The following is a 54,770-nucleotide window of genomic DNA, read 5'->3' on the forward strand; positions in this document are numbered from 1 at the left end:
ACAGAGAATCGGGTGCAAAGGAATCGTTGCAAAGATTTGTTTGCACTATTAGCTTGGGGCTATGACAGATGCGCCCCAGACACCCGCCCGAGAGATTTCGTCGATTGTGCCCGATACCGGCGGGCTGAAGGCACTGGCCCATCCCGAGCGGCTGCGGATGCTGGCGCTTCTGCGGGTTGACGGGCCGGCTACGGCCTCGGGGCTGGCGCGAAGGCTGGGGCTCAATTCGGGGGCGACCTCCTATCATCTGCGCCAGCTTGCGAAGCACGGCTTCATCGAAGAGGCGGAGGGGCAGGGCAATGCGCGCGAACGCTGGTGGCGCGCGCGGCATGAAAGCACGCAATACGATACCGCCGCCGCCGAGGGCGAGGCGCTGGAAGCGGGGATGGCGCTGACCCGGGCGCTGCTCGCCGGGCAGATGCAGCTCTTGCAGGCGGCACAGGATGATTACCCGGCCTTGCCGGAGGAGTGGCGCGCGGCGAGCACCGCGTCGGATGCGGTGATCCCGATGAATGCGGAGGCGGCGCGGGCGTTTCAGGAGAAGCTGATGGCGCTGATCTGGGAGGCCAAGCAGGCCGCCCCCGCGCCGGGCGGCGATCTGCCCGAAGGCGCGCGGCCCTTCATGGTGATGCTGCACGCCTTTCCCTTCCCCGATCTCGGAGAGGCGGGGGCATGAGCCGCCGCCCCTTCGCCGCGCTGGCCGTGGCCCAGGCGCTCTCGCTCTCCGGCACGCGGCTGACGATGATCGCGCTGCCCTGGCTGGTGCTCACGCTGACCGGCGACGCCTTCGCCACGGGCCTCACCGCCTTCGCCGAAATGGCGCCTTACGTGCTGGTCAAGGCGCTGAGCGGGCCGTTCATCGACCGGTTCGGCGCACGGCGCGTGGCGGTGCTGGGCGATCTCGCCTCGGCGCTGGCGGTGGCGGCTGTGCCGCTTGTTGCGCTCACCGGCGGGCTCGGGCTTGGCCTGCTCCTGCCGCTGGTCTTCGTCATGGGGGCGATGCGCGGCCCGGCCGATGCGGCGAAACAGGCGCTGGTGCCGGAGGTGGCCGAGGCGGGCGGGCTGCCGCTGGAGCGCGTCACCGGCACGCTCGGCACCATCGACCGGCTCGCCACCACGCTCGGCGCAGGGGCGGCCGGCGCGCTGGTGGCGCTGATCGGCGCGGCCCCGGCGCTGGCGGTGACGGCGGTGACCTTCCTCGCCTCGGCGCTGGCGGTGGGGGCGGGGGTGGCCCAGAGCCAGCCTGCCGGGGCAGAGGCGCAAGCCGGCTACCGGCGCGCCTTTACCGAGGGCTGGGCCTTTCTGCGCGGCGATCCCGTGCTGCTCGCCATCGTGGCGATGGTGGCGATGACCAACCTGATCGACCAGGCGATGATCACCGTGCTCCTGCCGGTCTGGGCGCGCGATGTGGGCGGCGGGGCCGGGGCCTTTGGCGGGATGGTGGCGGCGTTCTCCGCCTTCGCCGTGCTCGGGGCGCTCATTGCCACCACCATCGGTGAAAAGCTGCCGCGCCTGCCGGTTTTCGCCCTGGCCTTCCTCATCGCCGGCGCGCCGCGCTTCCTCGCGCTTCTGCCGGGCGTGCCCTGGCCTGTGCTGATCACCGTGCTTGTGCTCTCGGGCTTTGCCGCCGGGTTCATCAACCCGATCATCTCGGCGGTGATGTTCGAGCGCATCCCGCGCCGCCTTACCGGCAGGGTCACGGCGCTGACCTCGGCGCTGTTCTGGGCGCTGATGCCGCTGGGCGGGTTGGCGGGTGGGGCGGCGGTGACGGCGCTGGGCCTGTCCGGCGCGCTCATCCTTGCAGGCACCGTCTATTTCGCCGCCACCATGCTGCCGCTTCTGCTCAGGACCTTCCGCGCGCTCGATGCGCGCCCGCTCGCCTCGTGAGCTATTGCTGCGGGCGCTCGGCCCAGCCGGCGAAGACCTTCTCCAGCGCCACGACGATGTAGTAAAGCACGATCCCGAGCGCTGCGAGCGCGATCAGAACGGCGAACATCAGCGGGTAGTCGGAATTGGTTTTGCCCGAGTCGAACAGCGCGCCGAGGCCACGGCCGTGCGGGCTGACGATCTCCATCAGGTTGGTGCCGATGAAGGCCAGCGTGACCGCCACTTTCAGCGCGCCGAAGAACTCGGGCAGCGTTTTCGGCAGGGCGATCTTCCAGAAGATCGTCGATTGCGAGGCGCCGAGCGAGCGCAGGATGTCGCGGTATTCCGGCTCCAGCGTGCTGAGCCCGATCGAGACCGAGACGGCGATCGGGAAGAACGAGATCATGAAGGCGATCAGCACGGTGTTGAAATCATGCGCGCCGACGAACATCAGCGCGACGATGGGCACCACGGTGGCCTTCGGGATGGCGTTGAAGCCCACCAGCAGCGGATAGAGCGCGTCGCGCATCAGCCGCGAAAAGCCCATGATCATTCCAACCCCGGTGCCGAAGATCACGGCGATGATCAGCCCCACCACGGTGCGCCAGAGCGTCTGCCAGCCCATCGTGAGGAACAGGCTCCAATGCTTTGAAAAAGCGGGAAGAAGATCGCTTGGCGAAGCCATCTTGTAATTCGGCCAGCCGGCGGCCCAGACGATGAATTCCCACACCACCAGGAAGATCACGATGGCGGCTGTGGGCACGAGGATTTTCTGGAGCGTCGGGTTCATTCGGCCACCTCCTCGGCAGACGCGCGGCCCTGGGCGATCTCGATCTGGTGGCGCAGCACGGCGAGCATTTCGGCGGCCTCCGGCGTGTAGAGATGGTCGAGGTCGCGCGGGCCGGTATCGGGCACGTCGAGCACATATTGGGTGCGGGCGGGGCGGCCCGAGAGCACGATCACCTGATCGGCGAGAAAGATCGCCTCGCGCAGATCGTGGGTGATCAGGATGCCGGTGAAAGGTTCGTTTTCCTTCACCTTGTGCATGGTCTGCCAGAGGTCTTCGCGGGTGAACGCGTCGAGCGCGCCAAACGGTTCGTCGAGGATCAGCACCTCGGGCTTGTGCACGAGGGCGCGGCAGAGCGAGGCGCGCTGGCGCATCCCGCCGGACAGCTCGGAGGGGCGCTTGTCTTCAAAGCCGGTCAGCCCGACCAGCGCCAGCAGGTGGCGGGCGCGGTCTTCGCGCTCGGCTTTGGTCAGCTTGTTGGGCACGATCTCGAGCGGCAGCATCACGTTTTGCAGGATCGTGCGCCATTCGAGCATCACGGGGTTCTGAAATGCCATGCCGACGGTGTTGCGCGGGCCGGTCACCACCTCGCCATGCAGCATCACCTTGCCCTCGTCGGGCTTCATCAGGCCCGAGACCAGCTTGGTCAGGGTCGACTTGCCGCAACCGGAAGGGCCGACCACGGCGACGAAGCCGCCTTCGTTGAGCGAAAGCTCCAGCCCGTCGAGCACCGGCAGGGGGCCGGACGGCGTTTTATAGGCGTGGCGCACGCCCTCGATCTTGATCATCGGATACATCGGCAGACCCCGTTGGTGGAGCCGCGCAGCCGGGGCCGCGCGGCTCGTCTCGTCACTTCAGCGCGAAGCCGCCCTCGGGCAGATAGGCATCGGTGAAGTAGAGCCCGGCATCGGGCGTGGTCTGGAACTCGTAGGTCAGCGCCGTCTGTTCGAGCGCGCTGGCGAAGCGGGCATCGTCGATGCCGCCAAAGCCGTTTTCGGCCACCCAGGGGGTATCGACATTGGCTTCGATGGAGAGCTCCAGCCGCCGGGTTTCCAGCTCGGCATCGGCGGCGGGGTTGCGCTCCATCAGGGCGGGGATGGTCGCGGCCGGATCGGCCACCGCATCGGCCCAGCCCTTCGCCACGGCGGCGAGGAAGCCCTTGATCACATCGGGGTTTTCCGCTGCGTAATCGGTGTTGACGATGATCGCGTTGCCGTAAAGGTCAACGCCGTAATCGGCCATCAGCAGCGTCACCAGATCCTCCTCCGGCACGCCAAGGCGGGCGGTGTTGAGATAAGAGGTGAAGCTGAACCCGGTGATCGCGGCCACGTTGCCCTCGGCCAGCATCGGCTCGCGGGTGGGGAAGCCCACCGGCTCGACCGTGATCGCCTCCATATCGAGCCCGTTCTCGGCGGCGAAGATCGGGAACTGTGCCCAGGCGCCATCGGGGGGCGGGGCGCCCAGCACCTTGCCTTCGAGATCGGCGGGCGTTTCGACGCCGAGCGACTTGCGCCCGATCACGGCAAAGGGCGGCTTGTCGTAGATCATCATCACCGCGGTGACCGGCGCGCCCGGGTTCTGGTCGAGGAAACGCACCAGCGAGTTGATATCGGCGAACCCGACCGGGAAGGCGCCGGTGGCCACTTTCGGGATCGCGTCGAGCGAGCCGGACCCGGCGGCGATTTCCACCGACAGATCGGCCTCGGCGAAATAGCCCTTGTCGATGGCGACGAAATAGGGGGCGGATGGGCCCTCGAATTTCCAGTCGAGCGCGAAGGGCAGAGCGGTTTCGGCGCTGGCGGCGGTCGCGGTCGCGAACAGCAGGGCGCCGGCGAGCGCATAGGGTTTGAAAGCCAAGACGAATCTCCTTGCTTGTGGCGGTCTCGCGTCAAGGTGATCTGCCGGGGCCGGGAATGCCCGGTTTGGCGGCGCCGGACTGCCGCGAATACATGCATCTGGCCAGAATCTGGGCGGGCAGCATGGGCAATGCCCGAAATTCATGCACAGCCGGTGAGGATCAGGCCGCGCCGCCGTCCAGATCGAGCTCGACGAAGAAGGTCGTGCCCTTGCCCTCGTGGCGCACGAAGTCGATCAGCCCGTGATGCGCATCGACGATCCGCTTGGAGATGCTCAGCCCGAGCCCGGTGCCGCCCACCTGCCGGGTGGCGCTGGAATCGATCTGCGAGAACGGCTGGAAGATCCTTTCGCTCGCGTTCTCGGGCAGGCCCATACCCTCGTCCGTCACCGAGATCCGCACCCGGTCGTCGGCCAGCTCGGTATTGACCACCACGCGCCCGCCGGGGTTGGAGAACTTGATGGCGTTCGACAGGAGATTCACCAAAACCTGTTCGATGCGCATCTTGTCGACGAAAACGCGCGTGTCTTTCGGCAGATGAAGCTGGTCGAGCCGGATCTGGTTGGCATCGGCCAGGGGGCGGACGCTGTTGGCCGCATCGGTCACCAGCGTGTCAACATCCACCGCCTCGGGGTGATATTCCATCTTGTCGGAATCGATCTTCTGGAAGTCGAGAATGTCGTTGATGAGCGAGGCCAGCCGGTGGCTGTTGCGCAGCGCGATATCGAAGGAGCCGTTCATCTCGTCCGGCAACTTGCCGAGCACGCCCGAGGCCATCAGGTCGAGCGAGCCCTTGATCGAGGTCAGCGGCGTGCGCAGCTCATGGCTCACCACGGCGAGGAACTCGGCCTTGGCGATGAGCGCCTGTTTGGCCCGTTCATGCTCGACAACCAGCTCGTTGAAATGCTGCATGCTCTGGCGGTAGAGCGTGCGGTGGCCGCGGGCGGTGTCGATGGTGAAGAACAGCACGATCAGGCTGACCAGGAATTGCAGCCACAGCTCCGAGGTCGGCGGCGGGCGCATGATCCACAGATCACGGATCGGGATGAACAGGAAGGCCGCGCTGTAGATCACCAGCCGCAGCGCGAGGATACCGCGCAGCTGGTGATTGTGCAGCGCCGCAAACAGCGCCGCGGCGAGCAGGATGAACATCGGCATGAAGTGGGTGGTCGGCCCCTGCAGCGTGGCGATCTGGATCGCGAACAGGCTGATCGTGCCGGCGCTGAAGGCGGTGTTGATCGCCACCGAGCGCATGATCGGGCCCAGCTCGATCTGGCGGTTGCGCCGGAACGAGCGGATGCGCTGGAACAACCGGTAATCGAGTATCTCCGACACTTCGACCAGCAGCAGGCAAATGAGGGCAACCCCGAGATCGTAGAAGAAGGCGGTAATGACGGCGATGGCCAGATAGATGATCTGGCGTTGCGACAGCAGCGCCATGCCCACATCGGCATAGAAGAGCAGGTCCGCGCGGATATCCTTGCGAACCTTGGTGCCGGATGCGGCCTGGGCTGGCGCCGCCTGCTGCTGCTCGTCCTGCATCTACCTGTTTCTCTCCGGAGCGAAGGGCCGTTTCGGTGTTTTTTCAAGGGGCTGGGATTGGAAGCCGATGTAAATCTGCATGCCAATCTTGGCTCAATTGTGTTCATTCCGAAAAATCGTCGGACAAGATGCCCGGGATTTCCCATTGCTCAGCGACAGTGCCCGGAAAGCAACGCTTAATGAATTGAAACTGGTAATAGGGCCAGAAAACTCTCTTTGGTTGTCTATACCATAGGAGAACATCCCAAGCGAGAGTGTTCACATGCGCGGCGGCAAGGAAAGCCGGGTGCGATGAAACATTGTGCAGGGGGGAGGCGCAGGCCGCGGCAAACAACGGCAACCACCGCGCCGGTGGCCGCAAATCGCTTTGCTCTTGAGAAGAAGACCCATTGGAGCGGGCGATGAGATTCGAACTCACGACCCTTACCTTGGCAAGGTAGGGGTCACAGTGACTAAGCGATTGAAATCCTGTCAGTTGTTATGTCTCGCCTCTCCTCTGTTCACGCGACATCCGTGTGAATGGTCCCATTTTGTGTCTGGATTCGGATCACAACGGAGCCGGTTATCGTTTGCCAGGGTACCACCCAGGGGCACGAGCCGGATGTTCCTACCGTAGCCGGGATCGCTGTGGCAGACTGCATCCATGAAACACTTTCTGTTTTCCCTATTGCTCGCGTCGGCGTTCCCCCATGCAGGCATCGGAGATCCCGTAGTGGAGAGCATACTTGCGGTCTATGAAGCGGAATGCGCTGCTGAACTTGACCGCCAAATGGACAGTGATCCAAGTGAGTATGTCGGCTTGGTCGCGCCATCTGGCTCGGTTTGGGACATTGAAATCGGGTCAGACGGGCAAACAGCCACGGTCGTGCATGCCAACTTCGACTGTCCTGGCTTCGGAACCCTTTGGTGCGGGTCTGGCGGTTGCGACAATCACATTGTAGTTGGCGAAGCGGACTACACATACTTCGGCTATCGCCCGTTCAGTACATCAGATCTAGATGGAAGGCGTTTCGTCATCCTTCCAGTTCAGGGAGGCGCTTGCAGCAGTACCGGGGGCGCAAGGGGCTACACTGCGGCACCATGCTTTCGCGTCGCGTACTGGGATGACAAATCGAGGGAGTTTTGGATGGACAGCGATCACTTAACAAAGGGTACTCCGTTGCACGATTAGATTCAGTGCGGGAGCGTTACTCGCCACGTCTTACAAGAAGACAATGGCTTTCAGTTCGCAAAGCTTGCGGCGTGATAGACAAAATTGGCTGATGCTCCACCGCCAAGAGATAGACGATAAGATTGGAATCCCGGATCACATTCTCGACCGCAGTATCCCAGTGGGGCATGTCGGCGAGAACGCTTCGAACACATGATCTGTACTCTGTGTAGTCTTTCTCGGGCTTGTCCCACTCATAGAGTGGTACACCGTCCCACAATTCGCCGACAATCCTAGGTCCCTGGGACATGCGAGATTGGTACTCGGAATCGCAACCGCTGAAACCTAGCTCGGAGGTGGCAAGTCGTTCCCGCAAACTGACCACATTCAAGCCAAGAATCGAAAGCTCATCTGTCCAACCTTTCATGCACGAGATGTACGCCGTGTAGTCCGGCGTTTCTCTGTCTTGCAGTACGCGAAGGGTTTCTGGATCGTCTGGGAGGTGTGGTTCCGAGCAGAAAGAAGTGAACGAAAGGTACGGTGGCTCCGGGGGTACTAGATCTACTTCATGCGAAAAAAGGTTCGTCGTTTCCATTGTCCCTTTTGAGAGGTCGAGTTGCGAATTGCTCGGCCCTCGTATTTTGTCCACTGTGGGGAGGAACGCCACCTGCCTCGTCGCAAAGTGTTTTCCCCCTAGGTCGAGCAGGCCAAAGCTCTGCGTGGTGATGTATTGGCCCAAAAAAGGCTTCGAGTTTCCTGGGGCGCGAGCTTGATCAAGTTCCGACAAGTTGATTTCGAAAACTGACACGCCGGGAATGTTGCTTATTCCGAGATCTTCATAGCCAACACCATCAACTGGCGTCCATGTCAGGTCCTGTTGGACCTCAAGGGTTGGTGTCCGGTTAAGGAATGATCCACGTTGCAGCCTGTAGAGATCGTCCCCGCAGGCAAAAACCATTTCGTGGATGCGTCGATCACGCAGATCAGCGTAGGCATCCAGAAGCGGCCCCGTGAGTGCGGCTTTGGCGCAGAAAACTTGGATGCTGGCAACGAAAAGAACTGCACGCCCTCGCATTTTCAAGTCCTTTCGGCACTGCACACAGTCTCTTACTGCGAAGCGAATTGCTTTGCATCGGGCAGCCGAGCTCCACACTTGTCCCAAACAAGGTGTAATGGCTTTTGAGCCTTGACCCCAGCGAAATTTGGTCTTTCCAACATTTTCTGCTTTTGCATGTGAAGCAGCCTGCTTCTTGCATCAGTTGATTGTCAATGCACTGCACGGTCAGCTGGAAGCCTGTGTTCCATTGGTCAACTGTGTGGGCTAGCAGGGCGTAGCTCAGGGGTGGAGCATACTCTGCCGATGCTTGCTTCGTGCACCTTGCCAACCCGAACAAAGCGAATCTTGAGGCAGGCCAATTGGTGGAAAACGTTCACACTTCACATCAAAGCCCGTGAACGAACGTTGAGATTTAGGTGAAATCCTGATACCTGCAACGGTACAAGTCATTGATTTTGTGGGAACCCAATGGAGCGGGCGATGAGATTCGAACTCACGACCCTTACCTTGGCAAGGTAATGCTCTACCCCTGAGCTACGCCCGCATCCTTGGGTGAGGGGGAGATATGAAATCCCGCCGGGGGCTGCAAGAGGAAAGTTGTGGCCCCGGCGGATTTTTTCGGTGCGCGCCGGGCGTTGCCCTTATTCCTGCCAGGCCGCCGGCAACGGCGTGTCGGAGAGCGCCTCGCGGATCGGCGCCGCCTGGGCTTCGGGCAGGGTCTCGATCAGCACCCGCGTCGTGTAATGGCCGAAAACCTTGCCATCCGGCCCGACGAGGCCCCAATCGTAGATCATCTCCTGCGAGAAGTGCACCTCGTCGCCGAGATGCAGGCCGGGCATGTTGACCGGCTCGTTGGCGAGCTTGCCGGCCATGCCCTCCTGCGCGAGCGAGATCTCGTCGACCCAGATCACCTCGGCATTCATGTCCTCGGCCTCGACCGGGAAGGCCACCTTGAGCGACAGGGCCGGATGGGCCACGCCAACCTCGTTGATCGCGGCGACGAGCACCCGGCCGAGATGGCTCTGCGCGCTGCGGATCGCCTCGTTCATCGCCGGATCGTCGGAGCCGTAGGAGATTACATCGTCCTGTGCCGAGGCGGGGGCGAGCGCGGCGAGAGACAACGCCAAGGCGAGGGTGAGGGAGGCGAGGCGGAGCATGATATCCTTTCCGGGGCAGGCGGGGGCCGGAGTGGCCTTTGGGCTGGCGCGATCCTGCCCGCGGCGGGCGCGGCTGGTCAACCTGCCGCAGTGCAATTTGCGCCCGGATGCCTAGATCGGGCGCAACAGCTAACATGAACCGCGCCCCGGCGCGGCCCTGGATGGGACCGGACAATGAAACACATCATGATCCTCGGCAGCGGTTTCGGCGCCCTCACGGCGGTGCGCGAGATCCGCAAGGCCCGGCTCGACGCGAAGATCACGATCGTCGCGCCGCACAAGCATCTCACCTATCTGCCGTCGCTGATCTGGATGCCCTCCGGCATCCGCAGCGCGGCGGATATCGACGTGGACCTGACGCGGTTCTTCGCCCGCGAACGGGTGGACTGGCATCCGGGCCGGGTGGCGACCCTGCGCGATGGCGGCCGCACGGTCGAGACCGAGGCGGGCGAGGTGCTGAGCAACGATTACCTGATCATCGCCACCGGCGGGCGCTACCTCAAGAAGCTGCCGGGACTGGCCGAAAACGCGATCATCCCCTGCGAGGGCGCGGCGATGGGCCAGCTCATCCACGACCGGTTGCGCGACATGCGGGGCGGCACCATCGCGCTCGGGTTCGGCACCAACCCGAAAGAGCCGCAGGCGGTGCGCGGCGGGCCGATGTTCGAGTTCCTGTTCGGGATCGACACGATGCTGCGCCGCCAGGGCCGGCGCGACGCCTTCAAGCTGGTCTTCTTCAACGGCGCCGAGCGCCCCGGCCAGCGGCTGGGCGAAAAGGCGGTGGACGGGCTTCTGACCGAAATGACCAACCGCGATATCAATGTGCGGATTGGCTCGAAACCGCTGCGCATCGAACCCGATAAGGTGGTGACCGAGCGTGAGGAGATCGCCACCGATCTGGTGCTGTTCATGCCGGGGCTGACCGGGCCGTTCTGGCTCGACAATACCGAGCTGCCGCGCTCCGAAGGCGGCTTCGTGCAGGCCGACGCGAAATGCCGCGTGGTGGGCGAGGCCTGGCAGGGCACTTATGTGGTGGGCGACACCGGCTCCTATCCCGGCCCCGACTGGCTGGCCAAGCAGGCGCACCAGGCCGATCTGCAGGCCGAGGCGGCGGTGGCCAATATCGCCGACGAGATGGCGGGGCGCGCGCCGGGCCACGCGTTCAAGGCAGAGCTGGTTTGCATCGTGGATTCGGTCGACAAGGGCATCCTCGTGTTCCGCGACATGAAGCGGTCGATCTCGCTGCCGAAAATGCGGCTCGCACATTGGGCCAAGCGGTTTTTCGAGCGCCACTACCTGCGCGCCTATCGCCGCTGAGCGGCGCGCGGGGTGACTGTGCCGGTTAACTTTCCGTTCACCATGGTTTCTGGCAGGGCGGGCCGTTTTGGTGCTTGCCTGTCAGATGGATAGGCGACACTTCACCGGAAAACCGGAAAACCGGAAAACCGGAAAACCGGAAAACCGGAAAACCGGAAAACCGGAAAACCGGAAAACCGGAAAACCGGAAAACCGGAAAGGTGGTTTTCTGGAGGCACTGGGTTGCAGGTGCCGTAGCGTCTGGGCTGCAGACGAAATCGGGGACGCCTGGCGCCCCCCCATCCGGTTCGCCTGTCACCGTTTCAGTCGACGAAGGCTTTTTCCACCACGTATTCCGCCGGCTCCGAGTTTGCCCCTTCGCCCAGCCCGTAGCCTTCCAGCAAATCTTTCATGTCGAGGTTGAAGGCGAGCGAGCCGCAGACCATGCCGCGGTCGGTCGCCGGGTCGAGCCTGTCGCCCGCAAGGCCGAGATCGGCAAACACCTTGCCGGATTTCAGGTTCTCGGTGATCCGGCCCTTGGTCTTGAAATCGTCCCGCGTGGTGGAGGGGTAATAGAGCAGTTTGCCCTCTACCATCTCGCCGATCAGCGGATCGTTTTCGAGGTCTTCCACCAGCTTGCGCCCGTATTCCAGCTCATCCGCCGTGCGGCAGGTATGCATCATGATCACCTGCTCGTAGCGCTCGTAGGTGTCCGGGTCGCGCATCAGCGAGGCGAAGGGGGCGATGCCGGTGCCGGTGGCGAAGAACCACAGCCGCTTGCCCGGCAACAGCGCGTCGAGCACCAGCGTGCCCACGGGTTTGGGCCGCAGGATGATCTCGTCGCCGGCCTCGATATGCTGAAGCCGCGAGGTGAGCGGGCCGTCGGGCACCTTGATCGAGTAGAATTCCAGCTCTTCGTCCCAGGACGGCGAGGCGATGGAATAGGCGCGCAGCAGCGGTTTGCCGTTGTCGTCGAGCAGGCCGATCATCACGAACTCGCCCGAGCGGAACCGCAGGCTTTGCGGCCGCGTGCAGCGGAAGCGGAACAGCCGGTCGGTGTAATGCTCGACCTCGGTCACGGTCTGGGCATCGGGCAGGGTGGGCACGGGTTTGATCTTGGTCTCGGTCACAGCGTCACATCATCCATAAGGGTGGGCGGAGCCCGTCGGCCCCGCCCGTTTCGGCATTCCTATATATGAGATACGGGATTGGGGTCTAGCCGCGAAGCCGCGACTGATGGTCATAGGCCCGCCAATCGGCCCGGAACAGCCAGTGTTCCTCCGGCTGGCGGGTGGCGAGGGCCGCGTCGATTTCGACCTCGTCGAAGCCCGCGCGCCGGGCCATCGCATATTGATCCGCGATCAGCCCCGCGCCGGCGCGCAGACGCCCGGTATAGCCCATCAGGCGCAGCGCCCGCGCCAGGGTGAAGCCGCGCCCGTCGGCAAAGCCGGTGACGGCGACCCGGATCATGGGCGCGGCCAGAATCTCGGCGCGGTGGGCCGCGATGTGATCCTCCGGCACGATCTCGATGCCGCATTCCACGCAGCCTGCCCCCGCCGCGGCGCTTTCAAGGCTGTGGAAGCCGTTCGGCCAGTCGTCCGGGGCGAAGCCGGTATCGGTTACGATCAGGGTCATGGGCGCACCGCCTTTCCGTCGATGAAGTGAATGCCGCATTCGGTTTTGTCCTGCCCCGGCCAGCGCCCGGCGCGGGGTGCTTCGCCGGGCCGGGCGGCCCGGGTGCAGGGGGCGCAGCCGATCGAGCCATAGCCCTTCGCCGTAAGCGGATGGCGCGGCAGATCATGCGCCTCCATATAGGCTGCGATCTCGGTGCCCGACCAATGGGCCAGCGGGTTCAGCTTCAGCCGCTCGCCCTCGGCCTCGGCCAGTTCCAGCTCGATGCGCTGGCCGCCATGGATGCGCTTGCGCCCCGAGATCCAGCCGTCATAAGGCAGGAGCGCGTTGGCCAGCGGTTCGACCTTGCGCAGCGTGCAGCAGGCATCGGTATCGCTCTGATGCAACAGCCCGTCGGTATCGCGGGTGAGAAGCTGCACCGGGTCGGGCCGCACGATCCGGACATTGCTGAGCCCGAGCCGCTCGGCCACCCGGCGCTGGTAGCTCAACGTTTCGGCAAAGAGCATCCCGGTTTCGACGAAGAGCACCGGCACCGCCCGGTCAACGGCCGCGGCCATGTGCAGCAGCACCACCGATTCCGCCCCGAAGGACGAGACCAGCGCGATCCGCCCGCGCGCGGTGAGGGCATGGGCGATGACGCCGCAGGCATCTTTCGGCGCGAAGCGGGCATTGATCTCGGCGGCTGCGTCATCGGCGGTGAAAACGGGCAGGGTGGCTTCATAGGGCATGGGCGGTCTCCTGGTAGAGCGCGTCGATGAAGGGGGCTGGCCCGGTGCGGGCGATGGTCGCGGAAAAGGCTTCGCCGGGGTCACGGCGCAGCGCGAGATAGGCCCCGGCCAGCCGGGCGATGGCGGGCACGATCTCGTCGGCGGCAAAGCCGGGGCCGGCGCGGGTGCCGATGGCCATATCGGTGCCGGGCCGTCCGCCAAGGGTGACCTGGTAGCTCTCCACGCCGCCCTTTTCGAGCCCAAGGATGCCGATATCGCCCAGATGGTGATGGCCGCAGGCGTTGATGCAGCCGGAAATGCGGATCGAAAGCGCGCCTGCCTCGCGGGCGATGCCGTCGAGCGCGCGGGCGATCTCCTGCGCCACCGGGATGGCGCGCGCGGTGGCGAGCGAGCAGTAATCCATGCCGGGGCAGGAGACGATATCGGTGACCAGCCCGGCATTGGCGGTGGCGAGGCCGGCGGCCCTCAGCCCGGCATGGAGCGCGGGCAGGTCGGACAGATGCACATGCGGCAGGATCAGGTTCTGGTCGAGCCCGGCGCGGATATCGCCGTAGCCGTAGCGCTCGGCGAGGTTGGCGACCGCGCGCATCTGCGCCGAGGTCGCATCGCCCGGCACGCCGCCCACCGGCTTCAGCGAGATGATCGCGATGCTGTGGCCGGGGGCGCGGTGGGCGCGCAGGTTGGTGTCGGCCCAGGCGCGAAACACCGGATCGGCTTTGCGCGCGGCGTCGTAGCTGTCGGTGGGCGCGTTGCGCAAGGCGGGCGAGGCGAAGCGCACGCGCAGCTCTGCCAGCACCGCCCGGTCGGCGCCCCGGAAGGCCGGCCGGAGTGCTGCGAAGCGGCGCTCCACCTCGGCGCGGAACGCCTCGACGCCCTGTTCGGCGAGCGTGATCTTGATCCGCGCCTTGTATTTGTTGTCGCGCCGCCCGGCGAGGTTATAGGCCCCGAGCACCGCTTCGAGATAGGGCAGCAGATCGGCTTCGGGCAGGAAGTCGGCAAGCACCTGACCCACCACCGGCGTGCGCCCGAGCCCGCCGCCCGCGAGCACCGTGTAGCCGCGCCGGCCGTCGCGCTCGGTGATGCGGATGCCGAGATCGTTGGCCGCGGTGATCGCGCGGTCCTCGGCATTGCCGGTGACGGCGATCTTGAACTTGCGGGGCAGGAACTGGAATTCGGGGTGATCGGTGGACCACAGCCGGATCAGCTCGGCCACGGGCCGGGGATCGGCCACCTCGCCGGCGCCCGCGCCCGCGAACGGATCGGCGGTGACGTTGCGGATCGTGTTGCCCGAGGTCTGGATCGCGTGCAGCCCGACCTCGGCCAGACGGTCGAGCATGTCGGGCACGTCGATCAGCCGGGGCCAGTTGAACTGGATGTTCTGGCGGGTGGTGAAATGGCCATAGCCCTTGTCCCACCGTTCGGCGATATCGGCCAGCGCGCGCAGCCGGGCGGGGGTGAGCGTGCCATAGGGCAGCGCCACGCGCAGCATATAGGCGTGAAGCTGAAGGTAGAGCCCGTTCATCAGCCGGAGCGGGCGGAATTCTTCCTCGGTGAGCGATCCGTCGAGCCGGCGCGCGACCTGGGCGCGGAATTCTTCGGCGCGGCGGGAAAGGTAGGCGGCATCGTCAAGCATGGTCTGCGCCCCAGCTCACCCGCGCCGGGGCCGAGGGGCCGCTGGCGCGGAAGGTTTCGCGGAAATGGGCGGGCTCCGGCCCGCGCAGGCCGGGCCGCGCCGGGGCAAGGTAGGGACCGACCGCGATGTGACCTTCGGCCTCGGCGGCGCTCAGCCGCGCCGCGGCGGCCCCGGCATCGGTGATGAACTCGGCCTGCTCGGGCGCCTGCACCCAGCGCCCCTCGGCGGTGCGGTAGATCACCCGGCCGGTGGCGAGGTCATTGGCGCTGACGAAGCCGGGATGAAAGGCTTTGGCCATCGGAATCTCCTGTTCGCGTTTGCTCTTGCGTTGCTCATGAAAATAGAACAACGTCCCGAAACAGCGCCAGTAGCTCGGACAAATAAGAACGTTTGTTCCAAATTCCGTGCGATGACAAAATGAACCGCCACCAAATGGGAGGGCTCAGGAATGGATGTGCGTCTCGACGCGATCGACCGGAAAATCCTTGGCGAGCTGCAGGAAGATGCCAGCCAGTCGCTGGACGTGATCGCCGCCAAGGTGGGCTCGTCGAAGACCCCGGTCTGGAACCGGATTCGCAAGATGCGCGAGGCTGGGGTGATCGGGCCGCAGACGGTGATCGTGGATGCCGAGAAACTGGGGATCGAGGCCTGTTTCTTCGTGCTGGTGCGCACCTCCGAGCATGAGGCCGACTGGCAGGAAAAGTTCCTGTCGACCGTGCGCGCGCGCCCCGAGGTGATGGAGGCGCACCGGCTGGCGGGTGAGATCGACTATATTCTGAAGGTGCGGGTGAAGAACGCCCGTGCCTATGACGAGTTTTATCAGGCGCTGATCTCGGAAGTGAAGATCTTCAACGTCACCGCGCTTTTGTCGATGGAAGAGATCAAGTTCACCACCGCGCTGCCACTCTGAAGCTGCGCCGGGCGGCCAGCGCCGCGCCGGTGAGTATTTTTGCAAGGATGAAGCAGCTAACCCTTCGCCTGCACCGGCAGCCGGGCCGAGGCGGCGAGCAGGGTGCCGCCGGCGATCTGGATCACGTGCTGGGCATCGTCGAAGGCCAGTTCGAACAGCCGGGTGGGGGCGGCGCCCTCCAGCCGGGAGATATGCGCGCCGTCGACGAGCCGCCCGGCCTCGACCAGCGCCGTGCGCTTGCCGAACATGATCCGCGCCCGCCAGTCACGCAGCACGATCTGCTGGCGCGCGGCAAGCAGGTAGCTGCGCCCGTCGCCCTGCTGGTCCAGCACCGAGGGGCGCAGGCGCACCACCTGATGCGCCGGTGCGGCATGGACGATCACCCGCGCCAGCGGCACCGCGCCGCGATCCAGCGTGACGACCCGGTCGCCGGGTTCGAGAAATTCCACCGGCAATTCGCCATCGGTGGTGAGGATGCCGGTGCCGGGGCCGAAGCCGGCCCGCTTCAGGGGCAGCGCCACGCGAATGCGCCTTGCGCCCCCGGTCGAAACCTGGGTCATGGGGTACCTGCTCAATATGCCTGTTCTTTTTTTCACAGAGTAGCGCAAGAAACGGTTAACGGCGAGGGATTTTTGCCGCGTTTCCGCTCTCGCCCTGCGGCGGCTTGGGTGCTAGAAGGCAGGCCGTGCGGGTGTGGCGGAACTGGTAGACGCACCAGATTTAGGTTCTGGCGCCTTTGGCGTGGGGGTTCGAGTCCCTTCACCCGCACCAACCTCGCCTTTTCTGGCGAGGGGCCACGTTCGGCAGGTGTGTTTCGCGGGAAAGGCGCCGCGAGGGTGCAGCGCCCGGCTCAGGCTCCGGGCGGCAACGGGCCGATGGCCCCTTTCTGCCCGATTTCCCCGCGACACACCCTTGCGCCGAACCCCATCCCCCCATAGAAGGGCGTGAAATTTCCCGCGCGCCGCAGGGGCGGCGTGCCTGACGATATGAAGGACAACACCATGGCTGTCACCGAGACGCTGAACGAGGGGCTGAAACGCGCCTACCAGCTCATCATCACCGCTCAGGAGCTGGACGACAAGGTCAGCGAAAAGCTGACCGAGGCCCGGCCCGAGATCGAGATGAAGGGCTTTCGCAAGGGCAAGGTGCCGCTGCCGCTTTTGCGCAAGCAATTCGGCCAGCGCCTGCTTGGCGAAGCGATGCAGGAACAGATCGACGCGGTGATGAACGCCCATTTCGAGGAAAGCGGCGACCGCCCGGCGATGCAGCCCCAGGTCAAGATGACCAACGAGGACTGGAAAGAGGGCGACGACGTGCATGTCGAGATGTCCTACGAGAAACTGCCGGAGATCCCCGAGGTCGACTTCTCGAAGATCGAGCTTGAGCGCCTGGTGGTGAAGGCGGGCGATGCCGAGATCGACGAGGCGCTGGCCTCGCTGGCGGAAAACGCCCAGAACTTCGAAGATCGCAAGAAGGGCTCGAAGGCCAAGGACGGCGATCAGGTGGTGCTCGATTTCACCGGCCGCGTGGACGGCGAAGCCTTCGACGGCGGCGCGGCGGAAGATTTTCCGCTGGTGCTCGGCTCGGGTCAGTTCATCCCCGGCTTCGAGGAGCAGCTTGTCGGCGTGAAGGCCGGTGAGGAAAAGGACGTGAATGTGACCTTCCCCGCCGAATACGGCGCGGCGGAACTGGCGGGCAAGGAAGCGGTGTTTGCCTGCACCATCAAGGCGGTGAAAGAGCCCAAGGCGGCGGCGATCGACGACGAGCTTGCCAAGCGCTTCGGCGCAGAGGATCTGGCGCAGCTCAAATCGCAGGTCGCCGAGCGGCTGGAAGCGGAATATACCGGCGCGGCCCGCGCGGTGATCAAGCGCGCCCTGCTCGACAATCTCGATGACAGCGTGAGCTTCGAGTTGCCGCAAATGCTGGTCGAGGCCGAGGCCAATCAGATCGCTCACCAGCTCTGGCACGATGAGCATCCGGAAGAGCACGGCCATAACCATGGCGAGATCGAAACCACCGATGAGCACACCAAGCTGGCCGAACGCCGCGTGAAGCTGGGCCTGCTGCTCGCCGAGATCGGCCGCAAGGCCGAGGTCGAGGTGACCGATGCCGAAATGACCCAGGCGATCATGAACCAGGCCCGCCAGTATCCGGGCCAGGAGCGCGCCTTTTTCGATTTCGTGAACCAGAACGCCGAAGTGCGCCAGCAGATCCAGGCGCCGATCTTCGAAGACAAGGTGGTTGACCTTATTTTCGACGGCGCCAAGGTGAGCGAGAAAGAGGTCTCGAAGGACGAGCTTGAAAAGGCCGTCGAAGCGCTCGACGAAGAGTGAGCCACCGCAGATATTCAGGAAGGGGCCGCTCCGTTGGGGCGGCCTTTTTCATGCTTGGCCTCGTGGCGGCGCCCGGCGCGGCGCAGGAGCAGGCCGAGGCCTGGCGGGCGGAGAAATGCCGCCTCTACACCCGCGCCTGGGAGATGAGCGCGCCCGGGCTGGCGCTGTCGGAGCGCTTCGTTGCGGCGCATGATGCCTTTCTGGCCTCCGGCTGCACCATCCGGGGCGAGGTCTGCCCGCAGAGCGATGCCGAGAAGGGGCTCGCCGACATGCTGACGCTGATGATCGTGATGGAAGGGGCGGCGGGCTCGTTCCTGCCGTTCCACTGCACGGCGGATGGCTAGCCGCGCAGGCCGGTTTCTTCCAGCAGCCCGAGACGCTTGGCCTCGTAGTAATAGCCGCGGGCATACCAGCGCATCGCGTCCTGTTTGTCGCCGCCGGCGACGAGATAGGCGCCACGCAGGTATTTCACGGCGTATTTCAGGTTCACATCCGGGTCGAGCAACTCGCTCGCCGGGCCGCGATGGCCCATCGTGCGCGCCGTTTCGGGCAGGATCTGCATCAGGCCGTAATAGGGGCCGTTGCGCGCATCCGCCCGGTAGCCGCTCTCGCGCTGCACCTGAGCATGGACGAGATCGCGCGGCACCTCGTAATGGTCGGCCCATTTGTCGATGAGCCGGCGGATCTCGGCGGTTTCATAGGGCGATGTCCGGGGGCTGGCCTCGGGCGTGGGGCGTTTGCCGCAGGCGGCGAGTGTGGCAAGGCTGGCGAGAACGAAAGAACGGCGCGAAAACTGGAACATGAGGGACCCCGGATTGGTTTCTGGCATCCTGCGCCGGCGCGCGCGCGAGGGAAAGCCCGCCGCAGAGGCTGGGCGGAGGATTGCCCAAAGCAGCGGGCGGCTGCGGCGTGGACCGAAATCCTCCGCTCTGCTAGCGTGGTGCAAACAAACAGGGGGCAGGGAATGGCAGACACAGACAGCCCGATTTCGCATCTGGTCGACCTCTCGAAGCGCGAGAGCGCCGAGGCGTTCAAAGAGCACATGGAACAGGCGATGCTGTTTCGCAAGAATGTCGACAACCGGGCCTATTGTATCCGGCGCGCGCTGAACAACGATGTGCCGGACGGTCTGTATATCGAGCTTGGGGTGGCCGCGGGAGCGGGCTGCCGGCAATTCGGCAAGGCCATGGCGCCGGCGGGCAAGACGCTGACCGGGTTTGACAGTTTCGAGGGGCTTGAGGAGGACTGGACGGGCATTCAGACCGGGCGCGCGGCGGGCGCATTCTCGCAAGGCGGCATATTGCCCGACGTGCCCGAAAATGTCTCGCTGGTGGTCGGCTGGGTGCAGGACACGCTGCCGCCCTACCTCAAGGAGACCGGCAAGGCGCCGTTTGCCTTCATCCATATGGATATGGACACCTACACGCCGACGCGCTTCGCACTGGAAGCGGTCAAGCCGCGGCTCGTGAAGGGCAGCGTGATCCTGTTTGACGAACTCTACGGCTATCCCGGCTGGCGTCACCACGAGTACAAGGCGCTGCAGGACGTGCTCGCTCCGGAGAGCTACCAGTATATTTCGTTCGGACGCGACAATGTCGGGATCGAGATGCTGCGCAAGCCGAAATAGGCGCGCGGGCACATCCGTGAACGGGCACGAAAAAGCCGCGCGAGTCGCCCCGCGCGGCTGATGATCTTGTCCGAAGGCCGAAGATCACTCTTCGGTTTTTTCCTCGGCCTCGTCCTCGGCGACAGCCTCGGCCAGATCCGCATCTTCGTCGGTCGCGGCGCCGATATCGTCGAACAGCTCGCCGATCTCGAAGTCATGCGCGGCCTCTTCTTCCGCGGCGAGCTCCTGGATCGACTTGCCCGAAGCCTGCAACTCGGCCTCTTCCGGCGAGCGGGCGACGTTCAGCGTGATCTCGACTTCCACTTCCGGGTGCAGGCGCACCTCGACATTGTGCAGGCCAAGATCCTTGATCGGGGCCTTGAGCACGATCTGCTTCTTGTCGACGGTGAAGCCCTCGGCGGTCGCGGCTTCGGCGGCGTCACGGGGGGTGACCGAGCCGTAGAGCGAGCCGGAATCGGAGGCCGAGCGAATCACGACGAACTGCTGGCCGCCAAGCTTTTCGGCCAGAGCGTCGGCCTCTTTCTTGGTTTCCAGGTTGTTCGCCTCAAGCTGGGCTTTCTGGGTTTCGAACTGGGCGATGTTGGCCTCGGAGGCCGTCAGCGCCTTGCCTTGCGGCAGCAGGAAGTTGCGGGCGTAGCCGGGCTTGACCTCGACCACGTCGCCCATCTGGCCAAGCTTGGCCACACGTTCGAGCAGGATGACTTGCATGGGTCCCTCCTTACTTCACGGCGTAGGGCAGAAGGGCGAGGAAGCGGGCGCGCTTGATCGCGCGGGCCAGCTCACGCTGCTTCTTCGCCGAGACGGCGGTGATCCGGCTCGGAACGATCTTGCCGCGCTCGGAAATGTAGCGCTGCAGGAGCCGGGTGTCTTTGTAGTCGATCTTGGGTGCGTTCTCACCGGAGAACGGGCAGACCTTGCGACGGCGGAAAAACGGTTTCGCGGCCATGACTTAGCTCTCCTTCACTCAGCGATCGCGGCGCTCGCGGCGGTCGCCACGATCGTCACGTTTCTGCATCTGCACCGAGGGGCCTTCCTCGTGGGCGTCGACCTTGATCGTCAGCACGCGCATCACATCGTCGTGCAGGCGCATCAGGCGTTCCATCTCCTGGACGGCGGTCGCGGGCGCGTCGGTTTTCAGAAAGGCGTAGTGGCCTTTGCGGTTCTTGTTGATCTTGTAGGCCATCGTCTTGACGCCCCAGTACTCGCTTTCAACGACGTTGCCGCCATTGTCCTTGAGGACGGTGCCAAAATGTTCGATGAGGCCCTCGGCCTGCGCGTTGGAAAGATCCTGACGCGCGATCATCACATGCTCGTAAAGCGGCATGTCAGCTCCAGTTCTGTCAGGCGGGCTTCAAAGGGCGGGCAGATCCTTCCGCTCCCACCCACGAGAGGCCACGCGGTTCGCAAACATGCGGAAGGACGGGGCCTTATACACCCTTGTGCTCATGATGCAAGCCGGCGGGCCCGGATCGCGCTGTGGTTGCGCCAACAGCAGAGAATCGCCCAGAGCGTGCCCCAATTCCGACAGAATGAGGCGCGACCACTTAACGAAAGGATAAGAACAAACCCGAGGTACGCCATGTCTGCAACGGCCAACGAGTTTGAGTTCGGATCGCGCCCATCGTTAGGCGCGGACGGGGCAGGTGGCCCCTTTGTTGTCAGCACCGAGAGCGGCTATGCGATCCGCGCCGGTGCCCCCCGTCAGGGCGCGCGCGCGGTGCTCGCCTCTGGCGCCCGGTTCGCGGGCACCTTTCTGCTGATCGCGGCGGCAGGGCTGCTCATCGTGCCCGATGGCGACGCGAGCAACGGGCTCGTCTCGATGAAACTCGCCGCGCTGGTGATGTTCGCCGTTACCGGCATTCTGCTGCTGAATGTCGGCGCCGAAGGGGATTATCCCGAATTGCATGTCGATACGGTAGCGGGCCAGATCCAGATCGGGCGGCGGCACCTGCGCGGCGATTTCGATCCGCGTGTGACCCTCGACTTTGCCGATGTGTCCTCGGTCTATCTGCTGCGCTCGAAGGATCACAGCCGCCCGGCGCGGCTTTTCCTGCGGATCGGCGGCGGTGATGACGCGATCGAGGTGGCCTCGGGCCGCGAGGCGTCGCTCGACCACCTGCGCACGATGCTGGTGCGGGATCTGGCGCAAGCCGCCGCTGACTGACCGGCACCGGCCCGACGGCCTTCGGAGCGCCGCGCCGCAGAGCGCGGCGCTTTTCTTTTGCCCCGCCCCGCGCTATCCCCGGCAGGAACGGATATGACACGGGAGGGGCCATGAGCCGCGCATTCGTATTCCCCGGGCAGGGGGCGCAGACGATCGGCATGGGCAAGGAGCTGGCCGGGGCCTTTCCGGCCGCGAAGGCGGTGTTCGACGAGGTCGACGAGGCACTTGGCGAAAAGCTGAGCGCGCTGATCTGGGAGGGCGAGCAAGAGGTGCTGACCCTCACGCAGAACGCCCAGCCGGCGCTGATGGCCACCTCGCTCGCCGCGATGCGCGCGCTTGAGGCCGAGGGGGTGACGGTGGAGGCCGCCGCTTTCGTCGCCGGGCATTCGCTGGGCGAATATTCCGCGCTTGCCGCCGCCGGGGCGCTCAGCGTGGCCGACACGGCCCGCCTGCTGCGCACGCGCGGCGAGGCGATGCAAAAAGCCGTGCCGGTGGGCGTGGGCGCGATGGCCGCGCTTCTCGGGCTCGATTTCGAAGCCGCGGTGGCGGTGGCGCGGGAGGCGGCGCAGGGCGAGGTCTGCCAGGCGGCGAATGACAACGATCCCGGCCAGGTGGTCGTGTCCGGCCACAAGGCGGCGGTGGAGCGCGCGGTAGAGATCGCCAAGGGCAAGGGCGCCAAGCGCGCGGTGTTGCTGCCGGTCTCCGCGCCGTTCCACTGTGCCCTGATGCAGCCGGCCGCGGAGGTGATGGCCGAGGCGCTCAGCCATGTGAATATCGAACGCCCCAAGGTGCCGCTGGTGGCCAATGTGCGTGCCAGCGCGATTTCCGACCCGACGACGATCCGCTCGTTGCTGGTCGAGCAGGTCACCGGCTCGGTCCGTTGGCGCGAGAGCGTGGCCTGGATGGGGGCCGAAGGCGTGACGGAGATCTGGGAAATCGGCGCGGGCAAGGCGCTCTCGGGCATGGTGCGCCGCATCGACCGCGAGATCGCGACCCGCAATATCGGCACGCCCGATGAGGTGAAGGCCGCCGTCGAAAGCCTCGCCGTCTGAGCGCGGCGCAACGAAAAGGACTGGATATGTTTGATCTGACTGGGAAAACCGCCCTCGTGACCGGGGCCTCCGGCGGCATCGGCGGAGCCATCGCCAGGGCGCTGCACGGGGCCGGGGCGGTGGTGGGCCTCTCGGGCACACGGGTGGAGCCGCTCAACGCGCTGGCCGCCGAGCTGGGCGACCGGGTGCATGTGCTGCCCTGCAATCTGTCGGACCCAGAGGCGGTGGACGCGCTGCCCAAGGTGGCCGCGGCGGCGATGGGCGGGCTCGACATTCTCGTCAACAATGCCGGCATTACCCGCGATCAGGTGTTCATGCGGATGTCGGATGACGACTGGCAATCGGTGCTCGATGTGAACCTGACCTCGACGATGCGGCTCTGCCGTGGCTCGATTCGGGGCATGATGAAGGCGCGCTGGGGGCGGATCGTGAACATCTCGTCCATCGTCGGCGCCACCGGCAATCCCGGTCAGGCGAATTACGCGGCCTCCAAGGCCGGCATGGTCGGCATGACCAAGAGCATCGCCTACGAGGTCGCCTCGCGCGGGATCACGGCGAATTGCGTCGCGCCGGGCTTCATCGCCACCGCGATGACCGACAAGCTCAACGACGATCAGAAAGACAAGATCAACGCCCAGATCCCGGCGGCGCGCATGGGCACGCCGGAAGAGATCGCCGCGGCGGTGCTCTACCTGGCCTCGGAAGAGGCGGGCTATGTCACCGGCGCCACCTTGCATGTGAACGGCGGTATGGCGATGCTGTGAGCCGGGCGCGGCAGGGGCGGTTTCGCGCCATGCTGACCGCCCGGACAAATCATTTGCCCCCGGGGCACTTTGTGCTAAAGGGAGCGCAGATTTTTGGCCTCCAACCGGGGCTGCTCCGGATGACCCGGGGAATATGGAGTGGCTCCACGGGGCCGTCAAAACAGGGCCAAGTGCCTGAAAAACTGTGAGGAATTAACATGAGCGACGTCGCAGATCGCGTGAAGAAAATTGTTGTCGAGCACCTCGGCGTGGAAGAAGACAAGGTCACGGAATCGGCCTCGTTCATCGACGACCTCGGCGCCGACAGCCTCGATACCGTCGAGCTCGTGATGGCCTTCGAAGAAGAGTTCGGCATCGAGATCCCGGACGATGCGGCGGAAGGCATCCAGACCTTCGGCGACGCGGTGAAGTTCATCTCCGACGCAGCCTGAACCTGATCCAGCCTGTGGGCTGAAAGAACGGCGTCCCATCGGGGCGCCGTTTTTCGTGTGCGCATATCGCAGATTCGGGCGCGGGAAGCGGCAAACCGGAACGATGTTCTGTTTCCGTCTCCGGTCCCGGTCCGTGGTTGCGGGGCTGCGGGCACCTTCGGGCGGACATTTTCCCGCCCGACCGGCTATCACCTCCCCAACACGAACAGGAGGCTCTCATGGCCGAAACGACCGAAGACCTTATCGCCGTCACTGCCCAGACCGTCGCCGACTGGCTCGACGCGGGCGAGGTGGTGCTGGTCGATGTGCGCGAAACCAAGGAATATGACCTCGAACATATTGCCGGTGCGCTGCTGATGCCGCTCTCGGAGCTCGATGCCGATGTATTCCCGGTGCTGGGCGACAAGAAGCTGGTGCTGCATTGCGCCATCGGCAAGCGTTCGGCGGCGGCGGGGCGGATGCTGCTCAAGGCCGGTCATGCGCAGGTGCTGCACATGGAGGGCGGGCTGACCGCCTGGAAAGCCGCCGGGCTGCCGGTGGAAGAAGCCATCGCCGATCATGCCGCGCAGGAAAAGGTGGCGCCGCTCTTCCTCTGCCCGACCCCGGGCGCGGTGCTGCGCGAGGAATACCTGACGCCGAACGGCCTCAGCCCCGAAGCGCTTGCGGGCAAGATCGGCGTTGCCGTCTCGACGCTGACCCGGCTGATCGCGGGCGAACGGCCGGTGGATGCCGAATTGTCGCTCCGGCTGGCGCGTTACTTCTCGACGGCGGCGGATTTCTGGCTGCAGCTCCAGATCGAGCACGATATCGAGCGCACCCGTCATGCGCTGGGCGAGACCATCCGCGGCGCGATCCGGCCGCGCGCTGCCTGAGGCAGCGCCCGGCGCCTGAGCCGAAACCGATTGCACGCCCCGTCGCTTGCCGGCGGGGCGCGTGCTGTTTTGCCGCCCCCCGTTTTTCCGTTCGCCGGCAAAACCTTCCCGGTGCGCCCCGCCCCCGATCATAAGTTTTTTTGACACCGGCCCCCGCTTTCGGGATAGTCTGGGCCAAGAGGTCCGGGGGAGGGACCGAAGGGAGACGGATGGGCAAGCGCATCGTCCTCGTCGAAGACGAGCCGAACATCATCGAAGCGATCTCGTTCATCCTGAGCCGTGAGGGCTGGGAGGTGACCGCCTGCGCCAATGGCGAGACGGCCGCCGCCACGGTGCGCAAGGCGCAGCCCGACGTGGTTTTGCTCGATGTGATGCTGCCGGGCCGCTCGGGCTACGAAATCCTCAAGGATCTGCGGGCCGATCCCGATTTCTCGCAGCTTCCGGTGCTCATGCTCACCGCCCGCGGCCAGCGCAAGGATCGCGAACTTGCCGCCGCGCTGGGGGTGACCCGGTTCATGACCAAACCCTTCGCCAACGCCGAGCTGGTCGCCGCGCTGGCCGAGCTTGCGGGCTGAGGCGGTGCCAAGTCCGCGCGAACCGATCTTTCTCGGCCGTGAGACCTATCGCCGCCGCCGTCTGATCGACGCGATGCGCCTCTTGCCGGTGGTGGGGCTTTTGCTGTTTCTCGCGCCGCTCCTCGGCGGTGGGGTGACCGGCTACGGCACCGCCTCGCTCGGCGTGTTTCTCTTTGCCGCCTGGTTCGGGCTGATCGTCGCGGCGGCAGTACTGGTGCGGATCCTGTCGCGCGCGCCGGGCGGTGTCGCCTTCGATCCGCTGGAGCCTGATGCGGCGCCACCGGGCGACGAGGCCGAAAGCGGCGGCGCATGACCTCCAATCTTCTGATCTTCGTCAGCCTGATCTACGTGGCCTTCCTGTTCGCCGTGGCTTTCGGGGCCGATAAATGGGCGCGGGCGGGGCGCGGGGCCTGGCTGCGGGCGCCGATCATCTACACGCTCAGCCTGTCGATCTATTGCACCGCCTGGACCTTCTACGGCGCGGTCGGCTATGCCGCGCGCTCGGGGCTGGAATTCGTCACCATCTATCTCGGGCCGACACTGGTGATGGTCGGCTGGTGGTGGATCCTGCGCAAACTGGTGCGGATCGGGCGGGCGCAGCGGATCACCTCGGTAGCCGACCTGATCTCGTCGCGCTACGGCAAGTCGAACCTGCTGGGCGTGATCGTCACCGCGCTCGCGGTGATCGGCACCACGCCCTATATCGCGCTGCAGCTTCAGTCGGTCACGCTCTCGCTGGCGGTGTTTTCGGCGGAGGAGGAGGCGCATGGCCTCGTCTCCGGCGGCGCGCCCGCCACCGCGCTCTGGGTGGCGGCGGGGCTTGCCGTTTTCACGGTGATGTTCGGCACCCGCAACCTCGATGTGAACGAGCGCCATCACGGTGTGGTCACCGCCATCGCCGTCGAGGCGGTGGTGAAGCTTGTGGCCCTGCTGGCGGTGGGGATCTTCGTGGTCTGGGGGCTTGCCGGCGGCCCGGGCCAGGTGGCGGCCACCATCGACGCATCGCCGATCTCGGCCTGGGACATTCAGCCGGGCCGCTGGGTTTCGCTCACCTTCCTCTCGGCGGCGGCCTTCCTCACCCTGCCGCGGATGTTTCAGGTGCTGGTGGTGGAAAATGTCGACGAAAAGCAGCTCGCCACCGCCTCCTGGGCCTTCCCGCTCTATCTGTTCCTGATGAGCCTGTTCGTGATCCCCATCGCGGCGGTGGGCCTCAGCCGGTTGCCCGAAGGCGCCAACCCCGATCTGTTCGTGCTCACAGTGCCGCTGGCGGAGGGGCGCGACGGGCTGGCGATGCTCTCGTTCCTCGGCGGCTTCTCTTCCGCCACCTCGATGGTGATCGTCGCCTCCATCGCGCTTTCGACGATGGTCTCGAACCATATCGTCATGCCGATCTGGCTGTCGCTCCGGCAAGGCGGCGCGGCGATGTCGGGCGATGTGCGCAACATCGTACTGCTCGCGCGCCGCGTCTCCATCGGTGTGGTTCTGGGCTTTGGCTATCTCTATTACCGGCTGTCGGGCGGCGGCGCGGCGCTGGCGGCGATCGGGCTGATCTCGTTCACCGGCATTGTCCAGGTGCTGCCGGCCATGCTCGGCGGGCTGTTCTGGCGCGGCGCCACGCGCACCGGCGCGGCGGCGGGGCTGATCGTGGGTTTCGCGATCTGGGTCTATGCGCTTTTTCTGCCCTCCTTCGGCACCGGCGTGTTTTCGCCCGAGATCATGGCCAACGGCCCCTTCGGCATCGGCTGGCTGCGCCCGCAAGCCTTTTTCGGCATTACCGGGCTCGACCCGGTGGTCCATGCGCTGATCTGGTCGCTCCTGTTCAACGCGGCCTTCTTCTTCGTGTTTTCGCTGGTCTCCTTCCCCTCGCCGCTGGAGCGGCTGCAGGGGGCGCAATTCGTCAATGTGTTCGAGCATTCCTCCTCGGCGCAGGGCTGGGCGCGCGGCGCGGTGGAGGCGGAAGACCTGCTGATCATGGCGCAGCGGATCATGGGCGGCGACGCGGCGCAGGCGCTGTTTCGCGCGCAGGCGGCGGCGCAGGGCAAATCGGGCTATCTGCCCGATACCACGCCGGAATTCCTCGAACGGCTGGAACGCGAGCTGTCGGGTTCGGTGGGCGCGGCCACGGCGCATGCAATGGTGGGCCAGATCGTCGGCGGCGCGGCGGTTTCGGTCGAAGACCTGATGGCGGTGGCGGATGAAACCCAGCAGATGCTCGAATATTCCTCGCAGCTCGAAGAAAAATCCGAAGAGCTGAGCCGCACCGCCCGCCAGTTGCGCGAAGCCAATGACAAGCTCACCCAGATCTCGATCCAGAAGGATGCCTTTCTCAGCCAGATCAGCCATGAGCTGCGCACGCCGATGACCTCGATCCGCTCCTTCTCCGAAATCCTGCGCGATGCCCCGCTCGATGGCGTGGCGCAATCGAGTTACGCGGGGATCATCCAGGACGAGGCGGTGCGCCTCACCCGCCTGCTCGACGATCTGCTCGATCTTTCGGTGCTGGAGGCCGGGCAGGTCTCGCTCAATATCCAGCGCGCCCGGCTCGGCGCGGTGCTCGACCGCGCGATCGCCGCGGTGGGCAATGAAGGCGGGATGGAGATCCGCCGCGACCGGGCGCGGGAAGATATCGAGATCGAGACCGATACCGACCGGCTGGCGCAGGTTTTCATCAACCTCGTGGCCAATGCCCGCAAATATTGCGATGCCGACAAGCCCCGGCTGACGATCTGGGTTTCGCGCAAGGCCGGGCGCACGGTGGTGGATTTCGTCGATAACGGGCCGGGCATTCCCGAGGGTAGCCTGCCGATGATCTTCGAGAAGTTCTGGCGGCTTTCCGACCATCAGAAGGCCGGCGGCGCCGGGCTTGGCCTCGCCATCAGCCGCGAGATCATGGACAAGCTCGGCGGCGCCATCGCCTATCTGCCGGGGCAGGGCGGGGCGGCGTTTCGGGTGACGCTGCCGGAGGGGTGATGCCCGCCCGGCTCAACCATTTGTAAACCTTGCTCTGCGACACATGTCGGGCGAACTTCAGCCCGGATGGCGGACCAGATGACAGCAGAAGCCAAGCCAAGCGCGATGCGCCGCAAGGCCGGGGCGGGGCGGCCCCCGCCCGAGATCGGCCAGCTCAGTGCGGGCCGGGCGCTGCGCGACGGCGTGGTGCAGGCCGCCGAAGAGGCGGCGGGGCTGGCCGCCATTGCCGGGCAGGTGGCGGAGGACCGGGCGAGTCTGGCGCGGATCGTCGGCGAATTGCCGCAGGCGCCGTTGATCGGGCTGGTGGAGGGCGATGGCGGGCGTTTCGGCCTTGTCGTGCTCGATGCCCAGCTTGTCGCTGCGCTGATCGAGATTCAGACTACGGGCCGGGTGGCGGCGCGCCCCGCCGAGCCGCGCGCGCCGACGCGGACCGATGCGATCATGTGCGCCGATTTCATCGACCGGGCGCTGGAGATGTTCGAGGTGCGGGCGGCGGCGGGCGGGCTGGCCGAGGCCCCGGCGCTCACCGGCTTTCGTTACGCCCTGGCGTTGGCGGAGCCGCGCGCCATCCCCCTCACGCTCGAAGAGGGGCGCTATCGCCGCTTCGCCCTGCCGCTCGATCTGGCCGGCGGGGCCAAGGCGGGTACGTTTCTGGTCATCCTGCCCGAGCGCGCGCCGGGGCGCGCCGGCGGGGCGCCGGCGGGCGATGGCGGGCCGTTCACCGAGGCGCTGCGCGCCACGGTGCTGCAAAGCGAGGCGGAGCTTGCCGCGATTCTCGCCCGGCGCCGGATGCCGCTGGCCGAGGTCACCCGCCTTGCCGTGGGGTCGGTGATCGCCCTGCCGCGCGCGGCGCTCGACCGGGTCGCCGTCGAGGATCTGTCGGGCCGGGTGGTGGCGCGTGCGCGGCTCGGCCAGGCCGACGGGCACCGCGCCCTGCGTCTGCACGCACCGGGCGATAGTGCCGATCCCGCGCCAGCCCGGCCCGCGCCACCCGAACCTTTGCCGCCACCAGCGCCCGCGCCGGAGGAGGCGGCTCTGCCGGATCTGCCCGGCGACATGGCGGATTTTCCCGATCTGGCGGCCTTGTCGCCTTAGCGCAATCATGTTGACTTGTATCAAGGCATGAGGCTACCGCTCAGGTCACGATAGCGCGACAGTCAGGAGACGATTGATGGTCGATACGGTGAAATATCGCGGCGTTCTCGAAACGCGGCTGGCCGAGCTCAAGGCCAGATTGCAGGAGATCGACGAAACGCTCGACAGTCACCAGTCGCGCGATTGGGAAGAGCTTGCCACCGAGCGCGAGGGCGACGAGGTGCTCGAAAGCATGGGCACCTCCGGCAAGGCCGAGATCGCCAAGATCCAGGCGGCGCTCGTGCGTATGGATGAGGGCGAGTTCGGCTTCTGCGTCAGCTGTGGCGACGAGATCTCCCAGGAGCGGCTTGACGTGGTGCCCTACACCCCGTTCTGCCGCAATTGTGCGGACAAGCGCGGCTGACCGCCCGCCCGGCGCCGCGCTCAGGCGGTGCCCCGACACGGAGGACAAGATGGCGTTCGAAGACATCAAGGCCGCGATCGACTTGCTGATGAACGAGATCGTCGCGAAGCCGGAAGACAGCCATGTGCTGCAGGAGCAGCTTCGCGAGAAGATCGCCGAGTTGCGCGCCCTCGGTCTGCCGGTGCCCGCCGACCTCAAGCAATTCGAAGATGCGCTTTCGGGCGCGGGTGACGACGAAGACGGCGACGATTTCGACAACATGCCGGTCTGACCGGGCGCGCGCCCGCGCAGGCGGGGCAAACCGCGTTGCGTTTTGGCCCGCCCGGCTTAGACTTGCGCAAACGACACATGGCCGGCGCGCCCTGCGGTGCGGACGGCTCTGAGCGAGGCGCAGGGGGCCCGATGGGCGAATTGGTCGAGTATTCCGTGCGGGAGGGCGTGGCCCTTGTCATCGTCGACAATCCGCCGGTCAATGCGCTCTCCCAGCCCGTGCGTGCGGGGATCGCCACGGCCATAGCCGCCGGGATCGAAGACCCGCAGGTCGGTGCTATCGTGATCCGGGCCGAGGGCCGCACCTTTCCTGCCGGGGCCGATCTGCGAGATTTCCGCCCGGACCATGAAACGCCCAGCCTCGGCACGCTCTGCAGCGCCATCGAAAACAGCCCCAAACCGGTGATCGCCGCCATTCATGGCACCGCGCTTGGCGGCGGGCTGGAGCTGGCGCTGGCCTGCCATTACCGGCTGGCGAGCGACGACACCCAGCTTGGCCTGCCCGACGTGGCGCTGGGCCTCGTGCCTTCGGGTGGCGCAAGCCAGCGCCTGCCGCGCCTCGTCGGCCCGCGCGTCGCGCTCGACATGCTGCTCGGCGCGCGCCCGGTGAGCGCCGAACAGGCCGCCCGGCTCGGGCTGATCGACAAGGCGGTGCACAAGAACCTCGAACGCGCCGCGCTCGGCACGGCCCGCAATATGATCGACAGCGCCACCGGCCCCCGTCCCAGCCGGGACCGCGCCGAGGGGATGGCCGACCCGACCGGCTATCTCAACATCGTGTCAGAGCGCCGCACCGGCCTCGCGGGCGACAAGCGCATCGCGGCGGCAAAGGCGGTGGATCTGGTCGAAGCGGCCTTGCTGCTGCCCTTCGAGGCCGGCCTGGCGCTGGAGAAGGTAACTTTCGACGATCTGGTGGTGAGCGATCAGGCGCGCGGGTTGCGTCATCTGTTCCTTGCCGAGCGGCGCACCGCGCGCGGCTCGGCCATTGGCAGCGAGACCGCGCGCCGGATCGAGCGGGTGGGCATCGCCGGCAGCGGCAGCCATGCGCTCGCGCTGCTGCGCGGCTGCCTCGGCGCGGGGATGCGGGTGACGTTGCAGGACCATGACACCGAGGCATTGGCGGAGGTGGCGATCCATGTCGAGGCGGGGCTGGGGCAGGATGTCGCCCGGGGCCGCCTCGCGGATGAGCGCCGCGCGGCGCTGCTGGCAGCGTTTTCCACCGCGAGCGATCCGGCGGCCTTCGCCGATTGTGAGCTGGTGATCGAGGCGATGGACGAGGGCGATGCCGCCCGCCGCGCCGCGCTGGCCGGGATCGCGGCCGCGACCGGCCCGGGCATCGTGCTGGCCACCACCTCGACGGGCATCGACCTCGATGCGCTGGCGGTGGAGACCGGGCGCGGGGCCGATCTGATGCGCCTTCTGTTCCATCCGCCGTCGCCGCGCAGCGGCGTGGTCGAGATCGCCCGCGCGCAATCCGGCGCGGGCGATCTGGCCGCCACCGGCGTGGCCTTCGCCCGGGCGCTCGGCAAGGTGCCGATCCTGCCGATGCGCGCGGGGCCGTGCCTGTCGGTCACCGTGTTCGGCGCCTTCATCGCTGCCGCGACCCACCTGCTCGAAGAGGGCGCGCATCTGGCCGAGATCGACGCGGTGCTGCGCGATTACGGGTTTGCGCAAGGCCCCTTCCAGCGGCTCGACGCCGATGGGCTGGAGTATGCGCCGGGCGCGGGGCGGGGGCTGATCGCCCAGATGATCGCGCGCGGCTGGACCGGGCAGCGCACCGGGCAGGGGTTCTACGCCTATGGGCCCGAGGGCAGCCCGATCGGCGCCAACCCGGCGCTGGCGGGGCTGATCGACGAGCGCCGGCGCGTGGCGGGGATCGTCCCGCGCCGGGTGCCGGTGGCGGAGATCGAGGCGCGCTGCATCGACGCGATGACCAATGCCGGCGCGGCGCTGGTGGCGGATGGCGTGGCCGCGCAGCCTTCGGATGTCGATGTGGCGCTGGTGCTGGGTTTCGGCTTTCCGCGCTGGCGTGGCGGGCCGATGGAGGCGGCCGACCGCACCGGGCTGCTCGTGGCGCGCAACCGGATGCGCGGCTGGGCCGAGGGGCGCGACGGGGCGCTCTGGGCGCCCGATCCGATGTTTGACGATCTGATCAAGAACGGCCACGGCTTCGACAGCCTGAACCGGTGACGCCTCAGGCGAGGATCACGCCCACCACCACCATCATCAGCCCGAGCGCCGAGAGCGCGAAAGCGCCCATGTTGAGCGGCATGGCACGGGCTACAGCCTCTTTCAGCGCCTCGTCCGACAGGCCCGCGCGCCTGGCCTTCAGCACCCGCAGGAGCGAGACCACCAGCCCGACCAGGCCGATGGCCGAGACGATCACGCCGATCACGATGAGCAGTTTCATAGGCACTCCTGTGCGCCGGGGCCGGGCTTACGCCACGAGGAAGTAGCGCGTGATCCCGTAAATATAAAGCCCCGCGAAGACGATATTGATGTATTTGAGCTGTGGCTCGCGGTGCAGCCAGGCAAAATAGATCCAGAGCAGGCAAAAGGGCAGGCTGAGGATCATCGGCCAGGGGTGCCAGTTCTGCACGAGCGCGATGGTCGAGCCGATGCCGAGGGCGAAGGCCAGCCATTTCAACTCCTGCTCGAACCGCGACATCGGCGCACTCCACTCTGGCCTTGCCCGATGCGTGCCGCGAACGGCCGGGCACCGGACGACGCAATCCCGCAACCGCAGGCGATATGTTCATTCGCGAATATGCCCGCTTCACGTCAGGCGTGCCGTGCGGGACAAGGGAAGAAGGCCGGTGCCTGTCGGCGACCGCGCTCCCTGGGGTGGGGATACGCGATATCCGCGCCGGTCTCAAGCCTGGCGGTGAGCCCTTGAAGGGGCGCGGCCACCCCTGTAGCAAGGCGTGACCCAACCCCCGGAGGACGAGATGGACGTGATGGAAGACGAAGGCAAACCGTCGAGCTACCGCGTGACGGCAGACGAGCTGCGCCAGTTTATCGAGCGGTTCGAACGGCTTGAAATGGAAAAGAAAGACATCGCCGACCAGCAGAAAGAGGTGATGGCCGAGGCCAAGGCGCGCGGCTACGACACCAAGGTGATGCGCAAGGTGATCGCGCTGCGCAAGCGCGACCGCGACGAGATCGCCGAAGAGGAAGCGGTGCTCGAAATGTACAAGGAAGCGCTGGGCATGCAATAAGCCCCGCGCCCGGCGCTGCCCTGCCGGTTCAGGCGGTGAGCAGCGTCACGCCGGGGATGCGGGCGATCTCGATCATGTCATCGTCATATTGCGCGGTGAGGCGGTCGATCAGCTCCGGCGTCCATCCCGGCAGGTCGAGCTCTTCCTCGACCTCGTCTTCCAGTGCGTATTTGTCGAGGAAGGCCGCGAGGATCCGGCGGCGCTGGATCTCGGTGGCGGGCGGGTGGCTGCCGAGATAGCTGCGCAGCCGCTTCACCCCTTCCTTGGCCATGATCTGGCTGAGAATGTCGAACCCGCCCTTGAAGCGAACCTGCGGCTCGATCCCGCTGACCTCGTGCATCACCTCGGGCCAGATCAGCGGCGTATCCTCGTTGCACCAGACGGTGATCGGTGCGTCGGGATTGGCCTCGCGGATATCGCGCACCACGCCCGACCAGCGCAGCTCTTCCGGGTCCAGATCGGCGGTGTAGTCCTCGAAGGTGCCGCGATTGAGCTTGTCGAACAGCGCCGGCACGAAGGTGGCCGGATCGCGCAGGGCGAGGAAGAACTCCACCGGATGATCGGGGAAGAGCCGGCGCAGCTCGTGGGTGTTGCGCCCGGCATTGCGGTAGAGCACCCCGTGGCGCACCGCGTTGAAATGGTTCGACATAAAGCTTTCGTGCGAGAGCACCAGACGCTCGGCATCGTCGGTTTCGAGGATGTCTTCAAGCAGCACGTCCTGCGCATCGGGCGTCGGCGGTGCGCCATCGAGCTTGTCGAGCACGGTGCGAATAAGCTTGCGGTAGCGCCCGGGCCCCGGCACCGCCACGCCGGCACTTTGCAGGGCGTTGACGTTTTTCAGGAGGGACTTGATCAGTTGGTCCTCATCGGTGCAATGGGCGCCGAGATGGATGGAAACCGTCATCTGATGCATGTCGCCGTGCCGATATCCGCTCACTTGCCAGGTCCGGCGCCAATATACTGGCTTTTCTGGACAGTTAAACCGAATTCGGGGTATGGGCAGTCATGGTCGACCAAAAGAGTCAAGTTTCCGCCCCGCGCCTCGCCCTGCGCCGCCCGAACCTGTGGTCTCTCGGGGCGCTGGTCATCGGCGCGCTGGTGGTGGCGCCGATCGTGGCGATCCTGTGGATGGCGCTCAACCCCGACGAAAATGTCTGGCCGCACCTGATCTCGACGGTGCTGCCGCGCTACCTTGCCAATACCGGAGTGATCGCCGGGTCGGTGGCGCTGCTCGCGGCCTTTGTCGGCACCGGATCGGCCTGGCTCATCGCCATGTATCGCTTTCCTGGCTCGCGCTGGCTGGAATGGCTTCTGCTCTTCCCGCTGGCGATTCCGGCCTATGTCGGGGCCTATGCGCTGGTTGACTTCCTCGAATATTCCGGCCCGGTCCAGACGGGCCTGCGCGGCTTTTTCGGCTGGGAAAGCGCGCGCGATTACTGGTTTCCCGAGATCCGCAGCCGCTGGGCGGCGGTGATCGTGCTCGCCGCCGCGCTCAACCCTTACGTCTACCTGCTCGCCCGCACGGCCTTTCGCGAGCAATCGGGCGGCATCTACGAAGTGGCGCGCGCGCTAGGGGCAGGGCCGTTTGCCCGGTTCTGGCGGGTGGGCCTGCCGCTGGCGCGCCCGGCCATCGCCGCCGGCTCGGCCATCGTGATGATGGAAACCCTGTCGGATTTCGGCGTGGTCGATTACTTCGCCGTGCAGACGCTGACCACCGGCATCTTCACCACCTGGCTGCAGATGGGCAATGCCGGCGGCGCGGCGCAGATCGCGATGGTGATCCTCGTTCTGGTGCTGGTGCTTATGGGCATCGAGAAGGCCAGCCGCTCGCGCAGCCGCTTCTACCAGGCCGCCCGCCACCAGCGCCCGGTGGAAACGATCCGCCTCACCGGCTGGCAGGCCTGGCTGGCCACGGCGCTCTGCGTGGTGCCCTTTCTCGTCGGCTTCGTGCTGCCGGTGAGCGTGATCGGCGGCCACGCGCTGGCCAATGCCGGGGAATGGACGGCGCCCGGTCTGGGCGAGGCGCTGCGCAACACGCTGACCGTCGGCGGCGCGGCGGCGGTGGTGACGGTGTTGGGCGCGCTCTTCCTCGTCTACGGGGTCAAGCTCACCGGCTCGCGGCTGCCGCGCCGGATCATGCCGGTGTCGACCATCGGCTACGCCGCGCCCGGCGCGGTTCTGGGAGTGGGCATCCTGATCCCGCTCGCCACGCTCGACAACGCTGTTGCCGACACCATCCTTGCCCTCACAGGCTGGGATCCGGGGCTGATCCTGACCGGCACCGCCTTTGCGGTGGTCTATGCCTATGCGGTGCGCTTCTTCGCCATCGCCCAGGGCGCGGCGGAAAGCGCGATGGACCGGGTTTCGCCCTCGCTGCCGATGGCCGCCCGCTCGCTCGGGCGCACGGCAGGGGGTGCCCTGCGGGCTGTCTATGTGCCGCTCATCCGTGGTTCGGTGGGCACGGCGCTGCTGCTGGTGTTCGTCGACAGCGTGAAGGAGCTGCCCGCCACGCTGCTCCTGCGCCCGTTCAACTACAACACGCTGGCGACGCGGGTCTATGAGAAGGCCTCGCTGGAGCAGATCGGTCAGGCCGCGCCCGCCGCCATGCTGGTGATCGCCGTCGGCCTCGCCGCCGTGGCCCTCGCCGCCCGCGCCAGCCGATGACGCTTGAACGGCAGGCACGGACCGGCTAAATCCCCGCTACGTGCCCCTATAGCTCAGCTGGTAGAGCATCTGATTTGTAATCAGAGGGTCGGGAGTTCGAGTCTCTCTGGGGGCACCATAGCATCGGATATCCCATTGGTTTGCCTCAGCTTTATCGAAAGATGGAGCGAGCGTGGAACATCGGGGAGACTAAAGCTGCACCCCGCTTATTTGTTGAAGATGGTGTCTTCTGCGTCATGCGGCGTGCCGCGAAAGAACTGCGGCACCACTACATCTCGGGGAAAATCTCGTATTCGCTACGGATGAGGGGAGCACCCTGCCGGGCAGAGGGTGAAAGCGATCAGCGCCGGCATGGCGGCAATGACGAACGGGCCCGGAGCCATCGCTCCGCCCAACGAAAAGGGCGGCGCCTTTCAGCGCCGCCCTTCTGGGTGAGTGGTGGTGGTCAAATCAGGCGAGGTCGAAGCGGTCGGCGTCCATCACCTTGGTCCAGGCGGCCACGAAGTCGTTCACGAACTTCTCCCTGGCGTCGTTCTGGGCGTAGACCTCGGCCAGCGCCCGCAGCTGCGAGTTGGAGCCGAAAACGAGGTCAACGCGGCTGGCGGTCCATTTCACGTCGCCGGTCGCCCGGTCGCGGCCCTCGAACGTGTCGGCATCGGCATCCACCGGCTTCCACTCGGTGCCCATGTCCACCAGATTGACGAAGAAGTCATTGGTGAGCTGGCCTTCGCGGGCCGTGAAGACACCGTGCTTGCTGCCGCCATGGTTGCCGCCGAGCACGCGCATGCCGCCCACGAGCACCGTCATTTCCGGCGCGGTGAGGGTGAGGAGCTGGGCCTTGTCGACCAGCATTTCCTCGGCCGGAATGGTGAACTTCGTGCGCATGTAGTTGCGGAACCCGTCGGCTTCCGGCTCAAGCGGCTCGAAGCTCTCGGCATCGGTCTGCTCGGCGGTGGCATCGCCCCGGCCGGTCGAGACCGGCACGGTCACGTCGAAGCCCGCATCCTTCGCGGCCTTCTCGACCGCGGCGGCGCCGCCGAGCACGATCAGGTCGGCCATCGAAACCGAGCCGTGGCTCTTCTGGATGCCTTCCAGAACGCCGAGCACCCTGGCCAGCTGCTCGGGCTGGTTTGCCTCCCAGCGGTTCTGGGGGGCAAGGCGGATGCGCGCGCCATTGGCGCCGCCGCGCTTGTCGGAGTGGCGGAAGGTCGAGGCCGAGGCCCAGGCGGTTTGCACCAGCTCGGACACCGACAGGCCCGAAGCGAGGATATCGGCTTTCAGCTCGGCCACATCCGCCTCGGACAGCGCGGTGCCGGCGGGGATCGGATCTTGCCAGATCAGGTCTTCAGCCGGAACCTCTTTGCCGAGGTAGCGCGCTTTCGGCCCCATGTCGCGGTGGGTCAGCTTGAACCAGGCGCGGGCGAAGGCATCGGCGAACTCGTCGGGGTTCTCATGGAACCGTTTCGAGATCGGCCCGTAGATCGGGTCCATCCGCATCGACATGTCGGCGGTGGTCATGATCGTCGGCACTTTCTTCGTCGAATCGTGCGCCGCCGGGGCCATGTCCTCTTCCTTCGGGTTGATCGGGGTCCATTGCCAGGCGCCCGAGGGGCTCTTTTCGAGGTTCCATTCGTAGCCGAACAGAAGGTCGAAATAGCCGTTATCCCATTTGGTCGGGTTGGCGGTCCAGGCGCCTTCGATCCCCGAGGAGATCGTGTCGTCGCCATGGCCCGAGCCGTAGGAGGATTTCCAGCCGAAGCCCATCTCTTCGAGCGGGGCCGCTTCCGGCTCGGCGCCAACGAGCGCCGCGTCGCCGGCGCCGTGGGTCTTGCCGAAGGTGTGGCCGCCGGCGGTGAGCGCCACGGTCTCTTCGTCGTTCATTGCCATGCGCGCGAAGGTCTCGCGCACGTCGCGGCCCGAGGCGAGCATGTCGGGGTTGCCGTCCGGCCCTTCGGGGTTGACGTAGATCAGGCCCATCTGCACCGCCGCGAGCGGGTTTTCGAGATCGCGCTCGCCGGAATAGCGGCTGTTATCGGCCTTGGAATCGGCCAGCCACTCGGTTTCGGCGCCCCAGTAGACGTCTTCCTCGGGCGAGTAGATGTCTTCGCGGCCGCCGCCGAAGCCGAAGGTTTTGAAGCCCATCGATTCCATCGCCACGTTGCCGGCGAGGACCATCAGGTCGGCCCAGGAGATCGCGTTGCCGTATTTCTGTTTGACCGGCCAGAGCAGGCGGCGGGCCTTGTCGAGGTTGACGTTGTCGGGCCAGGAGTTGAGCGGCGCGAAGCGCTGGTTGCCGGTCGAGGCGCCACCGCGGCCATCGGCGGTGCGGTAGGTGCCGGCCGAGTGCCAGGCCATGCGGATGAAGAGCCCGCCGTAATGGCCGTAATCCGCCGGCCACCAATCCTTGCTGTCGGTCATCAGCGCGGTGAGGTCGGCCTTGAGCGCGTCGAGGTCGAGCTTCTTGAATTCCTCGGCATAGTTGAAATCGGCGCCGAGCGGGTTTTCCTTCGCGCTGTGCTGGTGCAGCACGCGCAGGTTCAGCTGGTTCGGCCACCAGTCGCTGTTCGAGCGCATGCTGAAATTCGTGGTGCCGTGGGCGACCGGGCAGCCGCTGGGTTTGGATCCGTCCATCTCTCTCTCCCAAGTTGAGGTGTTGCGTTCGCGCAAACGAAGTATCCTGTGCAACCACGCCGCAACCGCTTGTCCCGTTCATGGGGCGGTTTCGGGTGAATCGGGCATTCCCGATCCGTTATGGCCTCAGCGAGTCTCCATTCTCAGGGGCGACAGTATCAAGCGGGGTCGATTGGCAAAAGTTTCATTTTGTGATTGAGGTGATAATATTGGATTATGATAATGCAGTCGCCCGTATCTGCTGGCCGCGGCCTTGACGCAGGTCATGTCCGCGTGGTGCCGCCGGGGCTATGGCGGCGGGGTCAGTCCGGGGGAGGTGAGATGAGCACGGCGCAAAACGGGATCGGCGGCGAAATCCGGGTCCGGCTTGGCCGCGATGGCGAGGCGATCGGCGCGGTTGAAATCCTGTCGACCCGCCCGCGCGACGCGGCGCGGATCTTCGTCGGTATGCCGGTGGACCGGATGTGCGAGACGATTGGGCGGGTCTTTTCGCTTTGTGGCACCGCCCAGAGTGTGGCCGCGTTGCGCGCGGCGGAGGCGGCGCAGGGCCTCGATTCCGAACCGGGCGTGGAGGCGGCGCGCGATCTGGCGCGTCTGGCCGAGATGCTGACCCAGACGGCGATGCGGCTGGCGCTGCATTGGCCCCGCGTGTTGGGGCTGGAGCCGCGCCCGGAGATCGTGCGTGCCTGCCTTGCCGCCGAACGGCAGATCGAGGCGGAGGCGCTGGGGCCCGGCTGGCGCAGGCCCGGGGCGGGGGCGGCGATGCCGGGCGCGGCGCTGGCCGAGGCGCTCGGGGCGCTCGATACGCTGATCGAGGCGGCCGATCCCGGTGCGCCGCTGGCCGAGGCTTTGGCGGCGCGCGGGATCGAGGGCTATGGCGCCTTGCCGGGCGCGATGGCGCCGGAGGCCGGAGCCTTCGCCCGCAACTGGGAAGCGCCCCGGGTGGCGGCGCTGCGCGAGGCCCATGGCGCCGGGCTGGCGGCCCGCCTCGCGGCCAGCCGGGCGGAACTGGAAGACCTGCCGCTGCAAATGCTGGCGGCGCTGAACCGGATCGCCGCCACCCCGGCGCGGTCGGCCCGGCGCGACACCGGCGACGGCATGGCCCGGGTGGAAACGGCACGCGGGCCGCTCACCCACCGCCAGCGGCTCAGCGACGGCGTGGTTGTGGCCTGCGCGACCGAGGCGCCGACCGAGGCGAATTTCGCCCCCGGCGGGCCGGTCGCTGCCGGGCTGAGGGGTGCACCTCTGGATGCGGTGGCCGCAGAGCTTCACCTGCTCGCCATCGACCCCTGCGTTGCCTGTTCCATCGAATTGGCAGAACGGTAGCGCCGGTCAGCTCTTGCCGCCCAGATCCCGTGCCGCCTGTTGCCGCAGGCTGTGGGTGAGGGGCGCGCTGTCGGTGCCGGCGGTGTCTTCCGGCAGTACCGAGAGGCGTGGCCAGCTTCCTTCGCGCAGCTCGCGGGCGAGGGCTTTGGGCAGGGCGAGAAAGGTGCTCTCGCGCATTGCCAGAATGCGGCAGCGCATCCGTTCGGCCAGCACGCGCTCGGCCAGCAGCCCCAGCGGCGGGGCATAGGCGCGGATGCCTGCATCGCTGCACAGGGCGGTGTCGGTCCGGTTGCCGATGAAGATCACGTCGTTCATGACGCATGTCCTCCCAGATGGTCCGGCGCCGGCCCCCGGCCAGCCCTGACGCGCGTTGTGCGGCCGATAGGCGACCGCCTTGATCCTTCTCCCCCCGCGCACCGTGCCCCGGCGCATCTTTCCGTAACGTAAAGCATAAGGCGGAGTCTGTCCGCCTTGATCTCGATCATGGTGTGTTTGTGCTTACAAAGTCGCAGGTTTTTGTAACGCGCACATGAAAAACCGGGCCGAAAAGGCCCGGTTTGCCGTTTTTTGCGCCGTGGCGCCTGTCAGCCGTGCAGCGCCTGAATGGCCTGCGTCAGCGTCGCCGTGCCTGCAAGCGTGCCATCCTTGCGCTCGACGAGCACGGTCTGATCCGGCGCGTCGGACATGGTGAGCATCGCTTCCTCCAGCACCGTCGAGGCGGGCAGGGTGGGCAGGCCATCGGGCGGGGCCGCGCCCTCGGCGAGTGGCGCGGCCAGCGCGCGCAGGCGGATCACCTTGGCGCGGTTGATGTCCTTGATGAAGTCGCGGATGTAGTCGTCGGCCGGTTTCAGCACGATATCCTGCGCGTCGCCCTGCTGCACCATCGCCCCGTCGCGCAGGATGGCGATATCGTCGCCAAGCCGCAGCGCCTCGTCGAGATCGTGGGTGATGAAGACGATGGTCTTGTGCAGTTCGGCCTGCAATTCGAGCAGGATCGACTGCATGTCGAAGCGGATCAGCGGGTCGAGCGCCGAAAAGGCTTCGTCCATCAGCAGGATGTCGGCATCCGTCGCCAGCCCGCGGGCGAGGCCCACGCGCTGCTGCATCCCGCCCGACAGGTGGCCGGGATAGTGCTCCTCGTAGCCGGTCAGCCCGACCCGGTCGATCCAGTGCTGGGTGCGCTCGGCGATCTCGGCTTCGGCCACGCCCTGCACTTCCAGCCCGTAGCCCACATTCTCGCGGATCGTCCGGTGCGGCAGCAGGGCGAATTTCTGAAACACCATCGACATCTTGAAGCGCCGCAGGTCGCGCAGTTGCGCATCGTTCATCGCCAGCACGTCCGCGCCATCGACGGTGATCTCGCCGCCGGTGGGTTCGATCAGCCGGTTGATATGGCGGATCAGGGTGGACTTGCCCGAGCCGGAGAGGCCCATCACCACCTGAATCTGCTTCTCCATGATGTCGAGCGAGACATTGTTCACCCCGAGCACATGGTTGTGCTTGTCCAGCAGCTCGTCCTTGCCCATGCCCTCGTCGCGCACGAAAGGCAGCACCTTTTCGGGATGGTCGCCGAAGATCTTGTAGAGGTTCTTGATGCGGATTTTCGGTTCAGTCATGGCCTTGCCCCCGATAGGCCTGCAGCCGTTTGCCGTAGCTCTGCGAGATGCGGTCGAAGATGATGGCGAGCGCCACGATGGCGAGGCCGTTCATCAGCCCGAGCGCGAGATACTGGTTCGAGATTGCCCGCAGCACCGGCACGCCGAGCCCCTTCACCCCGATCATCGAGGCGATGACGACCATGCTCAGCGCCATCATGATGGTCTGGTTCACGCCGGCGAAGATATTCGGCAGTGCCAGCGGCACCTGCACGCCAAACAGCTTCTGGCGCGACGAGGCGCCGAAGGCGTCGGCCGCTTCCAGCACCTCGGTATCGACGAGGCGGATGCCGAGATTGGTCAGCCGCACGATTGGCGGAATGGCGTAGATCAGCACCGCGAGCAGGCCCGGCACCTTGCCGATACCGAGCAGCATCACCACCGGGATCAGATAGACGAAGGAGGGGATCGTCTGCATCACGTCGAGCACCGGGGTGATCAGCGCCTGCATCCGGTCGGAGCGCGACATCAGGATGCCGATGGGAATGCCGATCAGGATACACAGGAAGGTGGCGACCGAGATGATCGCCAGCGTCGCCATCGTGTCTTCCCACATGTCGAAGATGCCGATCACGATGAAGGCGAGCACCGCGCCGGCGGTGATCTTCCATGACCGCGAGCCGAGCCAGGCCAGGCCGCCGACGATCACGAGGATGATCGGCCAGGGCGTGGCGATCAGCAGTTTCTCGAACCAGACGAGAAATTTCAAAAGCGGATCGAAGAAGTTTTCCAGCCCTTCGCCATAGGTGCGCGAAAACCCCTTGAACGCCTCGTCGATCGCCTTTTTCATTTCCGCCAGCTCACGGCGGCCAATGGCCGGGAAGTCAGTGAGAAACTCCCACATCGTCCATATCCCCTTGTTGTTATGGCCTCATTCCAGAGGCTTGAAAAAAAGCGGGGGGCATGCCGGCCCCCCGCTCCATCTGCGTCACCCCTGTGAGATCACAGCTCCGCTTTGACCATCTCGGCCACGTCGGGGCTGACCCAGGCGCCCCAGACATCCTCGTAAGCTTCGAGGAAGTGATAGGCGGCATCTTCGCCGGTGGCCTGGTTCTCGCTCATATAGACGAGCATTTCGTTCATTGCGGTGCCGGGGAAGACGCGCTTCTCGAAATATTCCGAGGCGGTGCCGCCCTTGGCCATGAATTCATCGGTCACGACCGAGAACACTTCCGACTGGGTCCAGGCCGAGGGCTGCGGATCGGCGCAATCCTGTTCGGCGAGCGCGATGCAGTTGTCCCAGTTGTCGCGGCCGGCGAATTCGACCTCGAAGGGCAGCATCTGCAGGTTGTACTTGCCGATCACCGAAGTGGGCGACCAGTAATAGCCAAACCACGGCTCGTCGCGCTCCGAAGCCTTGGCGATCGAGCCGTCAAGCCCCGCCGCCGAGCCCGGATCGACCAGCACCCAGCCCTTGTCTTCCATGCCGAAGGCGCGGAACAGATTGGCGTTCACCAGCTGGCAGCCCCAGCCCGCCGGGCAACCCATGAAGGCGCCCTTGCTCTCGTCTTCGGCGTAGGGGAACAGTTCGGGATGTTCGAGCAGCTTTTCGACCGTGTCGAGGTCGGGATGCGCTTCGGCGAATTTCGGCGTCACCCACCAGCCTTCGCCCAGCCCGGTGATCGGGCCCATGTTGAGGATATGCATCCGGCCTTCGTCTTCCGCCGCGCTGAGCTGCGTGCGCACCGCGTTGGCCCAGAGTTCGGGGGCCACGTCGGGCTGGGCCTTTTCGTTCATCGAGGCGAAGGTGGTTTCCGTCGCGCCCGGAACAAGCTCGACCGAGCAGCCATAGCCCGCTTCGAGGATAAGCTTGTCGACATTGGCCATGAGTTCGGCCGAGGCCCAGTTCATCTCGGCGATGGTGATGTCGCCGCACTCCTGCGCCTGGGCCGCCGTAGCGAAAACAGATACGCCGAGGCCGAGGGCGCCAAGCATGCCAAGTTTGTTGAATGTCATAGGGGTCTCCCCTGAGGTGTTCCTTTTTGCCGGCCGGGGCACGCACGGCTCCGGCGGCCACCGCCCCGCACGGGCGATTTCCCGGGTGCTGCATGTGCGAAACGCGACATTCAGTCCGAGCAGATGTCGTAAACAGAACATATTCGCATTCGCATGTAAACCGCGCGGCGTTTGCGCTACCGCGCGCGCGCCCGCGCGGATTTGACAGCCGGGCCGAAATATGGGCACTGACCGCCCGGAAAAGGGGGCCAGGATGGTCGGACAGGCGGCACAGAGTGGGCAGGGCAGGCTGGTGGCGGTGGTCGTCACCTATAACCGGCTGGCACAGCTCCGGGTGACCCTGCCGCGGCTGCTGGAGGCCGCGCCGGAGGCGCTGCAGGCTGTGGTCGTGGTCGACAATGCCTCGACCGATGGCACCGGCGACTGGCTGCGCGGACAGGATGACGGGCGGCTCCATGCCATCCTCAGCCCTGACAATCTTGGCGGCGCGGGCGGCTTCAATCTGGGGATGCGCCGGGCGGTGGAGATGTTCGACCCCGACTGGCTGGTGGTGATGGACGACGATGCCCGCCCCGCGCCGGAGGCGCTCGCCGCTTTCCATGCCGCCGATCTGCGGGGCTGGGATGCGGTGGCGGCAGCGGTCTACTACCCCGATGGCGCGATCTGCGACATGAACCGCCCGGCGATGAACCCGTTCCGCGATGCCGCCACCTTTCTGCGGTATGCCGGCGGGCAGGGCGACGTGGCGCATCTGACCCCGGCGGATTACGCCGGCGATGCGCGGCGGGTCGACTGGTCGACCTTCGTTGGCCTGTTCCTGTCGCGCCGGGCGATGCAGATGGCGGGCTATCCCGATCCGCGATTGTTCATCTATGCCGACGATGTGCTCTTCACCCTCGGGCTGACGCGGGCGGGCGGGCAGATCGGCTTTTTGCCGGAGATCCGCTTCGAGCACGATTGCTCGTCGCTCGCGGGCGGCTCGTCACGCCGGCTGCATCCGTTCTGGAAAACCTATTACTACCACCGCAACCAGATCTTCCTTTACCGCGCGCTTGCCGGGCGCTGGTTCTGGCCGGTGATCCTGCTGCTGGTCGCGAAATGGACGCTCAAGGTCCGCCATCATAAGGGCCAGCGGGGGCCATTCCTGAAGCTTCTGTGGTGGGCGGTGCGCGACGGGCTCACCGGGCGGCGCGACATGGACCCGGCCATCGTGTTCCGGGCGGCCGGGGGCGGCTGAGCCCCCGTCCGGCCTTCGTCGATCCGGAGCCGTTTTATCCGCCGCGCGGCGCCGTAGCTCAGCGCAGATCGGGCGGGGTGGCCTCGGCGGCGAGATCGGCCACCACCTCGTCGAGCGCCACCACCCGCGTGTGCTTCTCGCCGAGCCGGCGCAGGCTGACGGTGCGTTCTTCCACCTCTTTCATGCCGATGGCGAGGATCACCGGCACCTTGCCCACCGAATGCTCGCGGACCTTGTAGTTGATCTTCTCGTTGCGCACATCGGCCTCGGCGCGCACGCCTTTGGCCTTCAGCGCCGCCACCACCTCATGCACGAAAGGGTCGGCATCCGAGACGATCGAGGCCACCACCACCTGCCGGGGCGCGATCCAGAACGGCAGTTTGCCGGCATGTTCCTCGATCAGAATGCCGATGAACCGCTCGAAGCTGCCCAGCGTGGCGCGGTGCAGCATCACCGGGCGGTGCTTGGCGCCGTCTTCGCCGATGTAATTCGCATCCAGCCGCTCGGGCAGGACGAAATCCACCTGCAGCGTGCCGCATTGCCAGTCGCGCCCGATTGCGTCGGTCAGCACGAATTCCAGCTTCGGCCCGTAGAAGGCGCCTTCACCGGGGTTGAGGGTGATGTCGTTCGTCACCTTGCGGGTCGCCGACATCAGCGCCTCTTCGGCCTTGTCCCAGATCTCGTCAGAGCCCGCCCGTGTATCGGGCCGGTCGGAAAACAGGATCTTGTAATTCGGGAAGCCGAGGTCGCTGTAGACGCCCGAAAGGTGGGCGATGAACTTCTCTGTCTCGGCGGCGATCTGGGCTTCGGTGCAGAAGATATGCGCATCGTCCTGCACAAAGCCGCGCACCCGCATGATGCCGTGCAGCGCACCCGAGGGCTCGTAGCGGTTGCAGGAACCGAATTCGGCGATGCGCAGCGGCAGATCGCGGTAGGACTTCAGGCCCTGGTTGAAGATCTGCACATGGCCCGGGCAGTTCATCGGCTTGAGCGCATTCACCGTCTTCTCGCGGGCATGTTCCTCGTCCACTTCGACGATGAACATGTTCTCCTGGTATTTCTCCCAATGCCCGGATTGCTCCCAGAGCCGCCGGTCGATCACCTGGGGGGTGTTCACCTCGACATAGCCGTCGCGTTCCTGCTGGCGGCGCATGTAGTCCTGCAAGGTGGTGTAGATCCGCCAGCCATTCGGGTGCCAGAAGATCTGGCCCGGCGCTTCTTCCTGCAAATGGAACAGGTCCATCTCGCGGCCCAGCCGGCGATGATCGCGCTTCTCGGCTTCTTCGAGGAAGGTGAGGTATTTCTTCAAGCCATCGCGGTTGAGAAAGCCCACGCCGTAGATGCGCTGGAGCATCGGGTTGTTGCTGTCGCCCCGCCAATAGGCGCCCGCCACCTTCATCAGCTTGAAGGCGTCGGCCGGGATCTGCCCCGTGTGTTGCAGGTGCGGGCCACGGCAGAGATCCTGCCAGTGGCCGTGCCAATACATCCGGATCGGCTGGCCGTCATCGGGGATCGCGTTGACCAGCTCGACCTTGTAGGGCTCGTTATTGGCCTCGTAATACTTCACCGCGCGGTCGCGGTCCCAGACCTCCGTTGTCACCGGATCGCGGCGGTTGATGATCTCTTTCATCTTCGCCTCGATCTGGCCGAGATCTTCGGGCGTGAACGGCTCGTCGCGGTCGAAATCGTAATACCAGCCGTTTTCGATCACCGGGCCGATGGTAACCTTCACATCCGGCCAGATCTCCTGCACCGCGCGCGCCATGATATGGGCGGCGTCGTGGCGCACGAGTTCGAGCGCCTGCGCCTCGTCCTTCATCGTGTGGATGGCGATCTCGGCATCTTCCTCGATCGGCCATTGCAGATCGAAATGCTTGCCGTTGACACTGGCGGAAATCGCCTTCTTGGCCAGCGAGCTGGAAATCCCGGCGGCGACCTCTGCGGGCGTCACGCCAGCGGGATACGCTTTGGAATTGCCATCGGGGAATGTCAGGGAAATCTGGGCCATACGGCTCTTTCCTCGTCGGTTTGGCGCCCACGGAACGCCCGGTTGCGGGTATATGTGGGCCCCATGTGCCCGCCCGGGCGCGCGAAGTCAACGCCGGGGGCGGAAAATGTGGCAATTTGGCCCGAAACCGGCATGGGCGGGCTCCCGCCTTCCCTTGGGTGGCCCCCCTTTCCAAGCCCGGCAGCTTCGGGCAGGATCGCGCCAAAACGAGGATGGGCATGGGCGAGACACAGTTTCACGAGACGGCAGCGGGGCGTCGCATCGCCTATCACAAGACCGAGGGACGAGGCCCCGGTGTGGTCTTTCTCGGCGGCTTCATGTCCGACATGGACGGCACAAAGGCGCTGGCGCTGGAAGGTTGGGCAAGGCGGACGGGCCGGGCCTTTCTGCGGTTCGACTATTCCGGTCACGGGCAAAGCTCCGGCGCCTTCACCGAGGGCTGTATCGGCGATTGGGCGGCGGATGCGCAGAGCGTGATCGGGGCGGTTACCGAGGGGCCGCAGGTTTTGGTCGGCTCAAGCATGGGAGGTTGGATTTCTGCAATTCTGATCCGGGAAATCGGCGAAAAAATCGCCGGTTTTGTTGGAATTGCAGCAGCCCCCGATTTCACCGAAGACAGCATGTGGCGCGATTTCTCGCCGGTCGAGCGGGCAAAACTGCTGCATAGCGGCCAGCTCTACCTGCCCTCGGATTACGGCGATCCATACCCGATCACCCGGCGGCTGATCGAGGACGGGCGCGACAATCTCGTGCTGCGCGCGCCCCTGCCGATGCCCTTCCCGGTGCGGCTGTTGCAGGGCACCGCCGATGCGGATGTGGAGCGGCAGGTGGCGCTCAGCCTGCTCGACCATATCGAGGGCGACGATGTGCGGCTGACCTTCGTCAAAGGCGCCGATCACCGCTTTTCCAGCCCCGAATGCCTCGCCCTGATCGAGCGCAGCGTTGAAGAGGTGCTCGCATGAGCGAGCCGATCCTCCTGGTGCCGGGCATGATGTGCGATGCGCGGGTGTTCGGGCCGCAGATCGAGGATCTGAGCCGCGATTTCGCCCTCCATATCGCCCGGGTCACGCGGGCGGACTCGATCCGCGAAATGGCGGCCGAGGCGATCCACCACGCGCCCGCCCGCTTCGCGCTGGCCGGGCTGTCGATGGGCGGGATCGTGGCGATGGAAATCCTGCGCCGGGTGCCCGAGCGGGTGACGCGGTTTGCGCTGATCTCGACCACGCCGCTGGCCGAAACGCCCGAACAGGCCGCCTGGCGCGAACCGCAGATCGTCAAGGCGCAATCGGGCAATCTCACCGAGGCGCTGCGTGCGGCCCTGCCTGTCGACAGTCTCGGCCCGGGGCCGGGGCGCCAGAAGGTGCTTGCGGTGCTCGACGCGATGGCAGCCGATCTTGGCCCGCGCGAATTCATCCGCCAGTCGCGCGCGCTGCAACGCCGCCCCGATGCGCAAAAGGTGCTGCGTATGGCCCGCGCCCCGGCGCTGGTGCTTTGCGGCGGGCACGACAAGATCACGCCGATCAGGCGCCACAGCTTCATGGCCGAGCTTATCCCCTATGCCGAACTTGCGATCATCGAGGAGGCGGGCCATATCCCGACGCTGGAAGCCCCTGAAAAGGTAAACATGGCGCTGCGGGCCTGGATGGACCTGCCGATGGTGCTGCGCTAGACGGGCCGCCTCCCGCTACGCCCCCCGCCACTGCCGCCACCCGCCTTCGCCCAAGAGGACCTCGCCCGATGAAATATCTCTTCCAGCCGCCCGCAATCCCGTCGATCCCGGTCAGCGGAGAGGCGGCCGGCTACCCGGTGCTGCGCATCTTCTGCGTTGGGCGCAACTATGCCGCCCATGCCGCCGAGATGGGCGTGGCGGTGGACCGCGACGCGCCGTTCTACTTCACGAAGAACCCGCAGCATATGCTGGCGAGCGGCAGCACGCTGCCCTATCCGCCGGGCACCGAGGATTTGCACCACGAGATGGAACTGGCGCTGGCGATCGGCCAGCCGGTGTTTCGTGCCACGGCGGAAGAGGCGCAGGCGGCGATCTATGCCTATGGCTGTGCGCTCGATATGACCCGCCGCGATCTGCAGGCCGAGGGCAAGGCGCAGCGCCGGCCCTGGGATCTGGGCAAGGATGTCGAGGGCAGCGCGGTGTTTGCCGAACTGACCCGGGCGGAGGCCTTCGGCGCGGTGCGCGATCAGCGCATCCATCTCGAAGTGAACGGCGAGGCGCGGCAGGATGCGACCCTGGGCGAGCTTGTCCATAGCTGCGCCGAGGTGGTGGCGCATCTGTCGCGCTTTTATCATCTCGCCCCCGGCGACGTGATCATGACGGGCACGCCAGCCGGTGTTGGCCCCGTGGTCGCGGGCGACGAGATCACCGGCGGCATCGACGGCCTCGCCCCGATCAGCCTGCGCATCGGCGCGGCTGAGTAGGCGCGGGAAAACGCCATCGTCTCCGGCCCGGCCTTGAAGCCGCAGACCCCCAGGTCTATCAACGGCTTAGGACATGGGGATGTCGATGCGTGTATCAGTTCCAGGCCAAGCCGTCGCCCTGCGCCTCATGGCGTTGGTGCTTGTTGCGGGCTGTGCCATGCCCCATGCCGATGCGCCCCGGGCCTTTCCCGAAACCGGCGCGCGGCTTGCCACCACGGTCTATCTCACCGCGAACGGGCCGGACCAGGCCGGGGCGGTGGCGCGCTTTCCCGCCGTCGCGGGGGGCGAGACGCGGGTGGCCTTCGCCTCGGTCGATTCTCGTCCGATCGCCGCGCGGCTGAGCTGTAGCGGCGCGGCGCGGCTGCTTGCGGCGGGAGAGATCGGGCCGGGCGCCTATCTGCGGCCCGGTGCCGTGCGCCCGGTGAGCGTGCCTGCGCGCGGGGCCGACCGGCTGCCGGTGCTCGTGCTGCCGCCCGACGCCGAAGCCTGCCGGATCGAGTGGGGTGCGGGCCGGAGCCTGCCGATCCTGCGCGACGGCGCGCCGGCGCCTGCCCGCGGCGCCGATCCGGCCTGCCTGCCGCCCGCCGCGATCCCCGACGATCCGCTCGCGCGCGCCTTCTTTGCCGAGCGCCCGCTGATGCAGACCTGCGCCGCCCCCACCGGCGGCGTCGAACTGGTGCCGGGCGAGCTTGAGGGGCTGAAATGGCGGCTCGACCGGCTGACCGGGGCCGATATCGCCCCCGAGGCGCTGCTGGCCGGCGATCCCGACATGGCGCTCGACTTTTCCCGCGCGCCGCATTTCGACGAAATCGTCGTGTCTTATCTGCTGATCCGCGCCGATCTCACCGGCTGGCTCACCGCCCGTGCACTTGCCTTCCATGCCGCGCGCGGCACACGGGTGCGCATCCTCGCCAGCGCCGCACTGATGACGGCGTTCGACCGGCGCCCCTTCGAACAGCTCGCGGCGCAATATCCCAATGTCGAGCTGCAGTTCTTCCAGGTTCCGGCGACCGGGCCGGCGCGGATTCTCGACAGCCTGCAGCGCGCCAACCATGTCAAACTGTTCCTCGGCCTCTCGCCCGAGCCGGGGCGGTCCTTCGCGCTTGTCGGCGGGCGCAACCTGACCGATGGCTTCTACCTCGACGGCAAGGCGGATTACCCCGATCATCCCTTCCTGCATTCCTATGGCGCGGAAGCGGGCGGGCTGCAGGGTGTGGTGTTCCACTCGGTCTACGACGATTTCGAACTGGCGCTGACCGACCGGGCCCGCGTGGTCGAGATCGCCCGGCAATTCGACCGCTTCTATCGGCGCGATACGCAGACGCAGCTCATGCGCGGCCCCGAAACGCCGGGGCGTTCGGCGTCAGGGGCGGATGGATTCATGCGCCATTTCATCTCGCTGCCCTGGGCCGATGGCTGGGCGCATGAGGCGCTCTATACCGATCTGTTCGACGCCGCCCGCCACGAGATATTCGTGGTTTCACCCTTCAATTATCCCACGCCGGCGATCCAGGCGGCGCTGCAGCACGCGGCGGCGCGGGGGGTGGATGTGCGCTTCGTCACCCGGCGCGGGGCCGATGAGCCGCCCGCCGCCTTCACCCGGGCGCTCAACGCCCGGTTTGATGACGACAATCGCGGCGATTACCGCTTCCGCCTCTACGATACCGGCGCGCGGCTGCTCCATGCCAAGATCATCGTGATCGACGGCCGCCTCGGGATCGTCGCCTCGTCGAACCTGAACCGGCGCAGCTATATCCACGATACCGAGAACGGCCTTGTCTTCCTCGACCGGCGCGTCGCGCGGGCGCTCCGGGCCGAGGCCGAACGCTTCTGGGCGATGAGCGACGGACGGGATGACGAACATCCCTACACGCTGTTGCTGCAGATGTTCGATGCGGTGCCCTGGCTTGAGCAGTTCTTCTGAGGCCGGGGCCGGGCCTCAGGCTTTCTTGCGGGTGGTCTTGCGCTTGGTTTTGCCCTTGGCGGCCTTCTCATTCACCAGCGCCACCGCCTGCTCCAGCGTGATCGCGGCGGGGTCCACGTCTTTCGGCAGGGTCGCGTTGACCTTGTCCCACTTCACGTATGGCCCGTAACGACCGTCCATCACGTTGAGCGCGCCGCCCTTTTCGGGGTGCTCGCCCAGTTCGCGCAGGGGCTTTGCCGCCGCGCTGCGGCCCCGGCCGGGATTGGCGCGCTTCTCGGCCAGAAGTTCCACCGCCCTGTTCATCCCGATCTCGAACACGTCGTCGGGGTTCTTGAGGTTGGCGTAGACGGGCTTCGCCTCGTCGGGCTTCTGGTGCATCAGGTATGGCCCGAACCGGCCGAAATTGGCGCTGATCGGCTGGCCGTCCTCGGGATGCTGGCCGACGATGCGCGGCAATTCCAGCAACATCAGCGCTTTTTCAAGGTCCATCGCGTCGGCCGACCAGCCTTTCGGCAGGCTCGCGCGTGGCGGCTTCTTGTTGTCTTCGCTGGCTTCGCCGCGCTGCACATATGGCCCGAACCGGCCCGAACGCAGGCTGATCTCTTCACCGTCGACCTCGCCCAACACCCGGTCGCCGCTGTTTTCCTCACCGCCGCCGATGGGCCGGGTATAGCGGCATTCGGGGTAGTTCGAGCAGCCGACGAAACCGCCGGTGCGCGAGGTTTTCAGATGCAGCTTGCCGGTGCCGCAGACCGGGCAGGCGCGCGGGTCGGACCCGTCTTCGCGCTCGGGGTAGAGCTGCGGGGCGAGGGCGGCATCGAGCTTGTCGAGCACCTCGGAGATGCGCAGCTCGGAGGTTTCCGCGATGGCGGCGGAGAAATCGCGCCAGAACCGCGCCAGCACTTCCTTGTAGTCGAGATCGCCCGCCGAGATCTCGTCAAGCTCCTCTTCGAGATTGGCGGTGAACTCGTAGCCCACATATTTGCGGAAGAAATTGACCAGGAAGATGGTGACGATCCGGCCCTTGTCTTCCGGGATCAGCCGGTTCTTCTCCTTGCGGACATATTCGCGCTCCTGGATCGTGGTCACGATCGAGGCATAGGTGGAGGGGCGGCCGATGCCGAGCTCTTCCATCCGCTTCACGAGGCTCGCCTCGGTGTAGCGCGGCGGCGGCTGGGTGAAATGCTGATCGGGGGTGACGGCCTGCTTCGTCGCGGCCTCGCCCTCGCTCATCTGCGGCAGGCGGCCCTCGTCGTCTTCCTCCGACAGCACATCGTCGCGGCCTTCTTCGTAGACCTTGAGGAAGCCGTCGAACAGCACCACCTGGCCGGTGGCGCGCAGGCCGACCTGGCCGTCGGCGCTGCCGATCTCGACGGCGGTGCGCTCCAGTCGGGCGCCTTCCATCTGGCAGGCCAGCGTGCGCTTCCAGATCAGATCGTAAAGCTTGCGCTGATCGGCTTCGAGCCTGGCGAGCTGGCCGGCATCGACGCTCATATCGGTGGGCCGGATGCATTCATGGGCTTCCTGCGCGTTCTTGGCCTTGTTCTTGTAAACGCGCGGGGCGGCGGGCACGTATTCCGCCCCGTAGCGCGACTTGATCTCGTCGCGCGCCGCGGCCACGGCCTCCGGCGCCATGTCGATCCCGTCGGTCCGCATATAGGTGATATAGCCCGCCTCGTAGAGCCGCTGCGCCGCGCTCATCGTCTGGCGCGCGCCCATGCCGAATTTGCGGCTCGCCTCCTGCTGGAGCGTCGAGGTCATGAACGGGGCCGAAGGGTTGCGGCTGGCGGGCTTGGCCTCGACCGAGAGCACCGAGAGATCGCGCGAGGTGATCGCCTGCACCGCAAGCTCGGCTTCGGTCTGGTTGGGAATGTCGTAGCGGTCGAGCTTCTTGCCGCCGAGCGAGACGAGCCGGGCCTGATAGAGCTGGCCGCGCGGCGTTTCCAGCTCGGCGGTGACCGACCAGTATTCGCGTGCGGTGAAGGCCTCGATCTCCGTCTCGCGCTCGACGATGAGCCGCAGGCAGACCGATTGCACCCGGCCAGCCGAGCGTGCGCCGGGCAGCTTGCGCCAGAGCACCGGCGAGAGGTTGAAGCCGACGAGATAGTCCAGCGCGCGGCGGGCGAGATAGGCATCGACCAGCGGCGTATCCACCTCGCGCGGGTTCTGCATCGCCTCGGTGACGGCGGATTTGGTGATTGCGTTGAACACCACCCGGCTGACCGGCGTGTCCTTCTTGATCGCCCGGCGTTTGCGCAGGGTTTCCTCAAGGTGCCACGAGATCGCCTCGCCCTCGCGGTCGGGGTCGGTGGCGAGGATCAGGTTATTGTCCTTGGCGAGCGCATCGGCGATGGCCTTGATGTGCTTCTTGCTGTCGGCGCCGACCTCCCAGGTCATCTCGAATCCGTGTTCGGGATCGACCGAACCGTCTTTCGCAGGCAGGTCGCGGACATGGCCGTAGGAGGCCAGAACGGTGTAGTCCTGCCCGAGATACTTGTTGATCGTCTTGGCTTTGGCCGGGCTTTCGACAACGACAACGGGCATGGAATTCCTTTCGACTCAGCCGGTCTGGCTTGGGGGCGTTAGATGGGTGACAGGCTGGGGGATTGTCAATGGCGGGCTGGCCGGACGCTGCGTTGAAGGCGGCGCGGCTGGTGCGGCGGCGGCCCTGCCCGGGGCTGGCATCTGGCGGATATGCCCGTGGAATGCGCCGATGCCGCCGCCGCCCGGCGGGGCGTTGTCGGATTGGGGTCCGGCCCTGTGCGGCGCGCTCAGTTGAGCCGGTTCACAAGTCCGCCCGGCTGGCGCTGGATCAGCCCGTCGAGTTCCATGTTCACAAGTTCGGGGGTGATCTCGGCGGCGGGGCGGGCGAGATCGCGGATAAGCTGGTCTTCCGCCAGCGGGCTCGGCCCGAGACGGTCGAGGATCCGGCGGTGCAGCGCGCGGATATCTTCCGGCGAGCGGGTTTCGGGCGGCGGCGCGGGCACCTCCGGCACCGGCGGGGCCGCTTCCACTTCGGGCGCGGAGATCGCCCCCAACGCCTCGATCACGTCATCGGCGCCGCGCACCAGCGTCGCGCCGTCGCGGATCAGCATGTTGCAGCCCGAGGCGCGGGCGTCGAACGGGTGGCCCGGCACGGCGAGCACCTCGCGGCCCTGATCGAGCGCGGTGCGCGCGGTGATCAGCGAGCCGGAGCGGGCGGCGGCCTCGACCACCACCACGGCGCGGGCGAGGCCGGAGATAATGCGGTTGCGCTGCGGAAAGTGGCGCGCCTGCGGCGACATGCCGATGGGCGCTTCCGAAATCCGCAAGCCGCCTTCGCGCCCGATCTCTTCGCCCAGCACGGTATTCTCGGTGGGGTAGATCACATCCACGCCGCTGGCCATCACCGCGATGGTACCGGTTTTGAGCGCGGCGGCATGGGCGGCGGTGTCGATCCCGCGGGCGAGGCCGGAAACGATCACATGGCCCTGCTGCCCCAACTCTCCCGCCAGCCGCCGCGCCATGCGGGTGCCGAGCGAGGAGGCGTTGCGCGCGCCGACCAGGGCG

General features: G+C 66.2%; 54 protein-coding genes and 3 tRNA genes (1 of these 57 cut by a window edge). 29 read left to right on the forward strand and 28 right to left on the reverse strand.

Annotated elements, in window-relative coordinates; all coding sequences use genetic code 11:
• Positions 1–61 precede the first annotated feature (61 nt).
• Both QMG28_RS16805 and QMG28_RS16810 read left to right on the forward strand, forming a co-directional pair.
• Positions 62–676 (forward strand): winged helix-turn-helix domain-containing protein, encoded by a 615-nt coding sequence (locus QMG28_RS16805; protein WP_281843480.1) that lies wholly within the window; start codon positions 62–64, stop codon positions 674–676.
• Entirely contained in the window at positions 673–1,887 is a 1,215-nt protein-coding gene (locus QMG28_RS16810) for an MFS transporter (protein WP_281843481.1), read from the forward strand. The genes QMG28_RS16805 and QMG28_RS16810 overlap by 4 nt, the downstream gene beginning before the upstream one ends.
• A gap of 1 nt (position 1,888) precedes the next feature.
• On the opposite strand, the gene QMG28_RS16815 is transcribed toward QMG28_RS16810, so the two are convergent.
• The 7 genes from QMG28_RS16815 to QMG28_RS16845 form a co-directional block, all read right to left on the reverse strand.
• A complete protein-coding gene (locus tag QMG28_RS16815) occupies positions 1,889–2,656 on the reverse strand; it encodes an ABC transporter permease (RefSeq protein WP_281843482.1) in 768 nt (255 codons plus the stop codon).
• The gene (locus tag QMG28_RS16820; protein ID WP_281843483.1) at positions 2,653–3,450 is read right to left on the reverse strand and encodes an ABC transporter ATP-binding protein; all 798 of its coding nucleotides are present in this window, start codon (positions 3,448–3,450) and stop codon (positions 2,653–2,655) included. Before QMG28_RS16820 ends, QMG28_RS16815 begins: the two co-directional genes overlap by 4 nt.
• 52 nt (positions 3,451–3,502) lie before the next feature.
• A complete protein-coding gene (locus QMG28_RS16825; RefSeq protein WP_281843484.1) occupies positions 3,503–4,510 on the reverse strand; it encodes an ABC transporter substrate-binding protein in 1,008 nt (335 codons plus the stop codon).
• Between the two features lie 160 nt (positions 4,511–4,670).
• Complete coding sequence (locus QMG28_RS16830) at positions 4,671–6,050, reverse strand: sensor histidine kinase (RefSeq protein ID WP_281843485.1); 1,380 nt, start codon at positions 6,048–6,050, stop codon at positions 4,671–4,673.
• A gap of 1,187 nt (positions 6,051–7,237) precedes the next feature.
• Positions 7,238–8,275: a hypothetical protein gene (locus QMG28_RS16835; protein ID WP_281843486.1), complete on the reverse strand. Its 1,038-nt coding sequence runs from the start codon at positions 8,273–8,275 to the stop codon at positions 7,238–7,240.
• A 451-nt stretch (positions 8,276–8,726) separates the two neighbouring features.
• Positions 8,727–8,801 (reverse strand) — tRNA-Gly (locus tag QMG28_RS16840).
• 97 nt (positions 8,802–8,898) lie between these two features.
• Positions 8,899–9,414, reverse strand: a complete 516-nt coding sequence (locus QMG28_RS16845) for a DUF2314 domain-containing protein (RefSeq protein ID WP_281843487.1) — start codon at positions 9,412–9,414, stop codon at positions 8,899–8,901.
• A gap of 174 nt (positions 9,415–9,588) precedes the next feature.
• Here QMG28_RS16845 and QMG28_RS16850 point away from each other — a divergent pair, with 174 nt between their 5' ends.
• Positions 9,589–10,731 (forward strand): NAD(P)/FAD-dependent oxidoreductase, encoded by a 1,143-nt coding sequence (locus QMG28_RS16850; protein WP_281843488.1) that lies wholly within the window; start codon positions 9,589–9,591, stop codon positions 10,729–10,731.
• Between the two features lie 302 nt (positions 10,732–11,033).
• Here the strand turns inward: QMG28_RS16850 and QMG28_RS16855 are convergent, their stop codons facing one another.
• The 5 genes from QMG28_RS16855 to QMG28_RS16875 form a co-directional block, all read right to left on the reverse strand.
• A complete protein-coding gene (locus QMG28_RS16855; protein ID WP_281843489.1) occupies positions 11,034–11,840 on the reverse strand; it encodes a ferredoxin--NADP reductase in 807 nt (268 codons plus the stop codon).
• 85 nt (positions 11,841–11,925) lie between these two features.
• Positions 11,926–12,345: a DUF934 domain-containing protein gene (locus QMG28_RS16860; RefSeq protein ID WP_281843490.1), complete on the reverse strand. Its 420-nt coding sequence runs from the start codon at positions 12,343–12,345 to the stop codon at positions 11,926–11,928.
• Complete coding sequence (locus QMG28_RS16865; RefSeq protein ID WP_281843491.1) at positions 12,342–13,070, reverse strand: phosphoadenylyl-sulfate reductase; 729 nt, start codon at positions 13,068–13,070, stop codon at positions 12,342–12,344. The genes QMG28_RS16860 and QMG28_RS16865 overlap by 4 nt, the downstream gene beginning before the upstream one ends.
• Entirely contained in the window at positions 13,060–14,703 is a 1,644-nt protein-coding gene (locus tag QMG28_RS16870; protein ID WP_281843492.1) for a nitrite/sulfite reductase, read from the reverse strand. Before QMG28_RS16870 ends, QMG28_RS16865 begins: the two co-directional genes overlap by 11 nt.
• A complete protein-coding gene (locus tag QMG28_RS16875) occupies positions 14,696–15,001 on the reverse strand; it encodes a DUF2849 domain-containing protein (RefSeq protein ID WP_281843493.1) in 306 nt (101 codons plus the stop codon). Before QMG28_RS16875 ends, QMG28_RS16870 begins: the two co-directional genes overlap by 8 nt.
• Before the next feature lie 150 nt (positions 15,002–15,151).
• Between QMG28_RS16875 and QMG28_RS16880 the strand changes: the two genes are divergently transcribed.
• Positions 15,152–15,613 carry an Lrp/AsnC family transcriptional regulator gene (locus QMG28_RS16880; RefSeq protein WP_281843494.1) on the forward strand — a complete coding sequence of 154 codons (462 nt, stop codon included), beginning with the start codon at positions 15,152–15,154 and terminating at the stop codon, positions 15,611–15,613.
• Between the two features lie 56 nt (positions 15,614–15,669).
• Here QMG28_RS16880 and QMG28_RS16885 read toward each other — a convergent pair whose 3' ends face one another.
• On the reverse strand, positions 15,670–16,173 hold the full coding sequence (locus QMG28_RS16885) for a Hint domain-containing protein (RefSeq protein WP_281843495.1): 504 nt from the start codon (positions 16,171–16,173) through the stop codon (positions 15,670–15,672).
• 127 nt (positions 16,174–16,300) lie between these two features.
• Here QMG28_RS16885 and QMG28_RS16890 point away from each other — a divergent pair.
• The 3 genes from QMG28_RS16890 (at position 16,301) to QMG28_RS16900 (ending at position 18,290) form a co-directional block, all read left to right on the forward strand.
• Positions 16,301–16,384, forward strand: a tRNA-Leu gene (locus tag QMG28_RS16890).
• A 230-nt stretch (positions 16,385–16,614) separates the two neighbouring features.
• Complete coding sequence (tig, locus tag QMG28_RS16895; protein ID WP_281843549.1) at positions 16,615–17,946, forward strand: trigger factor; 1,332 nt, start codon at positions 16,615–16,617, stop codon at positions 17,944–17,946.
• Between the two features lie 50 nt (positions 17,947–17,996).
• Entirely contained in the window at positions 17,997–18,290 is a 294-nt protein-coding gene (locus QMG28_RS16900) for a hypothetical protein (RefSeq protein WP_281843496.1), read from the forward strand.
• Here QMG28_RS16900 and QMG28_RS16905 read toward each other — a convergent pair.
• On the reverse strand, positions 18,287–18,748 hold the full coding sequence (locus QMG28_RS16905) for a lytic transglycosylase domain-containing protein (RefSeq protein ID WP_281843497.1): 462 nt from the start codon (positions 18,746–18,748) through the stop codon (positions 18,287–18,289). The genes QMG28_RS16900 and QMG28_RS16905 overlap by 4 nt on opposite strands.
• Positions 18,749–18,910: 162 nt before the next feature.
• Between QMG28_RS16905 and QMG28_RS16910 the strand changes: the two genes are divergently transcribed.
• Positions 18,911–19,573 carry a class I SAM-dependent methyltransferase gene (locus QMG28_RS16910; RefSeq protein ID WP_281843498.1) on the forward strand — a complete coding sequence of 221 codons (663 nt, stop codon included), beginning with the start codon at positions 18,911–18,913 and terminating at the stop codon, positions 19,571–19,573.
• Positions 19,574–19,657: 84 nt separating this feature from the next.
• Here QMG28_RS16910 and rplI read toward each other — a convergent pair whose 3' ends face one another.
• From rplI to rpsF, 3 genes are read right to left on the reverse strand one after another with little or no spacing between them, the layout of a single operon-like run.
• Positions 19,658–20,281 (reverse strand): 50S ribosomal protein L9, encoded by a 624-nt coding sequence (gene rplI / locus QMG28_RS16915; protein ID WP_281843499.1) that lies wholly within the window; start codon positions 20,279–20,281, stop codon positions 19,658–19,660.
• 10 nt (positions 20,282–20,291) lie between these two features.
• Positions 20,292–20,519 (reverse strand): 30S ribosomal protein S18, encoded by a 228-nt coding sequence (rpsR, locus tag QMG28_RS16920; protein ID WP_005608650.1) that lies wholly within the window; start codon positions 20,517–20,519, stop codon positions 20,292–20,294.
• An 18-nt stretch (positions 20,520–20,537) separates the two neighbouring features.
• Complete coding sequence (gene rpsF, locus QMG28_RS16925; protein WP_281843500.1) at positions 20,538–20,897, reverse strand: 30S ribosomal protein S6; 360 nt, start codon at positions 20,895–20,897, stop codon at positions 20,538–20,540.
• 255 nt (positions 20,898–21,152) lie between these two features.
• Between rpsF and QMG28_RS16930 the strand changes: the two genes are divergently transcribed.
• The 12 genes from QMG28_RS16930 (at position 21,153) to QMG28_RS16985 (ending at position 32,359) form a co-directional block, all read left to right on the forward strand.
• The gene (locus QMG28_RS16930) at positions 21,153–21,737 is read left to right on the forward strand and encodes a hypothetical protein (RefSeq protein WP_281843501.1); all 585 of its coding nucleotides are present in this window, start codon (positions 21,153–21,155) and stop codon (positions 21,735–21,737) included.
• A gap of 110 nt (positions 21,738–21,847) precedes the next feature.
• On the forward strand, positions 21,848–22,789 hold the full coding sequence (gene fabD / locus QMG28_RS16935; protein ID WP_281843502.1) for an ACP S-malonyltransferase: 942 nt from the start codon (positions 21,848–21,850) through the stop codon (positions 22,787–22,789).
• A 26-nt stretch (positions 22,790–22,815) separates the two neighbouring features.
• On the forward strand, positions 22,816–23,553 hold the full coding sequence (gene fabG, locus QMG28_RS16940; RefSeq protein WP_281843503.1) for a 3-oxoacyl-[acyl-carrier-protein] reductase: 738 nt from the start codon (positions 22,816–22,818) through the stop codon (positions 23,551–23,553).
• Positions 23,554–23,750: 197 nt separating this feature from the next.
• Positions 23,751–23,984 carry an acyl carrier protein gene (locus QMG28_RS16945; RefSeq protein WP_085525034.1) on the forward strand — a complete coding sequence of 78 codons (234 nt, stop codon included), beginning with the start codon at positions 23,751–23,753 and terminating at the stop codon, positions 23,982–23,984.
• A 218-nt stretch (positions 23,985–24,202) separates the two neighbouring features.
• Positions 24,203–24,856: a HigA family addiction module antitoxin gene (locus tag QMG28_RS16950; RefSeq protein ID WP_281843504.1), complete on the forward strand. Its 654-nt coding sequence runs from the start codon at positions 24,203–24,205 to the stop codon at positions 24,854–24,856.
• Between the two features lie 209 nt (positions 24,857–25,065).
• Entirely contained in the window at positions 25,066–25,431 is a 366-nt protein-coding gene (locus QMG28_RS16955; protein WP_281843505.1) for a response regulator transcription factor, read from the forward strand.
• A 4-nt stretch (positions 25,432–25,435) separates the two neighbouring features.
• A complete protein-coding gene (locus QMG28_RS16960) occupies positions 25,436–25,744 on the forward strand; it encodes a hypothetical protein (protein ID WP_281843506.1) in 309 nt (102 codons plus the stop codon).
• Positions 25,741–28,401, forward strand: coding sequence for an ATP-binding protein (locus tag QMG28_RS16965; RefSeq protein ID WP_281843507.1), 2,661 nt, complete (start codon positions 25,741–25,743; stop codon positions 28,399–28,401). Before QMG28_RS16960 ends, QMG28_RS16965 begins: the two co-directional genes overlap by 4 nt.
• Positions 28,402–28,479: 78 nt before the next feature.
• Positions 28,480–29,496, forward strand: coding sequence for a FliM/FliN family flagellar motor C-terminal domain-containing protein (locus QMG28_RS16970; RefSeq protein WP_281843508.1), 1,017 nt, complete (start codon positions 28,480–28,482; stop codon positions 29,494–29,496).
• A gap of 76 nt (positions 29,497–29,572) precedes the next feature.
• A complete protein-coding gene (locus QMG28_RS16975; RefSeq protein WP_281843509.1) occupies positions 29,573–29,899 on the forward strand; it encodes a TraR/DksA family transcriptional regulator in 327 nt (108 codons plus the stop codon).
• A gap of 49 nt (positions 29,900–29,948) precedes the next feature.
• Positions 29,949–30,170 (forward strand): hypothetical protein, encoded by a 222-nt coding sequence (locus QMG28_RS16980; protein ID WP_281843510.1) that lies wholly within the window; start codon positions 29,949–29,951, stop codon positions 30,168–30,170.
• 131 nt (positions 30,171–30,301) lie between these two features.
• Entirely contained in the window at positions 30,302–32,359 is a 2,058-nt protein-coding gene (locus tag QMG28_RS16985; protein WP_281843511.1) for an enoyl-CoA hydratase-related protein, read from the forward strand.
• 4 nt (positions 32,360–32,363) lie between these two features.
• Here the strand turns inward: QMG28_RS16985 and QMG28_RS16990 are convergent, their stop codons facing one another.
• Both QMG28_RS16990 and QMG28_RS16995 read right to left on the reverse strand, forming a co-directional pair.
• Positions 32,364–32,579, reverse strand: a complete 216-nt coding sequence (locus QMG28_RS16990; RefSeq protein ID WP_281843512.1) for a hypothetical protein — start codon at positions 32,577–32,579, stop codon at positions 32,364–32,366.
• A gap of 27 nt (positions 32,580–32,606) precedes the next feature.
• A complete protein-coding gene (locus tag QMG28_RS16995; protein WP_281843513.1) occupies positions 32,607–32,837 on the reverse strand; it encodes a peptidase in 231 nt (76 codons plus the stop codon).
• 280 nt (positions 32,838–33,117) lie between these two features.
• Here QMG28_RS16995 and QMG28_RS17000 point away from each other — a divergent pair, with 280 nt between their 5' ends.
• On the forward strand, positions 33,118–33,387 hold the full coding sequence (locus tag QMG28_RS17000; RefSeq protein ID WP_281843550.1) for a DUF2312 domain-containing protein: 270 nt from the start codon (positions 33,118–33,120) through the stop codon (positions 33,385–33,387).
• Between the two features lie 28 nt (positions 33,388–33,415).
• Here QMG28_RS17000 and QMG28_RS17005 read toward each other — a convergent pair whose 3' ends face one another.
• Positions 33,416–34,291, reverse strand: coding sequence for a hypothetical protein (locus QMG28_RS17005; protein WP_281843514.1), 876 nt, complete (start codon positions 34,289–34,291; stop codon positions 33,416–33,418).
• 101 nt (positions 34,292–34,392) lie between these two features.
• On the opposite strand from QMG28_RS17005, the gene QMG28_RS17010 reads away from it, so the two are divergent.
• On the forward strand, positions 34,393–36,051 hold the full coding sequence (locus QMG28_RS17010; protein WP_281843515.1) for an ABC transporter permease: 1,659 nt from the start codon (positions 34,393–34,395) through the stop codon (positions 36,049–36,051).
• A gap of 42 nt (positions 36,052–36,093) precedes the next feature.
• Positions 36,094–36,169: transfer RNA gene (locus QMG28_RS17015), tRNA-Thr, on the forward strand.
• A 332-nt stretch (positions 36,170–36,501) separates the two neighbouring features.
• Here QMG28_RS17015 and katG read toward each other — a convergent pair.
• On the reverse strand, positions 36,502–38,682 hold the full coding sequence (katG, locus tag QMG28_RS17020; RefSeq protein ID WP_281843516.1) for a catalase/peroxidase HPI: 2,181 nt from the start codon (positions 38,680–38,682) through the stop codon (positions 36,502–36,504).
• Between the two features lie 321 nt (positions 38,683–39,003).
• On the opposite strand from katG, the gene QMG28_RS17025 reads away from it, so the two are divergent.
• Positions 39,004–40,008 (forward strand): hypothetical protein, encoded by a 1,005-nt coding sequence (locus QMG28_RS17025; RefSeq protein WP_281843517.1) that lies wholly within the window; start codon positions 39,004–39,006, stop codon positions 40,006–40,008.
• Positions 40,009–40,014: 6 nt separating this feature from the next.
• On the opposite strand, the gene QMG28_RS17030 is transcribed toward QMG28_RS17025, so the two are convergent.
• From QMG28_RS17030 to QMG28_RS17045, 4 genes are all read right to left on the reverse strand, one after another.
• Positions 40,015–40,323: a hypothetical protein gene (locus tag QMG28_RS17030; protein WP_281843518.1), complete on the reverse strand. Its 309-nt coding sequence runs from the start codon at positions 40,321–40,323 to the stop codon at positions 40,015–40,017.
• A gap of 269 nt (positions 40,324–40,592) precedes the next feature.
• Entirely contained in the window at positions 40,593–41,624 is a 1,032-nt protein-coding gene (locus QMG28_RS17035; protein WP_281843519.1) for a quaternary amine ABC transporter ATP-binding protein, read from the reverse strand.
• Positions 41,617–42,507, reverse strand: a complete 891-nt coding sequence (locus QMG28_RS17040) for an ABC transporter permease (protein WP_281843520.1) — start codon at positions 42,505–42,507, stop codon at positions 41,617–41,619. The genes QMG28_RS17035 and QMG28_RS17040 overlap by 8 nt, the downstream gene beginning before the upstream one ends.
• A 98-nt stretch (positions 42,508–42,605) precedes the next feature.
• Complete coding sequence (locus tag QMG28_RS17045) at positions 42,606–43,619, reverse strand: glycine betaine ABC transporter substrate-binding protein (RefSeq protein WP_281843521.1); 1,014 nt, start codon at positions 43,617–43,619, stop codon at positions 42,606–42,608.
• Between the two features lie 220 nt (positions 43,620–43,839).
• On the opposite strand from QMG28_RS17045, the gene QMG28_RS17050 reads away from it, so the two are divergent.
• Entirely contained in the window at positions 43,840–44,856 is a 1,017-nt protein-coding gene (locus QMG28_RS17050) for a glycosyltransferase (RefSeq protein ID WP_281843522.1), read from the forward strand.
• A gap of 58 nt (positions 44,857–44,914) precedes the next feature.
• Here QMG28_RS17050 and thrS read toward each other — a convergent pair whose 3' ends face one another.
• A complete protein-coding gene (gene thrS / locus QMG28_RS17055) occupies positions 44,915–46,864 on the reverse strand; it encodes a threonine--tRNA ligase (RefSeq protein ID WP_281843523.1) in 1,950 nt (649 codons plus the stop codon).
• A 218-nt stretch (positions 46,865–47,082) separates the two neighbouring features.
• On the opposite strand from thrS, the gene QMG28_RS17060 reads away from it, so the two are divergent.
• The 4 genes from QMG28_RS17060 (at position 47,083) to QMG28_RS17075 (ending at position 51,221) form a co-directional block, all read left to right on the forward strand.
• Positions 47,083–47,826: an alpha/beta fold hydrolase gene (locus tag QMG28_RS17060; RefSeq protein WP_281843524.1), complete on the forward strand. Its 744-nt coding sequence runs from the start codon at positions 47,083–47,085 to the stop codon at positions 47,824–47,826.
• Positions 47,823–48,533 (forward strand): alpha/beta fold hydrolase, encoded by a 711-nt coding sequence (locus QMG28_RS17065; protein ID WP_281843525.1) that lies wholly within the window; start codon positions 47,823–47,825, stop codon positions 48,531–48,533. The genes QMG28_RS17060 and QMG28_RS17065 overlap by 4 nt, the downstream gene beginning before the upstream one ends.
• 68 nt (positions 48,534–48,601) lie before the next feature.
• A complete protein-coding gene (locus QMG28_RS17070; RefSeq protein ID WP_281843526.1) occupies positions 48,602–49,297 on the forward strand; it encodes a fumarylacetoacetate hydrolase family protein in 696 nt (231 codons plus the stop codon).
• Positions 49,298–49,424: 127 nt separating this feature from the next.
• Positions 49,425–51,221 (forward strand): phospholipase D-like domain-containing protein, encoded by a 1,797-nt coding sequence (locus QMG28_RS17075; protein WP_281843527.1) that lies wholly within the window; start codon positions 49,425–49,427, stop codon positions 51,219–51,221.
• Positions 51,222–51,236: 15 nt separating this feature from the next.
• Here the strand turns inward: QMG28_RS17075 and topA are convergent, their stop codons facing one another.
• Positions 51,237–53,765, reverse strand: coding sequence for a type I DNA topoisomerase (topA, locus tag QMG28_RS17080; protein WP_281843528.1), 2,529 nt, complete (start codon positions 53,763–53,765; stop codon positions 51,237–51,239).
• Between the two features lie 227 nt (positions 53,766–53,992).
• Positions 53,993–54,770, reverse strand: the 3' portion of a protein-coding gene (dprA, locus tag QMG28_RS17085; protein WP_353545366.1) for a DNA-processing protein DprA. It continues 368 nt past the right edge of the window; 778 of the gene's 1,146 nt are visible here — the last part of the coding sequence; its start codon lies beyond the right edge, outside the window; its stop codon occupies positions 53,993–53,995.

Origin of the sequence: Sinisalibacter aestuarii, from assembly GCF_027923545.1 — a bacterium.
Taxonomy (GTDB): Bacteria; Pseudomonadota; Alphaproteobacteria; order Rhodobacterales; family Rhodobacteraceae; genus Sinisalibacter; species Sinisalibacter aestuarii.

Coding starts and splice junctions, on each gene's coding strand:
- QMG28_RS16805 (WP_281843480.1), top strand. CDS start 62: ATGACAGATGCGCCCCAGACACCCGCCCGAGAGATTTCGTCGATTGTG.
- QMG28_RS16810 (WP_281843481.1), top strand. CDS start 673: ATGAGCCGCCGCCCCTTCGCCGCGCTGGCCGTGGCCCAGGCGCTCTCG.
- QMG28_RS16815 (WP_281843482.1), bottom strand. CDS start 2,656: ATGAACCCGACGCTCCAGAAAATCCTCGTGCCCACAGCCGCCATCGTG.
- QMG28_RS16820 (WP_281843483.1), bottom strand. CDS start 3,450: ATGTATCCGATGATCAAGATCGAGGGCGTGCGCCACGCCTATAAAACG.
- QMG28_RS16830 (WP_281843485.1), bottom strand. CDS start 6,050: ATGCAGGACGAGCAGCAGCAGGCGGCGCCAGCCCAGGCCGCATCCGGC.
- QMG28_RS16835 (WP_281843486.1), bottom strand. CDS start 8,275: ATGCGAGGGCGTGCAGTTCTTTTCGTTGCCAGCATCCAAGTTTTCTGC.
- QMG28_RS16845 (WP_281843487.1), bottom strand. CDS start 9,414: ATGCTCCGCCTCGCCTCCCTCACCCTCGCCTTGGCGTTGTCTCTCGCC.
- QMG28_RS16850 (WP_281843488.1), top strand. CDS start 9,589: ATGAAACACATCATGATCCTCGGCAGCGGTTTCGGCGCCCTCACGGCG.
- QMG28_RS16860 (WP_281843490.1), bottom strand. CDS start 12,345: ATGACCCTGATCGTAACCGATACCGGCTTCGCCCCGGACGACTGGCCG.
- QMG28_RS16865 (WP_281843491.1), bottom strand. CDS start 13,070: ATGCCCTATGAAGCCACCCTGCCCGTTTTCACCGCCGATGACGCAGCC.
- QMG28_RS16870 (WP_281843492.1), bottom strand. CDS start 14,703: ATGCTTGACGATGCCGCCTACCTTTCCCGCCGCGCCGAAGAATTCCGC.
- QMG28_RS16875 (WP_281843493.1), bottom strand. CDS start 15,001: ATGGCCAAAGCCTTTCATCCCGGCTTCGTCAGCGCCAATGACCTCGCC.
- QMG28_RS16880 (WP_281843494.1), top strand. CDS start 15,152: ATGGATGTGCGTCTCGACGCGATCGACCGGAAAATCCTTGGCGAGCTG.
- QMG28_RS16885 (WP_281843495.1), bottom strand. CDS start 16,173: ATGACCCAGGTTTCGACCGGGGGCGCAAGGCGCATTCGCGTGGCGCTG.
- tig (WP_281843549.1), top strand. CDS start 16,615: ATGGCTGTCACCGAGACGCTGAACGAGGGGCTGAAACGCGCCTACCAG.
- QMG28_RS16900 (WP_281843496.1), top strand. CDS start 17,997: ATGCTTGGCCTCGTGGCGGCGCCCGGCGCGGCGCAGGAGCAGGCCGAG.
- QMG28_RS16905 (WP_281843497.1), bottom strand. CDS start 18,748: ATGTTCCAGTTTTCGCGCCGTTCTTTCGTTCTCGCCAGCCTTGCCACA.
- QMG28_RS16910 (WP_281843498.1), top strand. CDS start 18,911: ATGGCAGACACAGACAGCCCGATTTCGCATCTGGTCGACCTCTCGAAG.
- rplI (WP_281843499.1), bottom strand. CDS start 20,281: ATGCAAGTCATCCTGCTCGAACGTGTGGCCAAGCTTGGCCAGATGGGC.
- rpsR (WP_005608650.1), bottom strand. CDS start 20,519: ATGGCCGCGAAACCGTTTTTCCGCCGTCGCAAGGTCTGCCCGTTCTCC.
- rpsF (WP_281843500.1), bottom strand. CDS start 20,897: ATGCCGCTTTACGAGCATGTGATGATCGCGCGTCAGGATCTTTCCAAC.
- QMG28_RS16930 (WP_281843501.1), top strand. CDS start 21,153: ATGTCTGCAACGGCCAACGAGTTTGAGTTCGGATCGCGCCCATCGTTA.
- fabD (WP_281843502.1), top strand. CDS start 21,848: ATGAGCCGCGCATTCGTATTCCCCGGGCAGGGGGCGCAGACGATCGGC.
- fabG (WP_281843503.1), top strand. CDS start 22,816: ATGTTTGATCTGACTGGGAAAACCGCCCTCGTGACCGGGGCCTCCGGC.
- QMG28_RS16945 (WP_085525034.1), top strand. CDS start 23,751: ATGAGCGACGTCGCAGATCGCGTGAAGAAAATTGTTGTCGAGCACCTC.
- QMG28_RS16950 (WP_281843504.1), top strand. CDS start 24,203: ATGGCCGAAACGACCGAAGACCTTATCGCCGTCACTGCCCAGACCGTC.
- QMG28_RS16955 (WP_281843505.1), top strand. CDS start 25,066: ATGGGCAAGCGCATCGTCCTCGTCGAAGACGAGCCGAACATCATCGAA.
- QMG28_RS16965 (WP_281843507.1), top strand. CDS start 25,741: ATGACCTCCAATCTTCTGATCTTCGTCAGCCTGATCTACGTGGCCTTC.
- QMG28_RS16970 (WP_281843508.1), top strand. CDS start 28,480: ATGACAGCAGAAGCCAAGCCAAGCGCGATGCGCCGCAAGGCCGGGGCG.
- QMG28_RS16975 (WP_281843509.1), top strand. CDS start 29,573: ATGGTCGATACGGTGAAATATCGCGGCGTTCTCGAAACGCGGCTGGCC.
- QMG28_RS16980 (WP_281843510.1), top strand. CDS start 29,949: ATGGCGTTCGAAGACATCAAGGCCGCGATCGACTTGCTGATGAACGAG.
- QMG28_RS16985 (WP_281843511.1), top strand. CDS start 30,302: ATGGGCGAATTGGTCGAGTATTCCGTGCGGGAGGGCGTGGCCCTTGTC.
- QMG28_RS16990 (WP_281843512.1), bottom strand. CDS start 32,579: ATGAAACTGCTCATCGTGATCGGCGTGATCGTCTCGGCCATCGGCCTG.
- QMG28_RS16995 (WP_281843513.1), bottom strand. CDS start 32,837: ATGTCGCGGTTCGAGCAGGAGTTGAAATGGCTGGCCTTCGCCCTCGGC.
- QMG28_RS17000 (WP_281843550.1), top strand. CDS start 33,118: ATGGACGTGATGGAAGACGAAGGCAAACCGTCGAGCTACCGCGTGACG.
- QMG28_RS17005 (WP_281843514.1), bottom strand. CDS start 34,291: ATGACGGTTTCCATCCATCTCGGCGCCCATTGCACCGATGAGGACCAA.
- QMG28_RS17010 (WP_281843515.1), top strand. CDS start 34,393: ATGGTCGACCAAAAGAGTCAAGTTTCCGCCCCGCGCCTCGCCCTGCGC.
- katG (WP_281843516.1), bottom strand. CDS start 38,682: ATGGACGGATCCAAACCCAGCGGCTGCCCGGTCGCCCACGGCACCACG.
- QMG28_RS17025 (WP_281843517.1), top strand. CDS start 39,004: ATGAGCACGGCGCAAAACGGGATCGGCGGCGAAATCCGGGTCCGGCTT.
- QMG28_RS17030 (WP_281843518.1), bottom strand. CDS start 40,323: ATGAACGACGTGATCTTCATCGGCAACCGGACCGACACCGCCCTGTGC.
- QMG28_RS17035 (WP_281843519.1), bottom strand. CDS start 41,624: ATGACTGAACCGAAAATCCGCATCAAGAACCTCTACAAGATCTTCGGC.
- QMG28_RS17040 (WP_281843520.1), bottom strand. CDS start 42,507: ATGTGGGAGTTTCTCACTGACTTCCCGGCCATTGGCCGCCGTGAGCTG.
- QMG28_RS17045 (WP_281843521.1), bottom strand. CDS start 43,619: ATGACATTCAACAAACTTGGCATGCTTGGCGCCCTCGGCCTCGGCGTA.
- QMG28_RS17050 (WP_281843522.1), top strand. CDS start 43,840: ATGGGCACTGACCGCCCGGAAAAGGGGGCCAGGATGGTCGGACAGGCG.
- thrS (WP_281843523.1), bottom strand. CDS start 46,864: ATGGCCCAGATTTCCCTGACATTCCCCGATGGCAATTCCAAAGCGTAT.
- QMG28_RS17060 (WP_281843524.1), top strand. CDS start 47,083: ATGGGCGAGACACAGTTTCACGAGACGGCAGCGGGGCGTCGCATCGCC.
- QMG28_RS17065 (WP_281843525.1), top strand. CDS start 47,823: ATGAGCGAGCCGATCCTCCTGGTGCCGGGCATGATGTGCGATGCGCGG.
- QMG28_RS17070 (WP_281843526.1), top strand. CDS start 48,602: ATGAAATATCTCTTCCAGCCGCCCGCAATCCCGTCGATCCCGGTCAGC.
- QMG28_RS17075 (WP_281843527.1), top strand. CDS start 49,425: ATGGCGTTGGTGCTTGTTGCGGGCTGTGCCATGCCCCATGCCGATGCG.
- topA (WP_281843528.1), bottom strand. CDS start 53,765: ATGCCCGTTGTCGTTGTCGAAAGCCCGGCCAAAGCCAAGACGATCAAC.